The sequence below is a fragment of the Bacillus sp. FSL L8-0099 genome, assembly GCF_038006385.1.
GTDB classification, from domain to species: Bacteria; Bacillota; Bacilli; order Bacillales; family Bacillaceae_G; genus Bacillus_A; species Bacillus_A toyonensis.
Window position 1 is genome coordinate 115,344 of sequence record NZ_JBBOVC010000002.1, and the last position, 57,671, is coordinate 173,014.

The window sequence follows — 57,671 nt, forward strand, 5'->3', positions numbered from 1 at the left end:
AAAACTGCATATACGGTTCCTACAGGGATTTTTCGTCCGGCCATTATCATTAAATAGAAGCTAATGATAATAGCAATAACAGTTCCAGTCCATGCCCAAAAGTTATCTGCGTATTTTAAACCAATAACCCAAAATATTTCAAAAAAAGCTGCAATGAATACTTGCATCCAGTTTTTATTCATTTCATTAACACCTCCAATATTATTCTTACCAAAAAATAATAAAAGCCTAAGAGAATAACTGTAATAATCAGTTTCTCCTAGGCTTTTATCCTTCCGTGACACAACATAACTGTGATTTTCTTCTAGGACCAGACCAACACGCAAGTTGCGGAACCCTAGAAAACATTTCAATTATATAATTAACTTACTTTATACAAACATTTGAAGATTGTTCAATATTAATAGATACGAACCAACTGCTGTTTAATTGATACAATTTGGGTTTATCTTGATGGGAATGTATGGTTCCCCTATAAGAAATAACTTATTCTTATGTTTAATTCAAATCTTTTATATACCACGCATTTATATCAGAATGATTAGAACCTCCTATAATAACGAAAGTAAACTTTTGAATAGAAGTTTACTTTCAGTTTCATCAATAAGAAAAACTATGTTGTAAATGCTCATGGCTTCATATGTTGGATTTCAATTATAAGTTCCAATGCAAACTTTTTATTATTAGTTTCCATTCAGTTCCTTTTAAATATTTACTTCTTCCCGAAATCCTTGATATCCTCAAAATCAACAAAAAAATTATACATTCAAAACACTATAAATAAAGAGGTCAAAAATCCATGAACAAAAAATTACATTGGAATCAACAAAGAAGAAAAAGATAACGCTCTAGATATATTTTGTATTTAATTATGGACAAATGTATTCTGTCCAGCAGCGACCTGCCACGTTCCGAGTTCTTTGACCATCACATAAATAGCAAGACTGCCTTGCCCGTTTTCTATTATTGTCCCTTCAGAGGTTGTCGGGTATTGCCTAATATGTGTAATTGCTACATCCGAACGCACAAAGTTAATGCTTTCAACTGTATAGGAAGCATATGAGTTGCGAAGTGGTCCTGCCAAGATAATCTTGTGCACTTCATTGATTTGCTTCCAACCTGATAGCCGTTCACCAAGTACATTTACCCATGTAGCGTCTGAAGTGAAGTGACGATCTAATTCATCCGCATCATGTTGATTAAATGCAACCTCAATCTCAGTGATCGTTTGTTGAATGGCGTCAATTTCTTCCTGCTGATTCTCTTTTAAACCGTGAACTTTAGACTTGTTAGACATATTCTTTTCTCCTCCTATGTTAGTTTGATATCTATAGTTTATTCAAGTAAAGTCATCATAACATCCAACAATAGTAGTATCTTTCTAAAAAGAAATTCATACCACGGTAGGATGGTAAGACATATTTTGTATACCCTTACTTATATTTATCTGCAAATTCCCCTTGTATATTATATACATGTCATGTTTACATAACTTCACTTATCAGTAGTCAATCTAGCTAGAAATCTATAAAAGTCCCTTCAGAATACCCTTAGATATTTTACAGTTCCAAAAGGTATAAATTTTAGAACATGTTTAATGTTCATATAGTGAAAATGGATTTTACAAAAGTATGAAAATAGCAAATTGATACGAATCAGCTGTATTATTTCCATAAAAATCATATCTTTCGTAAAATTACTCTTAAAAAATAAGGAGAGAATTCTTATAATACGCAACGTAGGCTTCTATTGAGCTATGCAGTTATATATTTAACTATGAGAAAAACAAAGGGAAGAAAGAAAAAATTAATGGAGTATTGTCATTTTACATGAGGTCAAGAAACATTAGAAAAAGCAGAACAATAATATTAAATTTGATGCCATTCTCCACACGAATTTAACGTATTCTCCGAAAGAATTCTCCTTCCTCAAGCGTGTGAAGGGCGTAGCCCAACGATAGGTGGGAGATGAATTTCGGTTTGGCATAGCCAAAAGGCTTTGCTTTTTATTTTGCCTCTGATAAAATCAGTTTTATAAAGAATAAAAGTTGGTATACGAATGAAATTAGATAGCAATAATCATTCAGTGTTCTTGTTGTATTATCATCTTGTGTTGGTCGTAAAATACAGAAGAAATGTGTTCGATGGTGAGATATCAGACTATGCAAAAGACATGTTTGTCAGGTTATCCGAGAATTACAACATAACACTAATAGAATGGAATCATGATGTAGACCATGTTCATATTTTGTTCAAGGCACACCCTAATACAGAAATGACAAAATTCATCAATGCTTATAAAAGTGCAAGTTCTCGACTTATTAAAAGAGACTTTCCACAAGTGAAAAAGAAACTTTGGAAAGAGATGTTTTGGTCAAGAAGTTTTTGCTTGCTAACTACTGGTGGTTCGCCAATAGACGTAGTAAAGAAATATATTGAAAATCAAGGTGAAAAGTGAGGTGAAATGATATGACAAAGCAGAATAAAGCATATAAATTCCGTTTGTATCCAACAGAGGAACAAGCATATCTTATGCGTAAAACCTTCGGTTGTGTACGTTTCGTGTATAATAAAATGTTAGCTGAACGAAAAGAAGCATACGAAAAACACAAAGATGATAAGGAACAACTAAAGAAACAAAAGCCCCCAACTCCCGCGAAATATAAAGCAGAATTTGAGTGGTTAAAAGAAGTTGATTCATTAGCTTTGGCAAATGCTCAACTAAACTTGCAAACTGCCTATAAGAATTTCTTTAGTGGTCAAAACGACTTCCCAACATTCAAAAGTAAAAAAGACAGAAAGTCTTATACAACGAATGTAGTAAACGGAAATATCATGTTGCTTAATGGTCATATCAAATTGCCAAAACTGAAAATGGTACGTATCAAACAACATAGAGAAATACCACAAGATTATATAATCAAGTCATGTACGATTTCTATGACACCTACTGGTAAATATTATGTGTCCATCTTGACTGAATACGAAAAAGAGATTGTACAAAAAGAAGTAAAAACAGTTGTTGGGTTAGACTTTGCGATGGGTGGATTATACGTTAGTTCTGAAGATGAGAAAGCCAATTATCCTAAGTTCTATCGTGAAATGTTAGACCGATTAGCAAAGGCACAACGAGTATTATCAAGACGCAATAAAGATTCTGATCGTTGGAATAAACAACGTATTCGTGTAGCTAAGTTACATGAGAAAGTAGCTAACCAACGTAAGAATTTCCTTCATCATGAGTCTAAAAAGTTAGCTGCTAATTTTGATGTTGTAGCTATTGAAGACCTAAACATGAAAGGAATGTCGCAAGCACTTCATTTTGGAAAAAGTGTCGCTGATAATGGTTGGGGTATGTTCACTTCATTCTTAGCTTATAAACTAAATGAACAAGGAAAACAACTTGTGAAAATAGACAAATGGTTTCCTTCCACAAAAACATGTAGCAGTTGTGGAAATGTAAAAAATATGACATTGTCTGAACGAGTCTATTCTTGTATATGCGGTATAAATTTCGATAGAGATTATAACGCAGCTATCAATATCAAAAATGAAGCAATACGCCTATTAGCGTTAGCATAAATAGTAATCAACCTTTGGAACAAGGGAGTTAGCTCGACTGTCTTAGGACGAATTCGTTAGCTATCAAAAGTAACGACTAACCGAGAAGCCCCCACTTCAAACAGTCCGTTAGGACGTTAAGTGGCGGGTAGTTCACGCTTGGCTCTTATGAATATTTGGTTGAGCGATCGATATGTTGTGCTGAAATGTCAATATACCTTAAAAAGGAGCTCTCTTTATCAAGAGAGCTCCTTTTCTTATTTCTTCTTCTTTTCTGTCGGTTGGCTTTGTTTAGCAAAATTTGATGAATCATCGAAATTCGGTTGCTTTTTACCAGCATTATTACTTCTACCTTTTCCCATATGTAATGCACCTCCCCTCACCCTTACTATTCCCAATAAAAAAATCCTCTTGCATCCAAGAGAATTTTTTTTATTGGGCTCTTATTAATAATGCCCAACTGTGCTCATAGCACTTCCAACACTGTCATACCATATTGGATGCTGTTGACCATGAATTAGTCATGTATAATATGTATCATCCCTTATTTTTTATGGCGTTTTACGATTTAGGTCTTGATAACGAATGGCCAGTATGCCGGAACAATACGAAAGCATTAGAGAAATGCTGAATTTTTTGAATAAATCACCAAAACCAATTGTAACTGAAGATATGTAAGAACAACTGCAAATAGGGCTTGTGCAATTACTACAAAACAAAGAGAAAATATTGATTTCATACTATCGTGACGGGATGGTCCACGACATGTACATAAATATATTACATATCGAGCCGATGACAAGAACTATATATTGTACGGATGCGTTTAGTTTGAATCCCGTGTTTAAGTTTTATGTTAAGATAAATTTATTCAGAGAATGGGAGGGTGCATATATGTATGAACCGAAGATGAAAGAAACTGAAAATAGTGTAATTGAATTTATTGAAAGTGTGGAAAATGAGACGAAGAAGGCAGATGCCTATCAGTTATTAGAAATTTTTGAAGAAGTAACTGGTTACGACGCAAAAATGTGGGGTCCTAGTATTATAGGCTTTGGTAGCTATCACTATAAGTATGCATCAGGACGTGAAGGGGATGCACCTTTAGTGGGGTTTTCACCAAGAAAGGCGAAAATTAGTCTTTATTTGACCTATGATAGTGAAGAAAGAGAAAAATTATTAGTGAAATTTGGTAAGCACACGAAGAGTAAGGCTTGTATTTATGTTAATAAATTAGCTGATATCGATATCGATGTTTTAAAAGATTTAATTAAACAGACAGTAGAAACATATCAGAATCTTTATCCGAACAAATAAAGTTATTGCGTGATTTTAAGGAACCGTGAACAGTTGGGCTAATTCCATTTGATTCCAAAATACTTTAAGGTTCTGACTTTATCGATTTCCCTCTATTTGATTGTGGGATATAGATTAAGTTCAAACGAAAAGCTATAAGTTCCCTTCTGAATAAAACTCAATATTCCGTTCATACTATAACTACATCTAGAGTTACATTCCTGTTGGAGGCAGTTAGCTTTTGCTAGCTGCTTTTTTGTATTAAAATAATAAAAAATTTTGTTCTTTTTTCTTTTTCACATCATATATTTCTAGCCTAGATGTTCCGCTCAGAGAGTTACCTCCTATCTTAAAGAGCACTGATGCATGGTGCTCATTTAATTAAATAAAGATTTTGTCAAAGAATTTTCTTCACCTTTTAACTGGACAAGCATATGTTATTGTATGAAGGTTCCCCTTTCATAGAAAACTACCTTTCTTGTCAAAGAACATGCTTATATACATGCTCTTTTTCACTTGTTATGAAATAAGGATTTTGTTAACATTATATAAATGATATTAAGTATGATTTTATGAACATTTCGTATTAATGTGTTCTAATTAATTATGCCTATTATCGAAGATGGCATATCAGCAATAATTTATGTCTAGTTCTTTAATTCATATTCCCCGACAAACACATTATATTCTGCTACTAGCTCTTTCAATTTCTTTTCTCTGTAGCAAAAACTAAAAATTTATGTATACTAAGAAATGAAACATACCTTCAATTTTTAGATATATCCTCATAATTGAAGGTACATTTTGCCTTTCAGAATAAAAACTAAAAATTACTTACTTCTCTTTATCCTTTTTTTCCCTTTGTTCTTCAGAAGGTTCTTCTGTTGGATCAGGTTCTTGCTCATCCTTTTGATTTATTTCATTATTGTTTTTCTCATCAGCAGGACCTTGATTATCATTTTTGTTTTCTTTTCTTTGCTCAGAAGGTTCCTCTGTTGGGTCTGGCTCCTGTTCATCCTTTTGGTTCGCATTACACCCCAATAACAAACCTACTGTAAGAATACTTGTCATAAATATTGAAAGCTTTTTTTTGTAATTCAATTTAACAACCTCCTAAAAATTAATAACCAATTGTAGTGTTTCCTGTTTAAACTTAAAATTATTCCACCAAGATTTTCTTTTTAATTCTTTATAAACTACATCTAACATTGGCATATATTAAATTACCTCAGCAATTCTTTATCTTATAAGCAAATAGGGATTTAAGATCACCCTAAACTCATAAAGTTAATTTCTTATATACCTTTAAAAGTCTAATTAAGAAAAAATTAAAGAACTTTATAATATTTTCAACGGTTATACTAGTTAATACACACCCCATTTCAGTTAAAATCGTTTAAATGTTAATTAGGTTTTGAAATGATATATCTATAAGCTTTTTAACAAATGAAATTTAATATTAGACATATATAACCAACTTAGGGCTATTGTTAGATTTCTAAATGTTTACTGTATTAAACGTTCATTAACACTATATAAGCAGTATTAACTATCTTAATTAAATATTAGTAATAGTAAGTATAAATACTATTAATTCACTATATAACACATGAGGAAGAGTTTAAATAAAATACTGTGCCTCATTTTTATTAGGTCAAATTATCATTATGGGGGTAAATAAGAATCCTAACTTGATGGGTATGGATAGTACCCATCAAGTTAAGAGTGTAAACAAATTAAAATTTCGTTCAACCGGGTTAAAACATTTTAAGATAGAATATAAAAAATAAAGCTAAACAAGGGTATTTATACTGTTCAGCTTTATTCAATAAAATCTATAAAAACATTTTAAAATTTGGAGCTTACTACTTCTTATTACATTATTGTAACTGCTGATTAATAGGCTGATAAATGCTTGCTATAGCTTTTATTTCAGAATCTGGTGCTGGTGATAACGGATAGTAACCTTTCTTCACCATGTATTGCCAAATATCATACGCATGTCTACCACTATTTAAAAAGGCTTTTTCTAAAAAAGACCTCAAATTTGGATTTGCACACTCCAATAAAGCCCCAGCATAATTTAATGCAGCTGATTTTTGATTTAAAAGATAGCCCGTAGCAATTGCCCGATCATTCGGAGGTGCTCCATTTATACTAGGTGCAACAGATGGATATTCTTCAATCGGTGCTTTTAAATAAGAAATCAATACTGGATTTAACTTAGAGGGCTGAAAACGCTCAATATTAGGCATACTCTGACTTTGGACAAATTCTACTTTTAAATTATAGTCTTCCACATGGAGCGGAAAATGTTGCTGTAATAACTGTTTTAATTCTAAATCTTGTGCTTGCTGAATGTATGTACTCATTGTATTAATTGTATTGTAACAACCAGCAATTAATTCACTTAAATCACGTAACTCATGTGTAGCTAATTGCATTTTGGAATCCTCCTTTTCAATTTTTTAGTCTCTCCCAAAATATAAAAAATATAAGAAATGCATATGAATTTTCTTATTACTCATACTAAAACTATTCATTTTCTTTTTATGAAAGGAGAAGTTTCAAATGCACACGGTATGGAAAGGCTCTCTTTCACTTGGATTATTAAACATCGGCATTAGACTATATAGTGCTGTAGAAGAGAAAGATATTAAATTTTTAAGTCTTCACAAGGAATGTCTTACTCCTATTAAATATAAAAAGATTGCTCCCAATTGTACGGATACTGAAGTAAGCGATGAAGAAATTGTGAAAGCTTATGAATATGCGCCGCATAAATATATAATTGTTGAAGATAAAGAATTATAAGCACTACAAAAAAACATGAGCCACGCATCATTCACATTTCATCCTTTATCCAAAATGATGAAATTGATTCCATTTCTTTCGATTGTTCCTATTTTATTGGTCCTATCCATGGGAATGAAAAGTCCTATTTGTTATTAAAAGAAGCTTTAGAAAGAACAAATAAACTTGGTCTTATTTATATTACTCTCCGTAAGCAACCAAATCTAGCTATTATTCGTAGCTTTGAAGAAGGCCTTATTCTACAGACCATCCATTATCCTGATGAGATTCGGAATATAAAAAACATGCCCGGTCTTCCAAATAATGAAGATTATCCTATTCACAAACAAGAATTGACTACAGCAATAAATCTAATTCATCATCTAACCACTCCGTTTGGACCAGAAGAATATGTAGATGAATATAAAGAAGCACTTACTGATTTTATAGAAGAAAAAATTGAACAACAAGAACAGAATGAAACTATATATTCTAATCCAAATATTATAAATATTACGGAGACATTAAATGCTAGTATTGAACAAGTAAAACAACAAAAAGGCAAGAAAAAAGAAGAAATAAACGAAAAAAAGCCACATAATTGTGGCTTTTTTTCTACTGTTACAGAGGATTACACTTTGGCATCTCTAAACCAGATGATTGTGCCAATTTTAATAAATAATAGCATTCCTCTCTTGCCATGTGGTCTGCCATACTCGCAGATAATGAGCTTAATATTTGCTCAGATAATTCTAACTCTTCTATTTCATGAAGAAAATGCGAAAATAAGTTCAGTTCTAATGAAACATCTTTCGTAAATTTCTTTAAAGCTGGAAAATACTTAAGCTCTGTACGTAGATACCCCGTCATTTCAACAGCTTTTAAATAAAACTGCTCAAAATGTTTGGCGTACATCTCACTCTTTTCTTTCAATCGTTTTTCTACAAGGTCTAACTCACCTGAAATAGATCCAGCATGACCAGCCGCATCTGTTAACCACACAAGGTGATAATGTAGTTCATGAAAATAGGTGGTACTTCCCCTTTTATTAAATATTTTAATACTGTTATATACTCTTCTACTTCATTTACCATATGACTAATGAAAGTTGGAGTAAAATGGATTACAATTTTCCCTTCCAATTGTTTTTATATAATACTTAACTTATATATTCTAATTTCTTCTCCTTACCAACGTGTCTTTCATACTGATTAATACTAATAAAATATATAAAATATGAGTTTTAGCTATTTTAAATTATATTTTTAAAAAAGTAATAACACTGAATTTCGCTCAAAATAATTATAGAGATATATAAATAAAATCTAGAATACCTCAATTAATACCAGGAATAAATTACCTATATTGGGGTAACATAATCACTGTTATCTATTATAAAAATGAGGTGTATACTTTGTTTTATTATAAAGAGGAATTAATTAATATTATTAAGCCAGACAAACCAGATCCAGCTGCTGCAAAAGTTCTACAAGAAATATTAGGTGGGCATTATGGTGAAATGCGTACAATGATGCAATACTTCTTCCAAAGCTCAAATTTCAGAGGTAAAGACAAGCAATATCGTGATTTACTTCGGGGTGTTTTTTTAGAAGAAATAAGCCATGTAGAGCTCGTGCAGAATACAATTAATCAACTATTAAATGGAGCTGGTGAACCTACACCAGGGAATGCTGGTATTGACAAAGCACCTCTTGATGAGGCAGTTAAGCATGCAAACCCACATCACTTTATTGTAGGTGCTCAAAGTTCATTGCCAGTGGATGCGGCTGGAAACCCATGGAATGGATCTTGGGTATACAGTCATGGAAATTTAATTAGTGATTTACTAGATAATGTAGTACTTGAATCAACAGGTGTACTTCAAAAGACTAGAATTTATGAAATGAGTTCAAATCAAACTTTTAGAGAGACACTTGCCTTTTTAATTGTACGTGATAATGCACATCAAAACGCCTTTGCAAAAGCATTAGAGACATTGGGTGTTGAGTGGGGGAAACTTTTCCCTGTGCCGAACTATGATATTAATAAGTACCCAGAGTGCAGAAAGTATGTAGATATGGGATTTCATAATGCACAATTTAATTTTAGATTAGATCCAACAAGAATGGGAGAAATTTTCCAAGGTGAATCACCAAGTAGAAACAAAGGAACATTAACAGTAACTGACCCACCAAAAGGTTTTCCTGTACCAGAACTTCCTGAAATGCCAAATGAGCATAGTCCCGGATTAAAAGATATGGATCTTTAAGATAATTATGACCAATTATTTATCAATGGTTGGTCATAACCCTTTACATAGCTTCAAGTAAACTTGTTTTAAAAAGGAGGATATTCATTTGAGTACAATAAATGAAAAACTATCTATTTTTGCTTTAGGTGGTGTTAATGAAATTGGTAAGAATATGTATGTCATACAATATTCAAATGACATTGTAATCATTGATTGTGGTTCTAAATTTCCTGATGAGAGTTTATTAGGAATAGATTTAATAATTCCTGACATTACATATTTGCAAGAAAATAAAGATAAAATTCGAGGCTTAATTGTTACACATGGACACGAAGATCACATTGGAGGTATTCCGTATCTTTTAAAGCAATTGAATGTGCCAATTTACGCAACAAAATTAACCTTAGGCTTAATCAGCATTAAATTAAAGGAACATAAACTTCAAGATTCGACACAATTAATTATTATTGACTCTGAGTCGTTAATTGAGTTTGGACAAATAAATTTATCCTTTTTCAAAACAAATCATAGTATTCCGGATTGCCTTGGAATTGCTTTTCATACACCAGAGGGTACAGTAGTCCATACAGGTGATTTTAAATTTGATTTAACTCCTGTAAACAATCAATATCCAGACATCCACAAAATGGCTAATATCGGAGGTAACGGTGTTTTAGCTCTCCTCTCAGAAAGTACGAATGCCGAACGTTCTGGATTTACTCCATCAGAGCGGTTAGTAGGTGAAAAGATTGAAGAAGCATTTATCAAAGCTCAAAGAAAAGTTATTATATCTACTTTTGCTTCTAATGTAAATCGTGTACAACAAATAGTAGATGCCGCCTTGAAAACAAATAGAAAGCTTGCCCTCCTTGGAAGAAGTATGGTAAATGTCGTTTCTGTTGCCTTAGAACAAGGCTATTTGAATATACCTGAAGGAATGTTAATCGAAGCAAATGAAATTAACCAGCTAGAGCCCGAAAAAGTCGCTATACTTTGCACTGGTAGTCAAGGTGAACCTATGGCCGCTCTGGCCCGGTTAGCTAGTGGAAATTATCGACAAGTTGATATTTTACCGGGTGACACAGTCATTTTGTCTGCGTCTCCTATACCAGGAAATGAACGTAATGTTTCACGTATTATAGATAACCTATTCCTATTAGGAGCAAATGTTATTTATGGATCTGGAAGTTCAACAGGAATGCATGTTTCTGGACATGCATATCAAGAGGAATTAAAATTGATGCTTACTTTAATGAAACCTAAATATTTCATTCCAATACACGGTGAATTTAGAATGCTACATCATCACCGTCAATTGGCCGAATCCGTTGGTGTCAAGAAAGATAATATTTATGTTATCGGCAATGGAGATGCTGTTGATATTAAAAATCAAACTGCCATGCAAACTAGGCGTATACCTGCCGGTAATATATATGTAGATGGATTAGGTATTGGAGATGTTGGGAACGCCTTATTGCGCGATCGTAAACAACTTTCTGAAGATGGCATGCTTGTAATAGTTATCACCCTGAGTAAAACAGAAGAAAAAATAATTTCTGGCCCTGACACAATTTCTCGTGGGTTTGTTTATGTTCGCGACTCAGAAGATTTCTTAAAGAAAATTAATCAATTAGCTGTAGAAACTATCAACAAATTACAAAAAGCACATATTTACCAATGGAATGTTCTAAAAAGAGAAATAAGAGAAACACTTGGCCACTTTATATACTCACATACAAAGAGAAAGCCAATGATCCTGCCTATTATAATTGAAGTTTAAATTGCTTATTCTCTTTAGTTATTAAGTATTGCCTTGATCATGTCTAATATTATTTAAAACGGGTTTTTCTAAATGAATATGTTAACTATTTAACAGCTGTCATTCATAATCTCTGAAAATTCAGTAACTTAATCGGTGAAAATAAAATAAAAAAGTAGCACTTACCATAGGTTAGATGCTACTTTGCTTCTTCATATTCTTTAATTATTTTATAAAACGTGTTTTTCCTTAAGTCTAACATTTCTATAAACATAACAGCTGTTATTTCTCCACTCTTCTCTTAAGAATAATTTTCTTATATTTTATTTTTTTAGGTGCTAAGAAACGATATACAAAATTGATTTTTTTGATCTGTTAGCTTATTTGTTGAGTTTAAACTAAAAAAAATTCAAATGAATTTTGACCATTACGGGAAAACATTCAGTAAAAGATCCGTAAAATCAATAACCGATTCCTTATGTTTAGTAACAAAAAATGTATAGTTTACACTAAGTTTATCAAAAAATGCGTGTCATTTTATTCAACAATTGAGCCATTTTGTTCAATAAAAATAAAAAAATCAAGAAGATAATTCGCTTAATAAAAACAGATTGTCTTCCTAATAGATTAATTCGAAAAATTATTTCTGAAACGAGTTTTAGACCAATTGCGGCACTTAAAACTATACCTATAAAAACAAGTCTTCTCCAATCTTTTGATTCGTCATATAAAACCATACCTATAATTGCACCACCAAACGCACCAATTCCAGTCCAAATTGCATAAGCTGTTCCCATAGGTAGTATTTCCATTGCATAAGCAAGGAATATAAAACTTAATCCAAATTCGAGAATTAACAAAACTAATGATTGCCAATTACGGTCTTTATGCAATTTATTTATCATGGCAACACCAAACATTTCAAACAAACCTGCTAAGATTAAAGAAATCCATGCCATTAGGATTCGTCACCTTTCCAATGCACCTCCATATGTTGTATAGAGATATCTCCTTTTAAATTGTCATTGGTGCCTCTTTCAAGTCCTAATGCACATCTTAAAAAGAGCACTTTACAAAAGTGCTCTTTTTACTCTGCTAGCCACTGACCCTATAATGAAGTAAGATTTTAACTTATGAATAATTTATGGAATCCTTTCCGATAATACGAATAGATTGGTAACAGCCAATCTGTATCCATAATAAATCTCTGATTTTCTTGAATTTTCCCTGAGGCAAGGTAGCTATTTTTAGCTACCTTCTTGTATGAACTGCAAACATATGCACATACTATTAACGGAATGCTTGAATCATTGTCATTGAAAATGTTCAGCACTTCCGCTCCTTAAGAGAACAGTCCACGCAACTGTTCTCTTTTTGATTTTCTTTTTCTATAAATATTAAATGAAAAAGCATAATTAACTCCTCAACGATCAATAGCATTGCAACATTCTCAATGTTTCCTCAACAAGTTTTCAATATTTTTCATGGACAATAGCACACTTTCTCAACAGTTTTAATATCTTAATATTAAATACTGCAAGGAGGTGTTGAAAAATGACATGGTTTATTATCTTAGGATTTATACTTATTTTAAGTATAAGCGGTTTTCATACACGTAGTATTCATATCATTTTCAAAATAGGTTCAGATACAAAAGCTGTGCCAAGTTGGACTTTCGTTAATAGGATAAATTTCCAAACATTTAAAGAATTAATACAAAGACCGAATAAGGATAAACTCAAAAACCTTACACTAGGAGAACTTGTTATTCCTTTAAGTTTCTTTAACAGATTATTTGGCAAAACATTAATTTTTCTATTCCTATTCTTTTACTCCCAATACTTAAACTAAACGCAATATGAAATGAGTTAAAAACTAACAATCGCTAAGCGTAACACACAACCGACCACCTATTATGAACTGGTCCCAAAATTTAGACAAAAAATTAAGCAGCTATTTGAATGTGAGTCCGGTATTGTACTGGACTCATTTCTTTTAACTTCGCTTTAATTCTTTTGTGATTATAAAAACCTATATAGTCATCTGATTCCATCTTATAATGTTCCATACTTCAAATTCTTTAAGATAAATTACTTTCGCTTAGACTTGTTCTGTAATTTCTTCTCTTTTTGAACTATAGTCTTTAACTTTTTTAAATAATTAATTTCCATACGTAAACGTTCATTTTCTTCTTGTAATGCCTCTACTTCAATAGCTACATTATTTAACTTTGATTTTGTATTTCCCATAGCTGGATCCCCTTTCTTCTTTTATATAGGAAATCCATTTCTTTTAAATCATATATTTCCCTTCATCTACGAACTATTACAATGAATTCCTTAATAAAAACTATTAATTTATTTCCTTTTTTTTAATCCATTTCTAAACATTTCAGATATCCCCTTTGAAAAATCCCCCTAAGTTCATTCCATATTTCTCTCCTAAATGAATCGTAGTACATATTATCCCCCAACACATTTATGGGTTTTAATAGTATTTTTAACAAAATCTTCTTACATTTAAATAGACCTGCCACTTTAATCTGTCAACTCCATTTATATTGATAAATATGAAACAACTAATATGCTTGACATTTCAATGACTTATAACAGGAAAATATATACATCCAATGAAACCTGATGTATCTTTGCTTTGTAAGTCATAGTTAGTTGGCCAACTTTCAATGCAATTTAACAATAAAAAGTAAGGGGGACCTAAAATGAATCAAGTATTAAAAAAAAGTAAGAAAAAAATGATGTATCTAGTTGGTTCACTTCTAATTTCTCTATCAATGTTTTCAACTACAAGCTTTGCAGCTACAGAAGGTGCTGTAAAAAGTGTTACAAATAGTAACTATACCGGGATTGCAGCCGATATAAATCTACCAAAGTCAGTTGTTGTTAAGGATGGATATGTAAATTGGTATTTAGGTATTGGAGCGTCTAAAGTTGAAGGTGGTATTTCAAAAACACCAAGTGGATATAAAGTATTTCTTAATTCAGGATATAATGAATCCGGTCAAAACAGTAAGTATTGGAATACACAGTATGATACATCAATTAAAGATGGTGATCGAGTAAATCTTAAATTAGTTAATAACGGAAATGGTACGGTTACTATGTATGTAAATGGAAGCCCTAGATACGCAAATCAGCCTGTATATGGTACATTTTCTCAATATGAACCAGTAAAAATGGTTCAGGGTGTTGAAGATACTGGACGTAATTCTTTTAGCCAAGCTAGCTTTTCAAACGTCCTTCTAAGAGCAGATACATCTGGATCTACCTATAAAAATTGGAACAGTTCAATTTCTTCTTCATTTTCCAGACACGGTACTTATGGTAACAATTTCACAGTTTATTCACAAGTACCATTAAGCGCAAGTTTACGTTAAGGATGCTATTTGCATAAAAATGTTTTTGAGAAAAAGTAGCTGTAGTTTTGTGCAGCTACTTTTTCTATCCAATAAATCAGTAATAGATATTCGAGCTGCCATAAATACCCCTTTTATACTTTGGCTTCCTCGAATTTAATAGCACTTTATCGTATGTCCTATCATTAGACTTAGCGCATCGAGATTAACCTTCTATTTACTTCAATATGTTTTACCATTATTGGACTATACCTTCTAACGATTAAGATAACCACAATATGTACAAGCATTAGGAAATAAGAAGCATAATATAGAGCATTGCCACCTAATTGTATGTTGTATCAAAGAATACAGTCCTTTCAAACATGACTATCTTATTAAAAAGCATAGGATCTAAAATTTTTTTAATACGGTATGTAATCAACTTTATAGATTCCATGAAAAAACACATAATTTTTGATAAAGGAAGTGAAGTACATGTTACCTTGCCAAGGTACGTGCAATCAATATGTAGATTTTGAGGTTTTAATTACAGCTCCTGAAGGATATATAATTAATGATACGAATTACACCGGTGCCGTTACATGGAATACAGATCGATTAAAATGTGCATTTGAACCATGTACACTGCAAACACCAAACCCTTGCCTATTACAAACCGATTTACCAAATGCTTCCTATCCAGTACACAGTGTTCGTATATATGGCGTACTTTCAATGCTTGTTAGTATTTCTCCTGTTCAAAATCAATATGGACAAGGAGCCGCAGCTTTTTCTAAATGGCACAAATTCTCCATTAATCAGATTGTTTATTACACAACTGATTCTAATTGCTGCTTTGATTTTAGTGGATTTAAACTTAAGAGTTTAACAGTCACGCCACAAGATGATAATACATTTATCTTAAATGGCACCCTTTCTCTTTTACCAGTGCCACCAAACCCTCCTATTTATGCTTTTACAGCAAATAAAGATGATAATACTCTCTCAGTAATTAACACCGCAACAAAGACTGTTGAGCATGTCATTAACCTTCCCTATCAGCCAATTAAGGTTGCTGTTAACCCAAACAAAGCATACTCTTTAGTTTTACATTCCAATGATAATAGTGTATCTATGATTAAAAACAAAACTCTTACTATTACCTCTACTTTCTCAATAAACAAACCAATCGATATTGGATTTTCTCCTGATAGTCAGTATGCGTATATACTAAATATTTCAACTGATTCAATGGAAATTACTACACTGAATCTTCTAACTCAAACCATTTCCAATACTACTTCACTTGGGGGATTTGGCTTTTCAAGTATAGCCATTGATTTAAATGGACAATACGCTTATATCGTAAATGCTATAGCTTGGAGTATTATACAATTGGATCTAAATACAGGAAATATCGTAGCAGAACATCCTACTTCAAGCGATTATCCAAATATCATAGAAATCAGTTTGCTTGACGGATTCGCTTATGTTACAGGAGAATTTCCAGGGTCTGGGACAGCTCTTATAGTTATAGACTTGTCCACTTTCCATGAGGTTGAGACTATTCTTACTGGAGCTTATTACAACTCGTTCCTTTCTCTTTCACCTAATCAACCCTTAGCATTGCTAGGAGACAAAACAACCAATGAAATCAATATTATTGATACAGCACAACAACTATCCACAGGAACGATTTCAATCAATTGTCCAGCAGACGCTGCATTTACACCTGATGGGCAATTCATCTATATTGCTCAGCCGGAACAAAATACAGTTACAATTCTTAACTCCGTTGATTATACCGTAAATACAGTAGTAACAGTTGGAGCATCACCTATAAGCATTGCAATATAAAAACCCCACCAAATCATTAAAGGAATCTCCTTTCCCCTATCGAATTATTAGAGAGGAAAGGAGATGTATGCATGGAAATCCTAGGACTAGATACCCGCACATTAGCGACGTTAGGTGCACTTGAATACACAAATCGTCGCAATAAATTAATAGACGACTCAGAGAATAGCATATACGAATGTAAAGAAATGAAAGAAATACTTCAATCACTTCCTAAAGAGAAGCGGATTGAGGTTCTTGAGAATCAAGCATACTTTGAAGCAGTGGCAAAGATGATTGAACAAAACAATTTAATTCTTTTAGAACAGATGAAAGCCTTACAACTAATTCAGAAATAACAAACTTATGATTGATTAATCTTACATACACTTCCATAAATTCTCTATCTTTATCTAGCATATTAGCCTCTGTTTTTACAGAGGCTTTTGATAAGTTCTATTGAAAATAAATAAGTAGACCTTATTTCATTACACTCCTTTGAAATGTACAGAAATTATATGAGCAATATTTTCTTATCTACACAGTAATTCTTACAAAATGAAATTATTATATATAAATAAAAAAAGTTCCTTACTTTATAAAAGGAACTTTTTTTGCATATTATTAACCTACAAACCTAAAATTTCTACAATCTGACTAGCTTTAGCATTTCCAATATAATAATATACTTCTAATCCTCTTCTTTCTGTATGGAGTACAGTTCTTCTCAATTTTGATAAATGCTGTGAAACTGTGGATTGAGGGAGCCTTAATATTTCCGTTAACTGTGTAACATTGTATTTTTTATGATGCATTAATTCATTTACAATTTGTAATCTTACTGGATGAGCCATAACCTTTAACAAATCTACATTCTCTTCCGAAATTTCTTTTATATCCCACTCGTTTTCTAATGTTATCATTTCACATTCCCCTTTATTATTTATTTCTATTTTCCTATTATCCTCATACATAGTACTTATGGATGAATACCTTTTATCCTGTTGAGAAAATATTTCTTATCTGCTTTGTAGCTTGAATAAGAGATTATTTTTACAAAAATAACAATAATAAATACTATTTATGTCAAAATTAATCCAAATATAATTAATAGAATATTTCGTCTTATATTGAAAAATGCTGTTTAATAGATTTTAATAGAGGAAAACTCTGCTATGATACTAATTGCTGTATAGTATCTATAGAGAGAGGATGAGACTGAACAATGAATGTTCAATTAAAGGGGCACGAACAAATAAATCATTTATTAAATGAATGGTATCAGGAAATTAGAGCTAGGCATGTAGATGCCGCTCAATTACTGAAACAAGAAATTGAAAATAAAATCCAAGATATAGAAGAAAATCAAACCATACTATTACACTACTCACTTCTTTATTTTAGACACCAATATCTAGTTGATAGTTTAAGTATTTCTAAAGATAGTTTTAAACAATGTGATGCTTACGGGATTCCTACAGATGACTTCCTTTCATACTATTATCACTTCTTTAAAGCAATACATTCGAATGTTACGGGTAATCATAATCTTGCAAGAATACATTTTGATAAAGCTGAAAGTTTATTATCAACAATACCTGACGAAATTGAATACGCTGAATTTCATTATGAATTGGCTGTTTTCTACTGTCATACACATAAATCGATCTTATGTATTAATCATGCTATGAAAGCTAAAGATATCTTTTCAAAACACATGGGATATGAATTAAAAGTTGCCTTTTGCAATAACTTATACGGGCTGGCATGTACTCATTTAAGAGAGTGGGAATTAGCCGAAGAACATTATATTTCAGCGATGGATGCATTCCAAAAAGAAAATTTAGAATACAATATTTTAATTGTCCGTCACAATCTAGGATTTATGTATGCTACACAAAACCTTTCTGAGTTAGCATTACGATATTTATCTGAAGTTAATCAAAAACTACCAAGTGATTATAAAGCTTTATTTATTGAGGCAAGAGAACATTATAAATTAGGAGAAAACCAAGTAGCTCAAGAGCTAATTGAAAAGGGAATACAACTTTCCACTCAGTTATGTATTGAAGGTTATATACATCACTTTAATATTTTAGAAAAAATGAACCTTAATAGTTGTGCAAGTGATGTAGAAAAAGCCATTTTAGAAGGAATTTCTTATTTTGAACGCGAAGAACTATATGAGTATATAAATGAATATACTGAAAAGTTAGCAACCCAATTTTATAAAGAAAATAATCATGTAAAAGCAAGCTATTACTATTATGAAGCTAGCAAAGCCAGTGAAAAAAAGTTTAAAAAAGGAGCATTAAAATGAGAAAATTAGCGGTTAGCTTACTTGGTATCTTAATTGTTGTCACAGTAACTTTTGGATCGAGTTCTTCAACAGGAACTCAAAGTACGGTAAATATTATCAAATATTCACATGGACATACTGGATAAGAAAAGGAAGGATTACACCTTCCTTTTCCTTGTATATTCCCCTTAAAAACCCATTAAAAACTACTCATCTTTTAATGCCTTAGGTTGGAGAAACTGGTTAGGTTCTGTAGTTGGTGCAGCCATTATATCAGCTGAATTGTTTACTTTAAAGAAATTTAAAGTAAGATACTTCACTAGTAAGGGATAATATAGTTCATAAGAAAAAGGCACCTAAAAGGCGCCTTCTTCTTATGAGATAAAATTTATTTAGCTAGTTATGAAGTAACTATTCTCTCAAATAGACTATATTTATATCAGACGATATCATCAACTTATTGAAATTGGTTTCCATAAGGATAACGAGAATATCCAATTCGAATCTCCGTTTCCTTGATAACTTTGAACAGCTTCATAGATTTTCCCTTGATACTCTACTCTATCCCCTTTTGTATATGCTTTCCTCGGATCCCATTTTTCATAAGAGGTATTTTGCTCTTTTGTTTTTACACTAAGAACACTGCTTTGAATAGACTCATTTCCAGCTGTATCTATAGCCTTCACAGTATATTTGTATTCTATGTTAGCAGTCAGTTTACTATCAGTAAATGTAGTTCCCTGTACCGTTTGAATGAATTTTCCGTCACGTAATACTTGATATTCTTTCACACCTACGTTATCTGTTGATGAATTCCATTTTAACTCTACGCTATTTGCAGTAATGCTGGTTGCTTGTAATCCTTCAGGCCGTGTAGGAGCTTCCGTATCTGGGTTAAGATTAATAATTTGATCAACTTTCTTAAGACCATTAACTGTAACTTGATACACTATCTTCTTACCAAAACTCTCCTGTATATTTTTATCCACATTTATAAGAGTCGCCCGGTTTCCACCCTCTAAATGTGTAAACTCAATATAGTCTCCGACTTTCACCGGAATTTTTTGTGTTTCAGCATTTTGTTGCCTGTTTCCATAAATATCTTTACTATATACCACTTTTCCAGATGAATTTTGGACTTTCACACTCGCATATGTACTATCAAAGTAATGATGTGGTACACCCGCTTTTAATTGAATTTGCATTTCTTCTTTTGTCTTATTAAAATCTAATTTTGCAAATTCAAAATCTCCTATTCCTTTCATTGACCATACAAATTGGTTTCCCTCTAAAACATTATTTGATATATCTGGGCTATATCCCAAATTTGACAAGATTGACTTTAAATCTGGCAAAACACCAATTTTATCTGTTAACGGATTTTGAGATTTGGTACCTGTATTTGGATTACTTAGTATATTTCTTAATTCAGCTGGTTTATATGGACGACCTAAATGTTCTTTAGCCACACCTTGTATTGAAGTCGCTGCTCCAGCAATAATTGGAGAAGCACTAGATGTACCACTAAAGCCAGTCGTATAGAGATTTTTAGTAATCCTATTAGGTTCAGCACGAGTTGTATCTACGTTTTCCCCCCAACCATAAACATCAATTCTACTACCATAATTTGAAAACCATAAACGTTTATGAGGAACAGTTGACGATGCGGCTCCAATCATTATAGCTCCTGAATCTTTAAAGTCCGGACTATTGCGATTTAATACCTGTTTTCCATTCCTATCTCTAAATTGATCAAGGTCATTAGAACCATTTGCTCCGGCTTCTATCACAATAATTCCTTTATCTGTTCCAGCTCGTATTGCATCAAAGATATCTGGCTGTACTTCAACAGGTAAATATTTATCTCCATATCCATCATAAGAAGCTTGTGCCTCTAATAATAAAATATCCCCAGCTTGTAAATTATGTACAGCATCTATTATCGCATCAGCCGTATTATACGACCCATCACCTCTTATTTGGGATACTACTTTTACCTTAGCCTTTGGTGCAATTCCTATATTACCAACCTTATTATCTTCAGCAGAAACAATCCCAAGAACAGAAGTTCCATGGCCAACGTGTTGATCTATATTTCTACCAGATATAAGCTCAACTTTTTGATTTACTAAATCTTCATGGTCTAATAACCACCCATACTCCATATCTACAAAAGTAGTTCCTTTTCCATCTCCACCTTTAATGCTCCATGCATAAGATGCATTAATCCCATATGGTGCTTCCTTAAGATATCCCTGGTTTAAAAATCTTGGATCGTCGTAAGGGTTAAGCGATACAGTAGGTAATTGTACTTCTGGTAAAAGGGTTGGTTTTTCTTGCATATATACTTCTTCAACAAGATGAGATTTCTTAAACTTGTCCATCAATGTTTCAGCTGTTACTTTATTAGGCACTTCTACAATATAATAATCTAGTAAATTAGAAGATGAATTATTTTCAGTTTCCCTTGTATGTTTATCGATGTTTTCAATCTCTCTCGGATTTACAGATGTAAATAAACGCTTTAATGTTAGTTGCGGAAATTCAGAGAAGATTTTTACTAATTCCAAATCGCTATCTTCATCTTTTATTTGATTTTCGAGTCCATCCTTATACGGGAAATTCACTTCACTTTTAAACTTTAAAATAATTTTATCTCCTTCTTTAATATCTCCCTGGAATTGACTTATATTTTGTGAAGAATCTTTCGAATCTGCATACACTACATTGGGATCTTCATTAATTTTAATTAACTCTAATCCTGTAAAAGATGTAAGTGCAATCGTAGAAACGAATATTCCTTTTATTAATTTCATAATGAATACCTCTATTATTATTTTTGTATATAATATTTTATAGATTTTTATGGTTATACTTTGAATAAATAACTCAACAACACTTGTGTGTATACATGAAATACTTTAAAAGATCATTTATTATACACTCAACTGTTTATCTTTTATATACAAATGAACTGTTAACACCCATGCACTTCTCTTCAAACAACACAATAAATGTCCTCTTTATATAAAAATAAATGAAAATCATTTAAAAAACGTCAAAAATATTGAAAATCAACTTATAAACAACCGAATAATTTTATTACTATATTACTTTTTTTATAAATAATTCTTCATATTTCTTATATTTTCATAGTAGATAGCGGCACATTTTTTGACCCTATTAATCTTATTGGACAAAAAGTGATGAATGTGATGTTAAAACTTAGGCAAGTTACCAATAATGGTATTTGTGCAGTCTGTAAGATAGAAAAATGTAATTTGTATGCTGCAATTTGACATAATTTTAATAGTATGGGATGTATATTTCTCCATAAAAGTAACTCATTTTTATCTCTTTTAAACAATTTATTATATTATTTTCATCTAATTAGGCACAGAAACGATTTGCAAAATCTTACTACTTTTTAGGAAAAACGTTTTTAGGGTACATTTTAAAATAGCTCTTTTTCTTTGAAATGTTTCTGTGCTTAATATTTAAAATATCTTATGTAAAAATTTCCCGCAACAAATATGTTAAATGATTTATAATTATATATAATATGGAATATTATAGTTAAATATTCCATATTATACTCTATTAAATATAGCGTATTTAATTTATTATTAATTAATTTGTTAGTCTAAGTATGAATTATAAAGTATGTTCGTTTAAAATTGTCACAATATAATTTTATATTAGACGTTTTTAATTACTCGTGAAACATTTGCAAATGTTTTAACCGTTATTTATAAGATAAATACCCCCTCTAAATATAAGATTTACTTAATTTAGATTCTTTCTCTCATAGTAGAAATGTCGAAAAAAGTCGAATTTTTATATTTTTTCTTTATTTTCTAGTTGTAAACGTTCTATTTTCATGTTACCATCTTAATCAAACATTAGATGGTAATAAAACTTAAAGTATTTCTTTCCCTTAGAGACATATAAACGTTCGGTAATACCATGAAAATAAGGCCAAAGAAATATGAGTTTACCTGATAAAAGATTTAATAGGATTTTTACCGCCTTAATTTTCTGTTAATTCAGAATGTATAACTTTAACATTTTGTCCCTAAACAAAATTTAAATTTAAGTGTGGTAAATTCAAAAAGCTAAATCACCCACCCAAATTAATAAATGATATATCCTATTATATCTAGCGATCAGTCATGAGAAATAGATTTCTTCCTAAGAAAACTTAGCCCATTACTATAAAGTGTCTGAATTTTTATCTTTATTACCATCTATTGTTGATAACATATTTACCAACTATAAAAAGAACCTATTGAAGGTTTTTTTTACAGTTTGCTAATATCTCTTACTACTAGTTTCTCTAACAATTTTAGTGCGCTTACCTTTTTACTTTGTACCCTTTATACCTGTAATTCCCATTGCTATTAGTACATTCTGAAGAACATTTTTCAGATGAATAGATTACACGATTGGAAAAACAAGAATAACCATTTTTATATGTATCCAACCTACAAACTTAGCTATGAGCTTTAACTTTACCAGATTTAGATAATCCAAAAATAGTTTGAACTAGAATTGAATTCATGTGTATAGAATTAAAAAAAGTTAAATCAATTTACCGGATTAGTTTGTTCAAAATCAGACTATTATTGATCCGTTAATTTCACCATTTGTTATCTCTTTTGGCAATTTTAATTGATTACGTGCAAAATTTTTAATTTTCTCTCCATCAAATAGCTGTACACCTATCATTTGGACGTTTAACTATCCCTTCTTTTTCAAGAGATTCTAGAACTGTTTTAGCTTTATTAATTGGAATTGCAAATCCGATTCTTTCAACTTCTTTTTGTGCAATTTTACTTGAATTTATTCCAATGACCTTTCCCTGCTCATTAAACGAGAAACAAACTTAACACAAAAGATACGTCTTCTGCGCTACAAATAGTATTGGACCAAATCGCCAAACCTTTACAACAAGGAGAAAAAATACAGCTGCTTGGTTTCTAAGGACATCCGAAGTCCAGGAACTTGCAGAGCGTAACGGTCGTAATCCAAAAACAGGAGAAGCGATGAAGATTCTCCCTTCAAAATTACCAGGTTTTAAAATCAGCTAAGAACTTAAATATATGGTAAAGTAAAAAAGTATTTCCCTACATATTAGGAGAATACTTTTTTTAAAGGAACCTCAAAACTCACACATACCCTATACAGTAAAGGAAGTTTGGTACATGCAATTTTCTATAGACGCGATTCGCAATTTCCTCATACATGATATGGAATCCTATCGTGAAATGCTCCTACAAGAAAATGATTATGACAATATGAAATGGAGTTACACTACATTCATTGATATGAATAATTATCTAAAGAAAACAAATATGGATCAAGAGGAAATTCAAGAGTTATTATCGGTGAGCCGTGAAGGGATCTCTTTTGGTTCGGTAACAAAACGTGATATGCTCTTTATACATTCTCTTACTAGTCCAAATCGATGTTTGGAACTAGTGGAAACCTATAAATTGATGGAACGAACAAACGAATACGTTCCCAATATGAAAAAAGAATTGCAATGGCTCAAAGATCGATGGGAAAAAGGGTTTTATATTTTTGTTAATCAATAAATATGTTGTATTTATTAAAGCGCTTACCATAGCAAATGTAGAAGAGTCAAAGAATATGAATATAGCTTAGAAAAAATCAAATCTTCTTAAAAGGGAAGCTTGCTTTTTTCTTATTTTCCCTTTTCGAGGGGATGAGCAAAAACCACCCTTAGTGAACTTTATAAATTATGTTTGGTACTTGTTAACAGCAAGAGGAGCAAAATAGGTGTTAAAGAATAGTTATTTTATTGGAATTTTCAACTCGTGTTGTTTTAGTATGTTTATCCGTGAGGAATGAAGACTGGTTTTTATTAAATATTTTTCGAAAATAAAAAAGAGACCTACTAACTAGGTCCCTTTTTATTCTACATTTAAGTTTCATTTCTTTTTGTTTTTGAAATTGTAAGGTATAAAATTGTATATGATGGTGTTTTCTTAACCTTACTATCAATAGCTAATTCGTGGATCTCAAAATTGCTTACTTGCTTAGCTCTACTATTCTGTTCCTTCCCCTAAAATTCCAATATCCCCATAACTTCTTTCGTAAATAGTTTAAAATCAGTTAAATGTTTTTCAATAATTTGACGAACAATATCTAAATTTACACTTTGATAATCATGAACCGCAATATTACGAAATCCCACCATCGCCTTTAACTTATTTGCTAGCTCTGCGTTAAGTAACCCCGCTGTAACCAATAAATCAAAAGCCTCTCGACTAGATTGGGGTAGTCCTAATTTTTTCCCAGCAACAATATGCATTGCTAAATCAATACTCGCTTCACAAGCTCTTTGTATATTCAATATTATTGAATCTTGCTTTGTGTAATCCTCCAAATTTTCAGGGTCATTTCCATATACATCTTGGATTCTTTTTATACAGCGCTCTATTGTGGAAATTTTATTTAAAATAACCTCATTCTTCATATATAGACCCTCTTTTCTTTATATCATCGAATACTATCTTGCGTTCCTCATTCAATTTTGAATACATTTTTAAAGTTTTCATTTCAAAAATAATTTTCCGTTCTTCATCAGAACAAAATATTGTCTTTCCTGTATGTATAATCTGAGCTTGAAAAACTGTAGAAGCTTCGGATAAATCAACTAAATCAACATCTCTATGAACAATGTTAGCTAACTCCTGTGCTAATAAAAAACGTTCATAGTTCCCTAAAGTTGTGTCACTTAAATAAGCTATATCAATATCGCTATCTTCCCGTTCTCTGTTCTCAGCCGTTGATCCAAACACAATTATCCAATAGGGATTCACCGTCTCTTGTAATTTTTCTATAATAGCTGTTATCATGCTTTGAAAAATCATTTAATTAATCCCCCTTATTATACTTGAATTTTATTATATCATAACCATTATGAAATCCATTAAGCCACAACAAATACATAAACAAAATTAAACCTTCTTAGTACTTAAAGCACCTCAAAATTATGTGCTTATCCCTGTAAAAGCAAAAGACTGACAATAACTGTCAGTCTTTTGCTTTTGAAACTCTAAACAAATAGGGCCTATATTTCTCTAACAATGGCGGCTTTTATATGTTAATTCACCTTTAATTTTTCTTTTACTTTTGTAGGGAGTTCGTCTATCTTAACCTCTTCCCAAGATTTCACACCTTTTTCCTCAGAGTAGTATATAAGTAAAAATGCTTCTTTACGAAGATTTTTTAATGCTGTAAACTCCATTTCTTTCTCTTTACCATCCTTATCAAATCCAGATAATTTATATTGGTAAGTTGTATCCCCATTTACATTTTTCTCTTTTAATTGTTCACCATCCTTGGTAATTTGCACATAATATGTTTCTGTACCGAGACGGTTTAAGTTACAACCTGTTAATAATACTGTAAAGAAAACAACAACACTACACATGAGCATAATTCGTTTCATATTATTCACCTCACATCTCTTTTCACAAAAATTATATCCTAATCTTCTTAATAGCAAAATTCCTTTAGGTGACACTAACATTACGCTTTTGTAAGATAATAAATATCATTTACTTAAGCACTGATACGTTTTTTAACAACTTACAGATATACGCTAAAAAGAGAGCTAACGATTATGTGAACTCTTATAAAAATAAATAGTACCATTTAAAAAAGATTAATTACATCATTTTTCTCTTTTAGTTAAAAGTACAACAGATAGGCTCTTATGCTATTACACATAAGAGCCTATCTGACTAGTATTATAAACAACTATTTATATAAAAGTCTTTCATACTAAATAAAAGATTTCTCTACAATTATTCTGGGAAAATGAAGCTAGAGTTCCCTTCACTATTAGCTGAATCCTCTTTTGGGAATGTAATAGTAGATCCTTCATTTCCCTTATTTCCATTATTCATTTCTTGTTCCTCAGGAAATACAATGGAAGAATCATTACTTAAGTTTGGTGAAAAACCAAGTTTAGATAAAATCGCTTTTAAGTCAGGTAAAACACCAATTTTATCAGAAGTTGGATCATTAGATTTCGTTCCGGTGCTAGAATCACTTAAAATATCCCTAAGCTGGCTTGGTGTATATACTTTTCCCTGATTATTTTTCGCAATTCCTTGAATTGATGCAGCAGCACCAGCAATAATAGGTGATGCACTAGACGTTCCGCTAAAGCTAGATGTATATAGATTTGTCATAAATTCACTTGGTTTTGCATTTGTTGTGTCTACTGCATTTCCCCACCCATAAACATCCACTCTACTACCGTAATTAGAGAAATATGAACGTTTATGAGGGACCCTTGCAGAAGCTGCCCCAACCATAATTGCCCCTGAATCTTTAAAATCAGGACTATTACGATTTAAAACTTGTTTACCATTACGGTCTCTAAATTGATCCAAATCATTTCCGCCGTTTGCACCTGCTTCAATAATAATAATTCCCTTATTTGCTCCTATACGTATTGCATCAAATATATCTGGTTTTACTTCTACAGGAAGATAGTTCTTATCTCCATATCCATCGTATGTTGCTTGGGCTTCTAATAAAAGGATATCTCCAGCTTGCATATTGTTAACTGCACTTAATATAGCATCTGCTGTATTATATCTACCGTTATCTCTAATCTGGGATACAACTTTTACCTTAGCTTTTGGTGCAATCCCAATTCCGCCTATGTTATTATCTTCTGCCGAAACAATCCCTAAGACTGAAGTACCGTGATCATGGTGTTCACTCTTATTCTGTCCTGATATCAATTCGATTTTCTGATTCACTAAATCTTCATGAGTAAATAACCAGCCATACTCCATATCTACAAAAGTTGTTCCTTTTCCATCTCCACCTTTTATACTCCAGGCATAAGGTGCATTGATTCCTAATGGTGCTGGTTCAAGGTAACCTTGCCTTGTAAGTCTAGGCTCATCATATGGATTAACAGATAAATTCGGTAAACGCTCTTCTGGTGGTGCTTCTTCTTCCTGTAGATATGCCGTTTCAACAAGAGATGATTTTTCAAATTTTACAAGTAACGCTTGTACATCAACATCACCTTGGGTTTCTACAATATAATAGTTTAGCAAATTAGAAGAAATATGATCAGAGTCTTTTATTTCTTCACCTAAATTTTTAATTTCTGTAGGGTTTAAAGAACTAAAAAGTCGATTTATAGTTATATTTGGGTATTCGGCTAAAATTTTAATTAATTCAGGGTCTTGTTTTTCTTCTTTAATAAATTTTTCTACCCCATCCTGATATGGTAAATTTGCTTCATTTTTAAATTTCAAAATTAATTGTTTAGTAACTTGCTTATGTACAGTAGAATTCAATTGCTTATTTGAATAATTGTAAGTAGCTGCGTAGGCAACTTCTGATTTTTCACTCGAAAGTATACCACCTACCCCATTAAATGCTGTTAACGCAATTGAAGAAACTAGAATTCCCTTAAAAATTTTCAAAACGTGCACCTCTTTTAATTTATATATAATTATAAAAAAATGTATATTACCTAACTTCTTTTCTTATACAAACTTCTTATATGTAGGCTTATATTTTCAACTCCATTCATTTTTAATAATTGCTTATACATCACTAATACAACTAATTCATGTCATCAAATCTATTAATTCAGTTGTTTAGCTGTAACTATTATAGTTACAGCTATGGTAAATAGTCAACCTTATTCTTTATGCAATTTCGCATTTTTTAAAATACATACTTCTATTAATTTACTCCTAATTATCTAAAGAGAAGTTGAGCTTCTATCATATTAAGTACTTGCATATATATAATAAAAAGCATATAAGGGGGATGGAAAAGTGGTAATTTCAAGACAAGATTCCTGGACTAACGATAACGATTTACTCCTTGCAACAATCGTGCTTCAAAATATTCGTAACGGCGGAACACAGTTAGCTGCATTTAAAGAAGCGGCTAAACCATTAGCCAGAACTCCTGCTGCTTGCGGATTTCGTTGGAACTCTTACTTGCGAAAACGATATGAAGAAGAAATACAACAGGCTAAACAAAATCGAAAAGTGGAAAATAACATTTCTCCCTCCCAACAAAAAAAAGAAACAAACTCTTTATCTATTACATTAGATGACATTATTTCATTTCTACAAAATTATAAAGAAATGGATGAATTGACAACTTTACAAAATCAAATTGAATATTTAGAAGCAGAGAATCACTCTCTTTCGCAACGTTTAGCTATGTATGAAGAAGAGTATAGTATGTTACTTAATCATATCGATAAGACAAGAAATTTAATTGTAGCCAATTAAATTTAGAAATAAATTAATTTTTATGATTTCTAAACCGTAGTATTAGTTAAGAATAAAATTTGATTTATAGGCAAGTCTAAAGAGCATTTTTTGAAAATAAGATCGATAAAAACCCCTATTAACATAAAAATTAATAGGGGTTTTTATTAAGTATTTCTATTAATCATCAGACTTTGTTATAAATTATCACAAAGTATTTTAAAACAATAATTACTTTACCTTGTGATAATCTTCCACTCTTATTAAGAGTTAGTAAATCCAATAAATTTCCCGCTTTAAATTCATTTAATCCATATAATAGGTATATACATTATTTTATTTCTGTTTTTTCATCTCTTCCATTTCTTGTTGCCATGTAGCACCAAAACCACCTGATGGCGTATTCCAACGGTCTTCTTGTCGTTTAATGCGTTATGAGACACTACTCTTCTTTTAAAATAGCGTAATAATATTCATCCCACCATTCATTCCCATGTGGTATACACTTTCTAAAATAGCCTTCTCTTCTCATTCCAATCTTCTCCATCACTCGATATGATGGGATATTTTGTGGCTGACATGTAGCTATAATCCTATGTAATTTCATTTCCTTAAAGCCATATTTTAATGTAGCTTGTGCTGCTTCAGAAGCATATCCTTTATTGAAGTATTTTGGATTGAACACCCAGCCAATCTCATAAGTATGCTCACCAAAATATTTATGAAAAACAATATGGCCAATCAGGATATCTTCATCTATTAATATCACAGGAAAGTTCTTAGCGTTATTACCAATGTTTTCATTCACAAAGTTTCTTGTATCTTCTTCAGTAAAAACCCCTTCAGGTATGTATTTCATAACATTGATATCTGATGTATACTCATGGACAGCTTGCCAATCTTTGAACTCAAATTTCCGTATTAATAATCTTTCTGCTTTTACAAACATGTACTTTTCCCCCTCAAAAAATTGTAATTATATTTTAAATCCATATATAACCCTTAAAACAAAAAGAACCTGTAGGAATCTCTACAAGTTCTTTTTAGTTTCAGATGAATATACGGGGCAAACAAACTATCTTACAAATTCATCATAGAAACTACAGGGGTAATGCTTTGACAAATACATTATATAACAAATATTAACATCCATAGATTTTAATTTTGAAAATTATGTGAATTAAGAACGATAGTTACTTTTTTCTTAACTATTATTAATTTCATTTACTACTAACTTCTTTTTACTTAAATAAACTGCTCGATCTGATATTTTTGCAACTTCTTGTGAATGCGTAACAACAATTACACATTTATTCTCTTGATGGGCGAGCTCCTGAAACAGCTCAATAATCTCTTTCGCTGTTTCTCCATCAAGGTTTCCTGTTGGTTCATCAGCGATTAGTAAATCGACATTACAAGATAGCGCTCGAGCAATTGCTACACGTTGTTGTTGCCCGCCACTTAATTGCAAGACATTTCGTTTCGCTTCTACTTCTGTGAGCCCTACCTTCTCTAATAATTCTAATGCTCTTGCTTTTTTATTTTGTACCTTCACACCTGTAATTTCCATTGCCGTTAATACATTCTGAAGAGCAGTCATATAGGTAATCAAATTATAAGATTGGAAAATTACAGATACATGTTGATTACGGTATCGATCCAAGCCAATTTTTCTAATATCCTTGCCGTTATACAGTACATAACCATTTTTAGGTATATCCAGCCCACAACCTAAGCTAAGAGTTGTAGTTTTACCAGATCCAGATGGCCCTAAAATCGTGTAGAAATGCCCTTTTTGAAAAGAAAAATTCACATTATCTAGTATCGTTACTTTTTTTCCGTTACTTTCATAATAATAATCTAAGTTTTTAAATTGTAAAATTGTCTCCATATCGAGCCTCCTTATTCATCTTTTAAAAGAATTTGTTTTGGATTTAAGCGTAGGATAGATAATGCCGGAAGAAGCGTTGCTAATATAGCAATAGTCAGTCCAATTCCCCCCATTTTCCCTAAATCCTCTCCTGTTACACTTACATCAATTTTATCAATTGGATCTTCATTTTGGTTTTGTGGAGTACCACCAGCCCCAACCATCATTACACTACCATTTTGTGAATTGTCTTTTTCTTCGCTTGCTGTAGCAATTTCACTCGAAAGTAAGTTATCCCCTACGAATTGAGAAACTTTAGCTCCTGTTGTTAGGGATAATCCAAATGCTAAAATAGCAATACATGCTACTTCTACTACGAACTGCGCCATCAGTTTCCATTTTTTCTCTCCAATAGATAATAAAATCCCCATTTCCTTACGACGTGCTTTAATCGATAACATAATGATTAATCCTAAAATAATCGCACCTGCAATAGATACCATATAGATAATCATTTGAGACGTAGAAGCGATATTTTCGATAGGACCAATCATTTGCTTGTACAATGAATCATGTGCATCTAACTTAAAATAATTAAAATCAATATCAGATTTTTTTGCTTCTTTTTTAAATGCATCAATATACTGTGGATCGTTCAATAAGTACACGACCTGAATGCTACTCATACCTTCATCTGTTTCTAATTTCTTTAAAGTAGAGTGAGGCATATATAGTTTATTAGCTGGATTCATCATAGGAGGGGGGTTTTGACCCATTGGTTGCTCATTCGTTTCATAAATACCAATAATTTCAACTTCAAGAGTTTCCTTCTTATCCCCTGATTGAATTTTAACCTTATCTCCCACTTTCAAATTATTTTGTTCCGCTAATCGTTTTTCCATTAAAGTTACATTCTGATCTTGCATCTTTTCTGTAATTGGTTTCCCATCAATGATTTTACTTTTTCCATTTTTAAAACTTTCTTGTAATAAAGTCTTGCGAACTCCTTCTATCATAAGAGAAGAATTCATATCTATTTCTGAACCTGAACCTGATCCTCCAACCATTGCAACGCTACCTTTTCCTTTTCCTTCATCTTCTCCTTCTGAAGCTCCTACTAATTTAAATCCATCTGCAATTCCGAAATTATGGGTTATATAATTATAGTCTTTAACATATTTGGACTTCGCTAATTGATCTGTTTCTTTTGTATTGAGCTGCGGCGGATTAGGCGCTTCTCCAGTTTCCCTTGCTTGTTTTCCTAATTTATCAAAATCAAGACTTAAAGTAACATCAGCACCCAGTTTTTTTCTTGCTGAATCAGCAGCTTTTTTTGATGCATTCTGGATTGCAAATCCTGCCAGCACTAAGTTTGTAACAATCAGAAAGACCGCCATCAAAATTAATGATGTTCCTATTCTTTTTTTCATACTGAGAATTGCGCGTTTTATAAAATTCATTTTTCCTAACCTCCTTGATAGTTGTTATTCTAAATACACTATCTGGAGTTTATATGAAGATATTCAGTAGATTATCTAAAGATATTAGGGCTTATCTGGAGTGCATATGTAGTGATTCGTTAATATAGTCAAGAAAAACTGGAACACAAATTAAAATACGTAATCGATTTTGAAAATTGGTAGAGAGCCAGTTCATTAATGTGGAGTGAGGACGAATGGAATGATCGTACATATGAAACTAGTAAAATAGAAAAAGCCACCAAAAGGTGGCTGTTAAGTGGTACGTGTTTGTTCCATTAATTTCACGGTTTTTGTTAGTTTTTCACCATTTCGATAAACTGTTACTTTAATTGTATCCCCCAATTTTTTCTTTTCATATAAATATTTACGGAATTGAACGACATTTTCTATTTTTTGTCCATCTAATGCAATCACAACATCATATTGTTGCAATCCACCTTTTTCTGCTGGTGATTGGTTTGAGATATTCCTTAATACTGCACCATTTGATATCTCTTTTGGTAATTTTAATTGATGGCGTGCAGAATCTGTCATTTTCTCCACATCTAATAACTGTACACCCATCATCGGACGCTTAACTGTTCCATCTTTCTCAAGAGACTCCAGGATCGTTTTGGCTATATGAATCGGAATTGCAAATCCAATTCCTTCAACAGCTTGTTGTGCAATTTTACTCGAATTAATTCCAATGACTTCACCCCGTTCATTAAACAAAGCTCCTCCACTATTCCCAGGATTAATAGCTGCATCTGTTTGAATTACCTGTGCTTGCCAATCCACTTGTTGATTTCCGAGGGTACTAACAGGTATTTCTCGTTCCTTGCTACTAATAATCCCCTTTGTTACACTACCTTCTAGCCCCAATGGATTCCCAATGGCTATTACCGTTTCCCCTGTACGAATTTTTTCTGAGTCTCCAAGTGTTGCGACTCTTTTTACATCTGCCCCGTCAATTTCTAATACCGCTAAATCTAATAATGGATCTGTCCCTACTACTTTAGCGGGAACCTTTTTACCATTATTCAATTTCACTTCTACTTTATTCGCACCGTCTATCACATGATTATTTGTAACAATGAAAGCCTTATTGCCGTTTTTTTTATATATGACCCCTGATCCCGAACCAGCTTCTTCTGATTGATCTTGCGTATTAAATGAATCTGCATTTTGTTTATAGTTAATGACACCTACGACAACTTCTTTTGCAGATTCAATCATATTTTGAGGATTGCTCACATCTTCTGGTTTGTAAGAGATCGGCGTAGCCTGATTTACTTCGTTATGCTTAGGAGATTGACCTGCACTTCCTTTGATTTCATTTATATAAGGGGTGGTCAATCCAATGGTAATTGCACCAATCACTGCACTAATTATTCCTGTGAAAAAATACCCTGTTTTTTTATAGGCTTTATTCCTATTGCTTTCTGTTTGATTTGTATCATAGTGTCCCATTGTGAACATCCCTTTCTCCTTTAATTTACAATTGAATATTTTTATCTTGATATTTGAAATACGATGTATGAATGTAATATTTAAGAATCACCATTCCAAAAAAAGAAAATTTTACCTTTGGTCATGGTTTAAACATAAATCAACTGTTTTTTCGTAGGGGTAACATTATATTTGAAATTTCCTATGAATATATGTATGACGATATTCAAACCCACTTCGAGCTTGTCTCTAAAAAAAGAGCCTATTCGGCTCTCAACAAATAGGGTATTCAATGTACACAGTAGCATGCGTGTTTATACAGGTGTTTTGCAAAAAGTGGAAACAAGGGACAATAAACAACCATTAGCCTATTTATTCTTTTGTTATAAACTTAGATCCTAGTATTCTCGTGAGAATGGATGGTAATAGGTTTGTGTGTAAATAAGAAGGAAGGGATAAAATTTGATAGATTGTGTAAATCGTCAACATTATGTATCATTCCTTTCTATTTGGTACATGTATCATACAAACTTAATCTGTATTCTATATGGAGTTAATCTAGAGTTATAGTAAAGATTTTCAGTACCTAATTATTGAATACAAAAATAGAGAGAATCAATTTGATTCTCCCTATTTTTGTTCACTAGACTTATATAGCTTTCTTTTATTTACACTTGTGTATTTGATTAAGCACGGTGCTGGTTTCAATTTTTGTTTTTTCTCTTTTATGCGTCTATTATTCGAATGAGGGACCATCCACAGTTGTACATCTAATAAAGAAAGAATGATGTTTGCTTCCAGTGACATCTTAATTACCTCCCTCTGTCTTGTTATGTATATAACCTATCTCATGCATCTGGAGCTAATTTGAAATACATGTAGTTTTCTTGTGAAGTTTTTAAAGTGTTTCTAATACGTCTCCATATCAACTCCAGATTGGAAGGCTATAATGACTACAAGAGGTGATATTATGAAGAACTATCACATTCTGGTGGTAGAAGATGATCAAGAAATACAAGAATTAATCAAACAATTTTTAATGACACAACAGTATAAAGTTATAGTTGCATCAGATGGATTAGAGGGCATGAAACAATTTAATAAGCAGTCCTTTGATTTAATTCTTCTAGATGTGATGATGCCAAACCTAAATGGATTTGAAGTTGCCAAAATGATTCGAAGTCAGTCAAATATACCAATTATTATGCTAACTGCGCTAGAAGAAGAACAAGATCAAATGAAAGGATTTGATCTTGGAATCGATGATTATATTACGAAACCTTTTTCTTTTCATGTTTTAATGAGACGAGTCGAAGCAGTACTGAGAAGAAGTAATAATCAAAGTACGGATAATCATTTTGTATTTAGAGAACTACATGTCGATGGCGATGCATATAAAGTATATGTAAATAGGGTTGACGTTCCCTTAACGACAAAGGAATTTGAAATTTTGCAACTACTACTTCAAAATGAAAAAAAGGTACTCACAAGAGAAAATATCGTAGAAAAAATTTGGGGATATGAGTATGCCGGAGACACACGAATGATTGATACGCATATGAAAAACATACGAAAAAAATTAGATATACCCTATATTAAAACAGTAAAGGGCATTGGTTATAAAATCGATGAATAAGATTGTAAAAATCATAAAGATGAAGAGAATTACCTATAAACTCTTTATGACTACATCCCTCATTTTGTTAGCCTTTGCAACCTTAATTTATGTAACTTTATACTTCTTTCTCCCTAAATTTTATGAGAAATACAAAACAGATCAGCTTCAAACGGGAATCGAAGAAATAATTGATAAATCTAAGAATCTTACGCTTCAAAATGCAACACCACTTGTTGATGAATACGCACAAAAAAATAATGCAATGATATATCTTCAAGATAATGAGGGAAGGCTTATTTATTATCCTTTTCTTCGAAGTACTATTCAAGGGAGTACTATTCAAGAGGGTACTGTTCGGGAGAGGACTGTTCAAGGGGGTACTCCAGCAAAAGGTTTTGTTACAACAGTACCAATAAAGGGTTTGGCTCAATCTCGTAATTCATATGAGGCTACCAAGCCAATACAATTCCAAGATGTTAACTTAACGCTTGTGGTGTTCGCAACATTTCAACCAATCGATGAAGCTTCACAGGTCTTGGTACGTTTTCTACCCTATATTAGTATCATTGTACTGGTTATTGGTTTAGGAAGTGCTTATCTCTATTCAAGGTTTATTACTAAACCACTTATTTATATTAATAAAGGTGCACAAAAGATGGCAAACTTGGATTTCTCTGAAAAAATTGAGGTTCGTTCTATGGATGAATTAGGGGAATTGTCCAATAGCTTGAATGATATGTCCATCAATTTACAACAGGCAATTTTTGATTTACAAAAAGCGAATCAGCAATTAAAAAGTGATATTGAAAAAGAAAGAGAAATAGAAACAAAGCGAAGGGAATTCTTTGCTATTGTAGCACATGAATTAAAAACCCCTCTTACTGTTATGAAAGGATACTTAGAAGGGATGATATATAATATCGGCCCTTATCAAAATCGTGACCAATATTTAAAGAAAAATTTCCAAATAATCGAAAGTCTAGAACAACTGGTTCGCGAAATTTTAAGCATGTCAAGATTAGAACAACATACCTTTAAACTTCAAGTGGAAGAAGTAAATCTTTCGAAATCAATAGATACAATCACAAAAAAACTCGAATTTTTTGCTTCTCAAAAAGGCATTCAAATAATAAAAGAAGTCGATTCTGACATTTTTGTTTATACGGATTATGTTCTTTTAGAAAAAGCTTGTAAAAACATCATTCATAATGCGATTATGTATTCACCGTATAACGAAAAAGTCTATATAAAGTTAACAAAGGATTCTAAACAAAACAACATCCAAATACGAGTTATCAATACAGGTGTCAAAATAAAAGAAGAAGAAATACAACATATTTTCAAACCATTTTATCGAATCGAAAAGTCTAGAAATCGAAATACGGGAGGGAGTGGCTTAGGGTTATATATTGTAAAACAAATTTTAGAATCCCTTTTTATCACGTATTCTATGAGTAATACAAAACAAGGCGTACAATTTTTGATTACCATTCCATTATCCATAAAGTAAATAACAAAAGAGTCTCAATCTTATTTCACCTTATTGAAATAAGATTGAAATTTTTTATATAGGATACCGTCACATCGATAAAAAGACGTTATTTTTTCCAATGATTTCTCAGAAAGAATAACGTCTTTTTTTATTTTAGGGGATATTTTTTATTGTTAGCCTGATAGCTATATTGCGTGACCCCTATTATAAGAATCCTGCATCAGAGCATAACAAAAATATAAACAAAAAAGAATTATTTAAAATATAAGTTACATTCTAATATTTTATTGTTGATGACTGATAGTATCATTTTACAGCTTATTTAGAAGGGACATGTACATTTTGAAGAAGTTTTTCAATAAGTATTGTTTTTTCATTCACCTTTGTAGCATATGTGAAATCGCCATAACAATATGGATACCTAAAATTATTTTTATTTCCACCACAAGTGTACAACGCTGGATTTTGATCAACTTTCATCTTAGAAAACTTTTTAGCCAAATCTTCCGAGTGTTGTTTAACTTCTTGACTGGCAATAAAATCAATATACCCTGGTCCCATATTATAGCTTTGAATAATTGTCTCCATGCTAACATCTTTTTCCGTTCCATATTTGTACATTTTTGCAAAGTGTTTTACCCCTTGTTTAATGCTCAAGCTTGTCTCTTGAATTTCATTTGGCTTTAATCCCAGTGATTCAGAAGACTGCATAGGGTCGTTTCCCTCACCTCTACTCTCTTGGTACATAATTCCTAATAAAACTGCTGTTTTCTCTCCTAAATTATATTTTTCTAATTCTTTTTTCAAGGTGTGCTCATATTGCAAAACACGTTTTTCGGTTGCGAGCGCTTTATTTTGTTGAATATTGGTTTTATGATTAAGATATAGTATTCCAAGCATTGTTCCTAAACCCAAAATACTAATAAACAATAATATAATAATTCGTATTTTACTCGTATTCTTCATATATTCCTCCTCGTATAAGAAATTCTATTTTTCAAAGGTAATTAGTTATTTATAAAATATGTAATAAACATCTATCTCCCGCTCCTTTTCAGACTTAAACATCAATACTTTAAGATTTATAGTTTAATATAAAAATTTAAAGATAAGGTAAAGATAAGATAAAGATAAGATAAAGGGCATTTTTTATGCGTACATTAGTAAAGTATTGGTACAAACGGATATGTGGGAGAACTTGTTGATATGAATGGGTTTAGTGATAATTGAGAGATTATCGTACAAGTTATTAATTTTGGAGATATCATTTTAGAAGAAGATTTACCTTATCTTTTTAATATACTTTATAGAGAAAACTAAGAGATAAAATATAATAAAAACGGCTAACCCTCCACGTAAGAGACTCGGCCGTCACAAATTACTAATTATTTCATACTTGAGATATTATCACCCTTAGCGCTATACAATGAGATATTGGCTTAACCGTTGAAAATTATTTAAAGGTTTACTTTTTTCATTTTTTTACTATTTCATAACTTGCTTCAAATTTAATCTTCCGCATTTATTGCCGTCTAACAATCATCATCACACATGACTTAATACATTATTGAAAAGAAACAGTTCTACACTATGCAGGCTTTCTTTATGATTTTACCGTTAAATTATTCATAAAACTCTCTATAGAATTCGCCTGGAATACACGAAAATAAGAAGATTGAACGTCATAATGTTTGTCAGTAATGATAAGGATTGAAGGAAAGAATTTAGAAGTTTTCGGTTGCCAAGATTCATTATGCCACTCTTGGCTATGGAAGTATAACTCATATCTATTTATCTTATCTTGCATTATCTTTTTACTGTACACTGACTTTTGAACTTCAATAAAGAATGGCGATCTACGCCATATTGTAAAAGCATCCGGTTCCATATATTCTTTCCCATACTTTGGTTCAACTTCGAAGAGTTTAGGATTTTCATAATGAACGAGTTGTTTGTATATGTCCACAATACCAAGGAAATGAGGAATTTTTTGACTCGTTTTTTTGATAGAGCTGGGTTGTGGAAAATAAATGTATGGGTGCTGCAATACGTTAGCATCAACATACCCATCTCTTCTTAATCGTTTCATAACTGTATTACAACAAGTTATTGCATTCTTTAATCCTTGAAAATGTAAATAAATAATATCGTCACGAGACATACACCTAAATTGTTTCAGGTCATTCAAAATCCCTATATCTCTACTCTTCATCATCTAACACCCCAAATAAAGGAATTTCTTTTTGCAGAGTTTTTTTAGACATTATCTCCTCTTTAGCTATACGATATGGCTCAACAATTTGTTTGGCTTTACTTAGTGACAAGTAAGGTGCTTGCACTTTCTTTAATCCATTTCGTTTGAAAATCATTTGGCCGGATTGCTCTAAATACTCTGAACCAGGGGTACCCATGATATTACTATTAATCACATTATCACATTTAAAGCCCATTCTTACAGTCATATTAAGTTTTAACTTGCCATCTAACACCTTGGCATCTGGCCTCTGCATACTAAGCAAAAGAAAAACTCCAAGTGATCGCCCGACTGCTGAAATCTTTTCAATCGTAGCCATGCACTCTTTTTCATCTTTAAGCATAGCCACTTCATCAATAGCAAGTAGAATATATGGTTTTTGATAATTAGGATTTATTTTGTTGTACGCATCAATATGATCAACTTCATATTCTTCCATAAGTTTTCTTCGTTCTCTGATTTCCTTCCATAACTTTTGAAGCATTATTTTCATTTCAATTTCTTCCATACAAACTTCTTTTACATGCTTCACTCTACGCAAAAAATGAAATTCAGAGTTTTTTAAGTCACCAAGGTACAAATGCAACTTTTCAGGAGACATATATTGAATAAGTGTGGATAATACAACACGTACCATACTACTTTTCCCGCTTCCCGTTTCCCCTGCAATTAATAAGTGCGGTGAATTGGAGTCAATCATATCGTACGCAATCATCTTTCCGAATTGGTCCCTACCGACAACAACAGGTAAACGGTAATCTTTTAATAGTGGTTTCCATTCTTTATAACAATAATTGTACGATTTTAGCCCAGCGCTCGAACGGAATACATGTAGGACAAATTTTTTCACATCACCTTCAATCGTAATATTTCGTCCTAATATTTGCTGGAAACAAAACCACTTCTTTTCAATCTTTTTTGGATCCAATCCGTTTGGTATGGTAAACACATATCTCACACTTTCTGCTGAAGAAGAAACAGTATGTACCTTTGGATAAATAGGTACTTTCCCCCCGCGTGTTTGATGTTCCGTATATAGACCTGCTTTTCCAAATACCTCTATAAGTTGATTCCTTAACCTTTGTGTGAGAAGCCACTTCTTAATCAGTTTCATATACTCCCCCCTAAAACATGATTACGATGCGAATAAATACATATCCAATCAAACAAATTCCACCAATTCGCATGCCGTGATAAATTCCTTCACTTACAAATTTAGCTGCGGATATATAGTCATGTCGTACCAAATATTTTTCTAACATGACCGCCCCGATTAAAACCGTTCCCATTACTCCTAATGCAATGTAAGTATTGAGTACCTGATCCGACATATGAAGGAATGCGAAAGGATTTAATGAATTGCATTTACGTATTTTCTTTTCTTTCTCTTCATATGACCGATCCATAAACTCATGTAAAGAAATTGTTTCCTTCCTACCACGCATTTAAATGCCCCCTTTATAAACAGAATGAACAAACTAGATAAAATATAGATTTTATACACTTATTACCTTGATAGCATTATCTTGACTGTTAACATGGTAGATACTTTGCTAGTTCAAAGGCTAGTTGATTTGGTATCTACTTTGGTAATAAGTTTGCTAGATACCATGGTTGCTATCTTGATACATCATATTGCGTGGGGCTTGTACATTATTAACACTTTTGTTTAAAAAAATCATGCTTTGGAAAAGATGTGATTAATAGAGGATTAAAGAATAGGAGTGTTCACAATGTTTGGCTTGGGGAAACCATTATCAAAGTTTGGTAAATTTTTAAGGAAAAATAATATTACTCAAACCGAATTAAAGGAATGGAGTGGAGTTAATCAAAATACAATTAGTCGTATTTCTCGTTCAAACACATACAAGCCTTCATTAGGGAATGGCCAAAAACTAATTAGGTCCTTAAAAAGAAAAGGTTACAGCGTAGACTTTGAGGATTTCTGGATGTAATAATCAGCTCGTTAAACCGAGCTGATTATTTTTTGAGGATTTCATCATTATTTTTGATTTTTCCCATAAAACATTTTTAAAATTCCGTATCATTGGAAATACCTATATAAAAAAATAATTAATTATTAGGAGTGCCATAAATGCCTGATGTGATTCGTCTCCTTATTGGTATAGTCATTGCCTTATTTTTATTTTCCTCCATAGTAATGGAGTTTAAAAAACCTCAAAAAGATATGTTTTGGTTTTCGATTGAAGTCTTATCTCTCCTCGGAGTTTTACTGCTAATAAAAGAGTTTTTAATTAATCATATAACATAACCTCTTGAATGAAATTCAATATTCCGTCAATACTGTATATAGGCTGTATGCCACATCTCATTTGAAGTAGTTTTCTCTGTATTTCCTTATAAGGAGCAGTTAGCTTTTGCTAGCTGCTTTTTGTTTGTAAAAAGCACTCAATTAACTGGGCACACATATAATATTCTGTGTTCCTCTCTTTATAAATTGAAATAGTCTTTACAAATGAATTATCTTATCATGAGAGCACTTTATTAAGTGCTCTTTTCGTGTTTTAAATTAATACAAAATGAAATTTTTATTATATTTATTAATTGGGATATCCCCCTAATCAATGTATGAAGAATATCACTTCTTTTTTAAGCATCTTTATGAACAAAATTTATAACTTTTACTCCACTTGGATCTATATTAAAAGTAACGGTTTCTATGCCATTCGGAGGATTATGAGCGCCTGTATAAGTTTTATATTGAACTGTAACGATAAAACTAAAATTTTCTTTTGGAAACCGTTCAACTTTTAAAATTTTTGCGTCCGTTAAACTATACTGATGATTTGGCCCAAGCTTATTTCTGATAGCTTTGCTTGCATACGGTGCTAATAAAGTATTGTAAGAATCATAAAAATCTTGATTAACAATATTAACTGCTTTGGTATCTAGCGGCTTTAAAAATAAAACTGCTATTATAATTCCCAAAAGTAAAATAACCACTTTACTTTTCAACATATAATCACCCTTAATAAATTTGGATATCCGTTAACCTCCCCAGCATAAGAGATGACTATTCTCCCCCGTATTGAACTTCTTTTTATTCAAAAAGCACTTTTGTTTAAATCCACTTTTTTTAACTGTGGCCTTACTAATGCTTATGTGCTAAAATCCACTAGGATATTTATTTTAAAATTATTTTTGGAGGCTTTATGAATAATCAAAACAACAATGAGACAAACAACAGCGATAGACTATTGGCAATTTTTTTAATAGTATCACCAATATTAATACCTATCGCGCTCCCTACAGCAATAATTGTAGGAATGAAACAATGGATGCCTGATGACGTTGAATACCCTAGTATAATTTCACTATTAACCCTATGTATTGGATTTTTCATAGTTGGGATTATCTTCTCTTTCATATTACACGTATTTAAATTATCTGAAGAAAAGTTAAAAGAATTAAGTTTTTTAGGATTTACAATTTCAATTGTTAGTACATTCCTGACAATGTATGTCGGATATTTTTGGCTAGCAAACCTTAATTTCACAGCAGTACAATTATCACCACATGCTGTATTAATCTTTGCGATTTTATCTACAATTCTTTTAGAAGCAATCTTTAAGTTAATTGATAAATTTGATACCCCTAATACAAAAGAAACAATTTAATAGATTTTAAAATGATTATTTTAGAGCACATATCAACCTGTGCTCTTTTTTCTTTTAATCAAATAACGATTTTGTTCACTTTTTTGATACATTTATGTGTTATCTTCAGTAAGTTCTTTTCTTTTTATAATATCTTGTGAGATATACCAACACAGGAAGCCCTAGATCCCCTAACCCTAGGAATTCTTTATTCAAATAAGGATTTTGTTATACGCTTGTTTCTTGTAAGAATGATAATATTAATTGCTGAGATTTTAATTTAAATCTTAATCTCACGTTGAATAAAACTCAATATTCCGTCAATACTGTAGACAACATTATATTTTCTCCATTCCCCCTTGGAGATGAGCAGTTAGCTTTTGCTGGCTGCTCTTTTATTTTCTGCAATTGGTTACATTTCCCTGATGTTTTTAACGTAATATTAAGTTACGATATAAAAGAATAAAATATATTTGGCTGTTATACCATTACCCTAGGAAACTAGGGTTTTTATTCTACAAAATGACATTTTTATTAAATTGCTTATACTTTATTTCTCAACCACAACGGATGGAATTATAATGAAATGAATGGTAATATATAGACATCTCAATTACGTTAGAGCTTGTTTCCTTGCAAGCTCTTTTTTTATTAAAATAGCGTTTTTGTTCACTTTTATAGCCTACTATTCCTCATAGTTGTGTTTTTCTTCTAGGACTTTTATAAAGTTAAAGTGTCCATCGAGATAACAATTATTGATATAACCCCCAAAATATAATTCATTAACTTCGCTTAAAGTAAAATTTTCATTTTTTCATTCAACCAAGTTCATAACATATTCTTTTCCTCTAGTAAAATAATGATTAGGTGCCCCATGCGCATTTTATCCACTGGAAATAACACCTTTTACGTACTTAACTATCAGAAACTTCATTTCTGCTACTTCTGCAATAGTAATTTTGTTCACTTTTTCGATACATTTATGAAACATTCATATGTTATCTTCAGTACGTTCTATACTTTTTATAAAACCGTGTGAGATATACCAAAACAAGAAGCCCTAGAGCCCTAACTCTAGGGCTTCTTCATTTAAACACGGAATTTATACACTTTTATTATTTTCACAAACTTTATATTTATTATACTTAATATATATTTTTTATGATGTCTTTATGAAACATCAAATGTTTCAAATACAACATTTTTTGATGGCCTCTTATCTTTCTGTAAGGGGTCTTTTTTTATAACTATTTTGTTTGATTTCCTTACGTAACATCCTTAAATCACTTGAAGCAAGGAGTAAGACTGCAAAGTTAACAGATGAAGAGAAGAAGAAAGCACGTAATATTTTAAAGAAATTATCGGATGATCCTGATAAAACAGAGTAATAAACTTAGTCGTATCATTACAGATATAGTAATTTTAAAAAAAAGGGGGCTACGGCAATCCTTTTTTATTTCCGTTCGACAATATATGACAATATAAAGATGAATAATTTGTTATTATATTTACGGATTTATTTACATTAGGAGGAATGAACAACTATGTTTAAAAGATTAGCAGTATTACTTATTGGAGCTCTATTATTATTTGGTTTATCCGCTTGTGACAGCGTTAAATCAATGACAAGTAATGTCACGGTTGGTAAGGTAATTGAAGAATTTAAAGCTGCAGGATTAGAAGCTGACAATCCTAGTGACCTACCAGAAAAAGAATTTGGAAATACTAGAAAAGAAGCAAAACGCATTCTTGTTCCAGCATTAGGTGAAGATAGTGGTGGTAGAATATTTGAGTTTAAAAACAAAGAAGATCTTGAGAAAGCTAAGAAATACTATGACGATTTAGGTAATGGTAATCAGATGCTATTCTCTCATACTTACGCAAAAGGTAACTTCCTTATACAAATGAATGGTGATATGGAAGATGCCCAATTTAACAAATATAAAGAAGTTATGGACAAAGTAATTAAGTAAGTTAAAGAATCCGCTTTCATTTATATGAAAACATGTTAGAATTATCTTTGGATGGGAGTCCAATACATATTATTAAAATTAAAGTGGTTCGAGTCGGAGGAAGGCACCTTAGGGTGTCTTTTCTTTATTTTCAAACGGACCTGCTCAATTAATCCTTAAAAACATAAGGTAAAGTGAATCCATTAAAATACATGAGTGACCTTAATTTTCCCCTCCTACTCAAAGGAGAGATTAAAATGGGCTTTGGTGGTAGTTGCGGTAGTTGTGGCGGAGGATTTGCCTTATTAGTTGTTTTATTTATTTTATTAATCATTGTTGGAGCTTCTTGCTTCTGCTAAAAAACTATCGGAAAAGGCACTCTTATATGGGTGTCTTTTCTTTTGGTTATTGTTTTATTTATAAAGTGCTTGAATTCAAAAAAGACATAGAATAGAACCTAATATGATAATCCTAATAAATCAATAATACCAATGATCTTCTTATCTTCTACTCTACAATAAAGCTTTGTACCCCTGCGCTCGATAATTACCATATTACCTTTAGTTAGTTTGCGTAAATGTTGTAAAATCATAGGTTCCGAAATATGCGTCGCAGCGTTCAACTGGGAAACTGTCAAAGTCCCACTTACAGTCAATTCACGTACAATTAATAAACGACTTAAACTGCCTAATAATTCTAAGATTTCCGCACCACTTTCATAATTACTGGAATTCATATTGAAATCGCCCAACATACTATTCATCCCCCTAATATTAATACAAATACTAGCTCAAATAGTTTAACATAAAAACAGGAAGTATTCTCCTAATAATTTCTATAAAAATGTAAAAATTTCAGGTTTTTGATGGTTCAAGTCGGGGAAGGCACCTTAGGGTGTCTTTTCTTTATGAATATGAGATACGGGGAAAAATAGGCCATAGGACAGAAATATAAAGTGATAATAAAGTTATTTAATTTAGATATAAAAAATACAAGAGCTTTGCTACATTGTATTGTATTAAAGCTCTTTAAGGTTGTTTAATTTCTATCCATTTAAAGGTGTGTGCACTCAAAAATCAATAATAAAGTTGTTTAAATCTTGTTCAACTAAAGCACCCATTAGTTCAATAAGAAAAAATTATCTATGATTATTAAAGTGGCCCACCTTCAAAACCAATAGGCCATCCATCCTCTTTAAATTTTACTTTATACTGAAACTCAAAGTGACCATCAAAAATAAATGCTAAACTAAACCCTGAAAATATATAATCGTCAAAATTAACCATCTTTCCAAAACATATTGTGGATAGATAGTAGTTCTTCATTTCTTGATTAGGGAAGAATTCCTGTAAATATTTTAATGCACGGCTTATATGTAGATGGAGTTCATCGAATATTTTTTCTGCCATTTCGATAATCTCCACATCGGGATTTTCATTATTCCCTTGAATAAAAATCTCCACATCTTCCCATTCTCCGATATTAATACTATAAAACCACCGTTCTTGAATGAGATATTTCTCATTTTCGTATACAGGGGGATTAACTAGGCTTAATTTTTTCACCTCATCTTTAGTTAACGGTTTTTCAAGTATAAGCTTTTTATGCAAAATGTTTTTGATATTAGAGACAATATATTTAGATTTGTTTAATTCTAAAGAGTCCATTTTCCACCTCATAAATTATAAAATAAAGTACATTCCCCTTTAATTATATCAACATCCCTATTCCAATATCCTGCACCGTTAGTTCAATAAGAATTAAATTTTGGTTTGGAATAAAGTTTAATCAGAAACATTACGCAAACACATATTATATGGTAAATAAGAAGCATCCATTTTGAAATAAGTTTGTTCAAAATGGATGCTTTCCTTGTGAATTAGTATACAATTTTTATAAAAAAGTTTGATCATTTTGTTCTCTATAAATTTAAGTACCTTTCTTCCCATTATATTTAATAGTGCTAAACATAATAACTGTTAATCATTATATAAATATTTATGATAATATATAAACTAAGATTATCAACGTAATGGAGGTTTACAATATGAAAAATATACAGGAATCCTTAAAAAAACCATTTATTAAATATCCATTAGCCATAATTTCAGCTATAGCTATAATAAAAACAGGCTATGATTTAGGCTCTTTTATAATAAAGTTAAAATACATTTAAATCATAAAAAAAGAAATTAATCTTTTGTTTAAAATGTTGCTTTAAAATAAAATTTGATTAAAAACATCTTATAAACACGTATTTTATATCAAAAGAAAAGGATTCATTTTGAATAAAGTTTAATCAAAATGAATCCTTTTCTTTTTAAGATTTCTGTTTAAAAACTAAGAGGTTTATTTACTTTTCAACCACTTAGTTCTAACCAATTCTCTATCGTTTAATATATTGTTCTTAGCTAGTTCATAACACACTAACCAAAAATCTTTTTGCCACTTTGTACAATCTTCCTCGTAATCCATAAGCATTTGAAGCGTACAATACGAGTCAGAAGGCTCAATTTGAATCATATCATTTTTAAAAAATAAAGCTATAAAACCATATTCAATAGATAGCAAGCAACCTTCATCATGAAATGAAATTGCAAAGTAAGCATAGTTGTCCTTCGTATAGTTAGATAAAATCTCAAATGTAGGGGTTCCTAAATAAGGATGGATTTCTTCCATACTATTAAAAGTAATAGGACTAAAGGAATCGTCATTTTTATTATATATCTCGTAACTCATTAAACCTTTCAATTGCAATTCAAATAGACCCTTTAGTATATTTTCATAAACTATATCAAAGTGTTCCTTTAAATAACATAGCGTATTATAAGCTTCTTTTGTTAAGGATTGATTACTTTCTAAATACCCCCCTACCTCAATTTTTTTTCTTCCAAAAAACGAAACAGAACAATTTACGTTTATAGATCCCTCCCAACAGTCATATTTTTCAGAGAACTGGAAATCATCAACTTTATCTACCAACATTCACACCTACCTAAATTTTGATATTCATAATTAACGCGCTCTTATTAGAGAAGTTTAACGTCATAATAAAAACACAGTTGGGAACGTGTTGCCCGACTGTATTTATTATGCCACAACCGAAGCACAGCGGAGGGCGTAGTATAATTGTAATTAATCTACAAAATAGAAAGCAATTTTTATTCTTAAAAAATAGCTGTAATCCTTATAAAACCCATCAAAAATAAATCCCCCCCCTTTTTAAAGGCTAAATCCAAAGGGTAAAACGGTGCAACTTTTTTATAAACAGTACATCTTTATTTCAAATCCATATTAAACAACTTTATTATTTTTCAAAGGACTTTATTGTAAATTAAACAACTTTATTATCTCTTAACAAGAAATGCAGTCTGAAACCTCTAAACTATCTTTTTATTCCCTTTCGACATAATAAACAATATAAAGATATTCACTATATTATTATTACGTTGCAATCTTAAATTTTACATAGTTGGGGGAACAAACGTGGGAAGAATCATAAAAAAACATTGAATTACTGAAGTATTCTGTCCTCAACATTACATCAGATTTGCATCAGATTTATTAATCGTGAATACATTTCACGTTCTTCTTTCAACTTTTCTATATAATTGTGAGCAGCATGAAAAACATCAAAAAATTGATTAAGAAAAAGTACTGCCAAAATCTTCAGCAATGCTTTTCTATTAAACATATCATGATAATGAAAATCTATTTTCTTTTATTTATAAGTACTGTCGGTTCATATATATTTACTTTAATTTCAAGATACGTTCTATTTCTTCCACACTCAACTTACTTGCTTTTGCAATAGTTTCAAGCGGTACACCAATTTCATCCATCCCTCGAATCATCTGCATCTTACCTTGCTCAATGCCTTTTTCCATACCCTCTTGTTCTGCATGGGCTAACTTAGCTTGTTCATCTAGGAGTAATTTCTCTCGAGCTTCATATGCTGTTCGGAAAGAAGAATCATGGCTCATATTTTCACATTTATTTATTGCCTTTTGTAAAATTGGATCTTGATTCATCGCAATCTCCTCCAATGTTTGAGTTAAATGTTCATCTTCATGTGCTGGTAATAATAACATCCAACGAACAAATGTATTTTCCCACGGGTTTACTTTTTCTTCACGGCATTGTTTTACCAATTTTGGTATCTCTACAAAATGGATTTCAATGTCGTCACTTAATAGTTGCTGCATTTTTGTATTCCATAATTGTCCGATGGTATGAAATGCATCATCCTGAGAAAATAAAGGATTTGCGTTTAAACCCCATACAATAGATTATTTAACTTTTATTTTAAAATATAAGAGCCTTGTTACAAATCATATTGTAGTAAGGCTCTTTAAAGTTGTTTAATTTTTAATCTTTTAAATGTGTTTATAGACAAAAATCAGTATTGAACTACCCCCACTTTCACTTCGTTTAGAAGTGGGGGATTCCTAAGTAAAGAGTTCTATCGAACTCTAATTTATTAGGCTAACCCCGCAGTCCTTGCGGTTAGAAGCCTTATCGCTTCATTCTTTAGATTGATACTTGCGTTAATATCCCTATCATGGTGTGTATGGCAAGAAGGGCAATCCCATTTACGTAGGTTCAGATTTTTAACGTCTTTGTTTTGATATCCACAACAAGAACATAATTGGCTTGAAGCAAATGTTTTCGATACGACAATGACTTGTTTACCGTACCATTTTACCTTATATTCCAACATAGTTCGAAACTGTGACCATGATACCTCACTAATCGCTTTTGCTAACTTATGATTCTTTAACATATTAGATACTTGCAAATCTTCTATACCGATAACATCGTGGTTTTTGATGATTTCAGTTGAGATTTTGTCCAAGTAATCTTTTCTAGCATTTGCCATGTATTCATGAATTCTAGCTACCTTTACTCGTTGTTTATTCCAGCGAGAAGATCCTTTTATTCTTCTAGAAAGAACACGCTGTGCTTTTACTAACTTCTCTTCTAACAATCGAAAAAACTTCGGATTTTTATAGGTTGTTCCATCTTACAAAATGGCGAAATCTTTTAGTCCTACATCTATTCCAATGTAAGAATTTGTTTTCGGAAGTTCTTGCACTTCTGTTTCAACTAACAATGAAACAAAGTATCTACCAGAAGGGTTCCATCTAACCGTAGCATTTAAAATACGTCCTTTTACTTCACGACTTTTGGTAAATCGAACAAGACCTAGTTTTGGCAACTTTATTTTGTTCCCTACAATGGCAATGTTTTTATTTGTTTGTTTTGTGGTGTAAGATTGTACGTTGTTCTTCTTAGATTTGAAACGCGGGGCATTGTTTTGTTTTTGGAAAAAACGTGTATACGCATCCGCAAGGTTGCGAACAGAAGACTGAATCGCAATACTATCCACTTCTTTTAGCCAAACAAACTCTTTCTTCATGGCAGGAAGTTTGGCAGAGCATGTCCCATATGTCAAACCTTTTCCTGTTTCTTTGTATGCATTATTCCATAGAGAAAGGAAATGATTGAATACAAAACGAGAACAGCCAATCGTTTTATTGATTAGAGTCGCTTGTGCTTTATTTGGATAGATACGAAATTTATATGCTTTATTGATCATCATTCATTTCACCTCCATTTCGATATGTATCTATTATATAACAAACATACATTCGATAGGTAGTGAAGTAACAATTTATGTATGTCGAACAATTAAGATGGCTCCCTGCCATCCCTTGTCCGAAGCCAATTCATCTCCCACCTACTCACTTAGCGTTCCTTGAGGAAGGAGTCTTCTTGGCTAAAATGATAAAGTTATTTAAATCTAGTTCAACTAAAGAACCTGTTAGTTTAAGTGTACTTCTTCACAAATTATTGAGATTATTCTTCCTCGCCTAGGAAATTAAAATTCCCATCAATAAGATTATGTAAATACTCATCAAAGCTGTTTGCAATCACTTCATATTCATCAGGGTCGTGTAAAAAACGAATTATTTGACCACATACACCTTCAGCAGAAGGGTTAAAATCAATATACAGCTTTGATGTTCCACCATTGTTCATACAATCTGAAAAGTGAATATACGTACCAGGGAGAAGTCCTTCTGGATTTATCTTAGAGTCAACAGCTTCCTCGTCATCTTGGTATTCTAAAAGATAGGAGACGTCTTCTCCTTCTTTTGAACTTTCGATCATCTCCTGTGTAGAAAGCAAATAATATGGATACTCTTCAACATCTGAACCTAAAATACATACCGTGACTTCGTTTTCTCCATATTTCCGCCAATATGTACCATCGATATTTTCAAGTAAAGAGATTAATGATTCTGGACAATTTGGATATTTCGTCCTTAATATATCAATATCCCCTTTTGTAGCACCGTATGCTTTATTTAGTGCTTCGAGATCAGCTGTTGATAATGCTGCTTTCAAACCGTTTAAAAATTTGTTTACCAAATCCATTATTTTGTCCTCCCAATAATCCAATATGCATTTTTTTAGTCTATATACCTAACATAAATAAGATTTGACCTTTAACTGTTTTCACATCTAATTTAATTAGTACCATTACGCTCTAGCTCTTCTCGATTAAAGTATTGTTCTAGTAACTCTTTACCTGTTTTGATTGTAGTATAATACTCTCCACCATACAGTTTCCCTTCTGATGGATTGTGAAAATCTTCGTATTTCTTGAAGTCTTCATTTTCTTCAAATGATTTCTTTGCAAGGTCCATGTCTTCTGCTTTTATTTTAGCAAACAATCTACCTATATCGAATACACCGTCTTCATCAATACTCTCTTCTACTAAATAGTGCGCTTCTTCCTCTATAGGAGTTAGCTTCTTCTTTGTAACAGAATATAAATGTTTCGTTTCCACTTCCTCTACCATAATAAAGAACCAACCAACTCTTACTACTGTACATGGTGCTAATCCTAGTAATGTATAGGCAACTACCTTTTGGTCTTTCACATATTTCCCCATCTTACCTACCCCTTAATTTGTTTATTTTATTCTGTTTAAAGGTCAAAATATTTTTAATGTGTTGATATATATCTATAACCATATAAAACAGTAATTCCCTTTACTACAATTGTATTTTTTCAATACTTTTCACTATCGCTTTTCCTGTTAAACGATTCATATATTGAATATAAATTGCAAATTCTATAGGTCCCTTTTTTTGTTTTTCTTCTTCAAAATAATGTAATTCTTCTTTATTGGCACTTAACTCTAACCCCCAGTTTTCAAAGTTTGTTTTATGTATGGATAGTTCATGTGATTCCGGCGATCCTATTTCACATTTTAAATCTTTAACAAAAACACGGTCTACGCAATGCCTTACCATATGCAACCTCCATCTGAGTATGTCTTCATTCCAAGCCTACTATTTCTCATTTTATTCTCCAATACTGTTAAAATAAATTCTTTCATTATATTAAACACCGTAGAAATAATTTTATCTTCTCTCCACAGGATTACATATTATTCAATAAATCAGTTTATATTGATATTTTATTTAAATATAATTTTCAAACCATCTTCATAAAGGCTCTCGTCATCAATATAAACTTATCTTAATAGAATCAAAATGTGACAATCACTATTATAAATTTAACTTTGTAAATATCTACATATAAGCCAATCTTTTTATACATATATTGGATAAATTATGGTAAGATATCATTGAATATTATAAAAATATTAATTTTTCCAATAACGGAGGGCTTATTAAAATGGGGAAGGCAACAGTAAAATCAAAGAAACTAGTAGGAATTGTGGCAACAGCAACATTAGCTACATCAATGATAGCAGGAACAAGTAACGCAAGTGCACAAACGACAGATTCATTAAAAGTTAGTGAACCAGTACAAGAAAGAGCAGAAGATAAGAAACTTACACTGTTTGTTCCTCCTCAAAATGTTGTTTTTGTAGGTGATACATTTGATCCTATGAAAGATGTATGGGCTAAAGATAAAAACGGTAAGGATATTACTTCAAGAGTAACTTATACAGGTGATGATAAAGTAGACTTAACTAAAATGGGAGAGTATGAATTAACTTTTACTGTTTCAGATGATGAGGGTAATACTGTTGTTCAAAAACAACGTGTAGTAGTTAGATATAAGCACGTTACTAATACTGCTCCCACAATATTAATACTGCGAGATAAAATTACACTTAATATAGGTGATACATTTGATCCAATGGAAGGTGTGACTGGATCAGATTCTGAAGAAGGAATTCTGACTCATAAAATTACTTATGATAATGGGCTAGATACAAGTAAGCCTGGTACTTACTATATAACGTATTACCTAATGGATTCTCAAGGAAAAATGGATCTAAAAACTAGAACTATAACAGTAATAGACCAGTCCCCAGTAATTACAACTCCAGATGAATTTGTAATTACTGAAGGTGAACAGTTTGATCCAATGGCTGGTGTTAAGGCTACTGACCCTGAGGATGGTGATATTACTTCTAAAGTAGAATATGAGTATTACACTGGCTCTGTAAATAAACCTGGTACTTATAAAGTGTATTATAAAGTGAAAGACTCTTTCGGAAACACAGCAAATACAGTTGCTACCTTAATTGTAAGAGAGAAAATTACACCGGTAGATGAAGCACCAGAACTCAAAGTACCTACTGCAACCACAATTACTGAAGGAGATAAATTTAACCCTATGTCGGGAGTATCTGCTACTGATAAAGAAGACGGTGATATTACTTCTAAAGTAACAGTTGATGGCAGCGTTGATGCTTCTAAACCGGGTACGTACGAATTAACTTATACTGTTTCAGATTCCAAAGGACATACTGTTACCGCTAAACAAACTGTAACTGTGAAACAGAAAGTAGAAATAAAAAATGAAGCACCTGAATTAACTGTGCCATTTACTAGTACACTTCGTGTTGGTGAAAAATTCGATCCAATGGCTGGTGTATCTGCAACTGATAAGGAAGATGGCAATTTAACTAATAAAGTTAAATATAAAGGTAATGTAGATACATCTAAACCAGGTAAATATATTGTAGAATATTGGGTTGTTGATTCTAAGGGAGTTAATGCAACAGCTACACAATCCGTAATCGTGAAAGAAAATGAAGAAACTCCAGATATGGAACCGAAATTAACTGTACCTACTGGAGCAACGATTAATGTAGGAGATAAATTTGATCCAATGGCAGGAGTATCTTCTACTGATAAAGAAGATGGCGATATTACTTCTAAAGTAACAGTTAATGGTAGCGTAGATGCCTCTAAACCAGGTACTTACGAGTTAACTTATACGGTTTCAGACTCTAAAGGGCATACTGTTACTGCTAAACAAACTGTAACTGTAAAACAGAAAGTAGAGCCTAAAGATGAAGTCACAGTTTTAACGGCACCTGCTGAAGCTACTATTAATGTAGGGGATAAATTCAATCCACTTGCTGGTGTTAAAGCTATCGATAACGAAGATGGCGACATAACCGATAAAGTAACAGTTGATGGCAACGTAGATACTTCTAAACCTGGTACTTACGTGTTAACGTATACTGTTACAGACTCTAAAGGACATACTGTTACTGCTAAACAAACTGTAACTGTGAAACAGAAAGTAGAACCTAAAGATGAAGATCCGATTTTAACAGTACCTGCTGAAGTAATTATCAATGTGGATGATAAATACAACCCACTTGCTGGCGTTAAAGCTATCGATAATGAAGATGGCGATATTACTTCTAAAGTAATTCATATGGGCGAAGTTGATACATCTAAAGCGGGCAATTTCGAAGTAAAGTTCCTAGTTCGTGATGCAAGTGGAAATGAAGTAACGGCAACACAAAAAGTAATTGTGAAAGATAAAGACACTGAAAACGGTTCTGATAATAACAATAACAATTCTGGAAACAGTTCTGATAATAGTAATAACAACACTAATTCTGGAAACATCTCTGACAATAACAATACTAGTAGCAATAACAACACTACTAGTACTTTGGATAACAAAAAAGATACCATTAAAGAGCTTCCAAAAACAGGTGCAAGTTCAAATAATGGTACAGCAGCAGGCATATTAGCAATCCTTGCTGGTATGTTAATTACTTTTGGTCGTAAATTTAAAAAAACTACAAAATAACCCTTTCTTGTTGCTTTGGAATAAAGTTTGATAAAAATGAAATCACAAACCTTTATTTAACAGCAACAACAAAAACTCCATTTTGAAAATAAGATTGATCAAAATGGAGTTACTCTTTTTAACTAAGTATGAGATTTTTATAAAAAAGTTTAATCAAAACTCACTTAGAATCTTTTACTTGTAGGTATAAAGCATCGCATCTTTTTTTGAACATCGTTAAATTAGAATGAATTTGGATAATATATGCAATTATTTGTAAAACGTTATACATAGAAAGGTATTTTAGAATAAATATAAGAGTGGTATATTCTTTAGTTTTAAAGGGGCTAAAGTGCATCTATTTTATGTTTTGAGAGGGAGAATTGAAAAATCATATGAAGAATTTCAAAAAGAGTACAGGTAAAATTTTACTAGCATCCGGATTAGTAGTTTCTATGTCAGCTTGTAGTGTAACTAGTTTATTTGGAGACAAAGAAAAAACAAATGCTGAATCTGGTAAACAAGAAAGTAAGGAAACTAAGACAGAAGGAACAAGTTCAACTAAGTCAGAAAGTAAATCATCTGAAACAAAAGAAAAATCAACCAACTCGAAAGAAGAAAGTAAAGATGTTAAGATGATTATGGTTTTACCTGAGGATTACCCACAACTTATGGTAGACATTGAAGAAGACTTATTAAGACGTCTAGATTACTATGATGCTTCTGTAAGGGATAATAAAAAGGGAAGTAAATCAAATGAAGAGGTACGAGATAGTATTAAAGACTTAGATAAAGTATTTGATAAACTAGAGCGTATAGATGCACCAAGAAAATACAAGGAAGATCATAAGGAAATTGTAAAAGCGGTTCAAAAGTTAAGGGAGTCTTTCAAAGAAGTAGAGAAGTTATTTGATCACTCTAAAACACTTAAAGATACGGATGATGCAATCATAGATAAAGCAAACAATAAATTAGATGAAGCAAAACGCATTTGGAAACCTGTATTTGATAAGTTAAAATCGGAAACTAAAAGCGGTTCAACAACTACTTCTACAACAAGTGGCGCTAGTTCTTCTAACTCATCGAGTTTATCTAGTGGTAATACAGTTAAAACATACAGTACACAAGATAAAACTGGTATATTCAAAGGAAAAATTGATACACCAGACGAGGATTCCGCTAAGTTTAAAAATGTACAGAACAACTATAAAGACGGTACAGAACTTGTAGGTAATTGGGGTATTGATTACGGAGACGGAGTGAAAACTACGTTAGTCCTAAAAGCAGACAAGACATTTGAAACATATGCAAATGGTTCCTACCCAAATAAAGATAATTACTTAACAGGAACATACCAAGCAGACGTTTCTTCCCATCAGTTAACGTTAATGGTAGAAAAAGGAACTAAAAATGGTCAAGAAGTGAAATTGGAAAGACCTATTTATTCATCATATGAGGTTAAAAACTTAGATGGTAAAGCATTACAGATTTTCCACATAGACGAACAAGTAACAATTTGTTATGTAAAACAATAAACAACTAACGATTAGACTTTTTATAAATTATCATTTCGTCAAATAAAAAAGCGGAATGAAATAGCATATCACTCCGTCTTTTTAAATAGAGAGATTCATTTCTAAACCCTAAAAGCCATCATCACTATTAGTGATAATGGCTTTTTTTATTAATCAAAACTAATTTCTTGATTATTTTTTCTGAATCCCCACCAACTAAAACTAGTTGTAGTTGTTCATATATTTCCTGTGTATCAGGTGTACCTTCTGCTTGTTTACGTTCACGTTTAACTGTAGTATCATTTTCCACTAGTATTTCTCCTTTAGTTTCTCCGACCATTTCTATGTGCTCCAGTACCGCTACACGCTCTAAGCCTTCCATTTCATCTAAATCTTCTACATCATCTGCATCGTCAATTATTTCTGGCTCTTCTGTTTTTATAATTTCCTTCTGTTCTTTTTTCAATTCAATTACTGGTTGCTCTTGTACTATGTTCTCTTTTTCAATATTAACTTCAGCAGCTTCAATTACCTCTAAAGGCTTGTTTTTAGCATTTGCTATTTTATTTGCTTTTGCTATAGCAATTTTCACTTTCATCGCTCTTAATGAAGAGCATATCTGATTTTGCATTCTTCCTAATCCATAGAAACGAATTGCCTCAACTATGACACCCATTACAATTCCAAAAATCCATGAATTCGAAAAATATCCAACTAAACCAAATGTTATAGCTCCTGGTAAATATAAGCTAGCATAAGCTATTAAATTAGGTATAGCTTTTTCTACTGTTAATTTGAAGCTATATTTAATTATTAAATATATAGCACTTAACCCCACTATTAAACCAGCCAGATTTAATAATAAATTTTTAAAAGTTTCACCTATCATTATAATTTCCTCCCTTTATGAA

49 protein-coding genes, 12 pseudogenes and 1 riboswitch (1 of these 62 only partly in view) are annotated in these 57,671 nt (G+C 31.7%); of the genes and pseudogenes, 26 read left to right on the forward strand and 35 right to left on the reverse strand.

The window, feature by feature from the left end:
* Together MHH42_RS28265 and MHH42_RS28270 are read right to left on the reverse strand one after the other, a co-directional pair.
* A protein-coding gene (locus tag MHH42_RS28265; protein ID WP_070174388.1) for a DMT family transporter crosses the window boundary here: on the reverse strand, positions 1–182 show its 5' portion. The gene continues 160 nt to the left of window position 1, outside the view; 182 of the gene's 342 nt are visible here — the first part of the coding sequence; the start codon lies at positions 180–182; the stop codon falls past the left edge of the window.
* Between the two features lie 72 nt (positions 183–254).
* Positions 255–352, reverse strand: a riboswitch (guanidine-I (ykkC/yxkD leader).
* Positions 353–865: 513 nt separating this feature from the next.
* On the reverse strand, positions 866–1,297 hold the full coding sequence (locus tag MHH42_RS28270; protein ID WP_002204171.1) for an SgcJ/EcaC family oxidoreductase: 432 nt from the start codon (positions 1,295–1,297) through the stop codon (positions 866–868).
* Between the two features lie 761 nt (positions 1,298–2,058).
* Between MHH42_RS28270 and tnpA the strand changes: the two genes are divergently transcribed.
* The 4 genes and pseudogenes from tnpA to MHH42_RS28290 all read left to right on the forward strand — a co-directional run bounded on the left by tnpA (position 2,059) and on the right by MHH42_RS28290 (position 4,877).
* Positions 2,059–2,457 (forward strand): IS200/IS605 family transposase, encoded by a 399-nt coding sequence (gene tnpA / locus MHH42_RS28275; protein WP_098180455.1) that lies wholly within the window; start codon positions 2,059–2,061, stop codon positions 2,455–2,457.
* Positions 2,458–2,468: 11 nt separating this feature from the next.
* Positions 2,469–3,581: an RNA-guided endonuclease TnpB family protein gene (locus MHH42_RS28280; RefSeq protein ID WP_340894949.1), complete on the forward strand. Its 1,113-nt coding sequence runs from the start codon at positions 2,469–2,471 to the stop codon at positions 3,579–3,581.
* Positions 3,582–4,145: 564 nt separating this feature from the next.
* A pseudogene (locus MHH42_RS28285) lies at positions 4,146–4,430 on the forward strand (YolD-like family protein); the annotation flags it as partial.
* Between the two features lie 24 nt (positions 4,431–4,454).
* Positions 4,455–4,877, forward strand: a complete 423-nt coding sequence (locus MHH42_RS28290) for a DUF1801 domain-containing protein (protein WP_097927161.1) — start codon at positions 4,455–4,457, stop codon at positions 4,875–4,877.
* 813 nt (positions 4,878–5,690) lie between these two features.
* Here the strand turns inward: MHH42_RS28290 and MHH42_RS28295 are convergent.
* Positions 5,691–5,957: a hypothetical protein gene (locus tag MHH42_RS28295; protein ID WP_097927157.1), complete on the reverse strand. Its 267-nt coding sequence runs from the start codon at positions 5,955–5,957 to the stop codon at positions 5,691–5,693.
* 779 nt (positions 5,958–6,736) lie between these two features.
* Complete coding sequence (locus MHH42_RS28300; protein ID WP_097927158.1) at positions 6,737–7,300, reverse strand: spore coat protein; 564 nt, start codon at positions 7,298–7,300, stop codon at positions 6,737–6,739.
* A gap of 127 nt (positions 7,301–7,427) precedes the next feature.
* Between MHH42_RS28300 and ku the strand changes: the two are divergent.
* Positions 7,428–8,227, forward strand: a pseudogene (gene ku / locus MHH42_RS28305) (non-homologous end joining protein Ku); the annotation flags it as partial.
* 43 nt (positions 8,228–8,270) lie between these two features.
* Here ku and MHH42_RS28310 read toward each other — a convergent pair.
* Positions 8,271–8,833, reverse strand: a pseudogene (locus MHH42_RS28310) (DUF2935 domain-containing protein); the annotation flags it as partial.
* A gap of 230 nt (positions 8,834–9,063) precedes the next feature.
* On the opposite strand from MHH42_RS28310, the gene MHH42_RS28315 reads away from it, so the two are divergent.
* Together MHH42_RS28315 and MHH42_RS28320 are read left to right on the forward strand one after the other, a co-directional pair.
* Positions 9,064–9,918: a manganese catalase family protein gene (locus MHH42_RS28315; protein ID WP_340894954.1), complete on the forward strand. Its 855-nt coding sequence runs from the start codon at positions 9,064–9,066 to the stop codon at positions 9,916–9,918.
* Between the two features lie 88 nt (positions 9,919–10,006).
* Positions 10,007–11,680 (forward strand): ribonuclease J, encoded by a 1,674-nt coding sequence (locus MHH42_RS28320; protein WP_340894955.1) that lies wholly within the window; start codon positions 10,007–10,009, stop codon positions 11,678–11,680.
* 178 nt (positions 11,681–11,858) lie between these two features.
* Here MHH42_RS28320 and MHH42_RS28325 read toward each other — a convergent pair.
* Positions 11,859–11,957: pseudogene (locus MHH42_RS28325) on the reverse strand (recombinase family protein); the annotation flags it as partial.
* Positions 11,958–12,306: 349 nt separating this feature from the next.
* A pseudogene (locus tag MHH42_RS28330) lies at positions 12,307–12,618 on the reverse strand (DMT family transporter); the annotation flags it as partial.
* Positions 12,619–13,213: 595 nt separating this feature from the next.
* Between MHH42_RS28330 and MHH42_RS28335 the strand changes: the two are divergent.
* Positions 13,214–13,510: a hypothetical protein gene (locus MHH42_RS28335; protein WP_000219726.1), complete on the forward strand. Its 297-nt coding sequence runs from the start codon at positions 13,214–13,216 to the stop codon at positions 13,508–13,510.
* A 94-nt stretch (positions 13,511–13,604) separates the two neighbouring features.
* Here the strand turns inward: MHH42_RS28335 and MHH42_RS28340 are convergent.
* Together MHH42_RS28340 and MHH42_RS28345 are read right to left on the reverse strand one after the other, a co-directional pair.
* Positions 13,605–13,759: pseudogene (locus MHH42_RS28340) on the reverse strand (IS3 family transposase); the annotation flags it as partial.
* Positions 13,750–13,908, reverse strand: a complete 159-nt coding sequence (locus MHH42_RS28345) for a hypothetical protein (protein WP_000528553.1) — start codon at positions 13,906–13,908, stop codon at positions 13,750–13,752. The pseudogene MHH42_RS28340 and the gene MHH42_RS28345, both read right to left, overlap by 10 nt.
* A gap of 470 nt (positions 13,909–14,378) precedes the next feature.
* On the opposite strand from MHH42_RS28345, the gene MHH42_RS28350 reads away from it, so the two are divergent.
* The 3 genes from MHH42_RS28350 (at position 14,379) to MHH42_RS28360 (ending at position 17,209) form a co-directional block, all read left to right on the forward strand.
* A complete protein-coding gene (locus MHH42_RS28350) occupies positions 14,379–15,053 on the forward strand; it encodes a hypothetical protein (RefSeq protein WP_061531663.1) in 675 nt (224 codons plus the stop codon).
* Positions 15,054–15,509: 456 nt separating this feature from the next.
* Positions 15,510–16,871: a YncE family protein gene (locus MHH42_RS28355; protein WP_097927185.1), complete on the forward strand. Its 1,362-nt coding sequence runs from the start codon at positions 15,510–15,512 to the stop codon at positions 16,869–16,871.
* A gap of 71 nt (positions 16,872–16,942) precedes the next feature.
* A complete protein-coding gene (locus MHH42_RS28360; RefSeq protein WP_000404249.1) occupies positions 16,943–17,209 on the forward strand; it encodes a hypothetical protein in 267 nt (88 codons plus the stop codon).
* 270 nt (positions 17,210–17,479) lie between these two features.
* Here the strand turns inward: MHH42_RS28360 and MHH42_RS28365 are convergent, their stop codons facing one another.
* Positions 17,480–17,773, reverse strand: coding sequence for an ArsR/SmtB family transcription factor (locus MHH42_RS28365; RefSeq protein WP_000631147.1), 294 nt, complete (start codon positions 17,771–17,773; stop codon positions 17,480–17,482).
* Positions 17,774–18,075: 302 nt separating this feature from the next.
* On the opposite strand from MHH42_RS28365, the gene MHH42_RS28370 reads away from it, so the two are divergent.
* Complete coding sequence (locus tag MHH42_RS28370; protein WP_001102661.1) at positions 18,076–19,170, forward strand: Rap family tetratricopeptide repeat protein; 1,095 nt, start codon at positions 18,076–18,078, stop codon at positions 19,168–19,170.
* A gap of 431 nt (positions 19,171–19,601) precedes the next feature.
* Here MHH42_RS28370 and MHH42_RS28375 read toward each other — a convergent pair whose 3' ends face one another.
* Positions 19,602–21,965: a putative mucin/carbohydrate-binding domain-containing protein gene (locus MHH42_RS28375; protein WP_097926931.1), complete on the reverse strand. Its 2,364-nt coding sequence runs from the start codon at positions 21,963–21,965 to the stop codon at positions 19,602–19,604.
* Between the two features lie 1,807 nt (positions 21,966–23,772).
* Positions 23,773–24,022, reverse strand: a pseudogene (locus MHH42_RS28380) (serine protease); the annotation flags it as partial.
* A gap of 49 nt (positions 24,023–24,071) precedes the next feature.
* Here MHH42_RS28380 and MHH42_RS28385 point away from each other — a divergent pair.
* Positions 24,072–24,239: an HU family DNA-binding protein gene (locus MHH42_RS28385; RefSeq protein ID WP_371399151.1), complete on the forward strand. Its 168-nt coding sequence runs from the start codon at positions 24,072–24,074 to the stop codon at positions 24,237–24,239.
* Positions 24,240–24,353: 114 nt separating this feature from the next.
* Positions 24,354–24,746, forward strand: a complete 393-nt coding sequence (locus MHH42_RS28390; RefSeq protein ID WP_001160627.1) for a hypothetical protein — start codon at positions 24,354–24,356, stop codon at positions 24,744–24,746.
* 491 nt (positions 24,747–25,237) lie between these two features.
* Here the strand turns inward: MHH42_RS28390 and hepT are convergent, their stop codons facing one another.
* From hepT to MHH42_RS28410, 4 genes are all read right to left on the reverse strand, one after another.
* A complete protein-coding gene (gene hepT / locus MHH42_RS28395; RefSeq protein ID WP_000787543.1) occupies positions 25,238–25,651 on the reverse strand; it encodes a type VII toxin-antitoxin system HepT family RNase toxin in 414 nt (137 codons plus the stop codon).
* A complete protein-coding gene (gene mntA, locus MHH42_RS28400) occupies positions 25,641–26,048 on the reverse strand; it encodes a type VII toxin-antitoxin system MntA family adenylyltransferase antitoxin (RefSeq protein WP_000577221.1) in 408 nt (135 codons plus the stop codon). The genes hepT and mntA overlap by 11 nt, the downstream gene beginning before the upstream one ends.
* A 233-nt stretch (positions 26,049–26,281) precedes the next feature.
* Positions 26,282–26,629: a YxeA family protein gene (locus MHH42_RS28405; protein ID WP_000822237.1), complete on the reverse strand. Its 348-nt coding sequence runs from the start codon at positions 26,627–26,629 to the stop codon at positions 26,282–26,284.
* Positions 26,630–26,987: 358 nt separating this feature from the next.
* Positions 26,988–28,637, reverse strand: a complete 1,650-nt coding sequence (locus MHH42_RS28410) for a S8 family peptidase (RefSeq protein ID WP_097926930.1) — start codon at positions 28,635–28,637, stop codon at positions 26,988–26,990.
* Between the two features lie 360 nt (positions 28,638–28,997).
* Here MHH42_RS28410 and MHH42_RS28415 point away from each other — a divergent pair, with 360 nt between their 5' ends.
* Entirely contained in the window at positions 28,998–29,465 is a 468-nt protein-coding gene (locus MHH42_RS28415) for an RsfA family transcriptional regulator (protein ID WP_070173254.1), read from the forward strand.
* 421 nt (positions 29,466–29,886) lie between these two features.
* On the opposite strand, the gene MHH42_RS28420 is transcribed toward MHH42_RS28415, so the two are convergent.
* The 5 genes from MHH42_RS28420 to MHH42_RS28440 form a co-directional block, all read right to left on the reverse strand.
* Complete coding sequence (locus MHH42_RS28420) at positions 29,887–30,393, reverse strand: GNAT family N-acetyltransferase (RefSeq protein WP_000497664.1); 507 nt, start codon at positions 30,391–30,393, stop codon at positions 29,887–29,889.
* Positions 30,394–30,648: 255 nt separating this feature from the next.
* The gene (locus tag MHH42_RS28425) at positions 30,649–31,335 is read right to left on the reverse strand and encodes an ABC transporter ATP-binding protein (RefSeq protein ID WP_000447838.1); all 687 of its coding nucleotides are present in this window, start codon (positions 31,333–31,335) and stop codon (positions 30,649–30,651) included.
* Between the two features lie 11 nt (positions 31,336–31,346).
* Entirely contained in the window at positions 31,347–32,774 is a 1,428-nt protein-coding gene (locus MHH42_RS28430; protein WP_001009333.1) for an ABC transporter permease, read from the reverse strand.
* A 273-nt stretch (positions 32,775–33,047) separates the two neighbouring features.
* Positions 33,048–34,256 carry a S1C family serine protease gene (locus MHH42_RS28435; RefSeq protein WP_000494786.1) on the reverse strand — a complete coding sequence of 403 codons (1,209 nt, stop codon included), beginning with the start codon at positions 34,254–34,256 and terminating at the stop codon, positions 33,048–33,050.
* 600 nt (positions 34,257–34,856) lie between these two features.
* Positions 34,857–35,033 carry a hypothetical protein gene (locus MHH42_RS28440; protein ID WP_016514154.1) on the reverse strand — a complete coding sequence of 59 codons (177 nt, stop codon included), beginning with the start codon at positions 35,031–35,033 and terminating at the stop codon, positions 34,857–34,859.
* A 163-nt stretch (positions 35,034–35,196) separates the two neighbouring features.
* Between MHH42_RS28440 and MHH42_RS28445 the strand changes: the two genes are divergently transcribed.
* Together MHH42_RS28445 and MHH42_RS28450 are read left to right on the forward strand one after the other, a co-directional pair.
* The gene (locus tag MHH42_RS28445) at positions 35,197–35,862 is read left to right on the forward strand and encodes a response regulator transcription factor (protein ID WP_000800737.1); all 666 of its coding nucleotides are present in this window, start codon (positions 35,197–35,199) and stop codon (positions 35,860–35,862) included.
* Between the two features lie 13 nt (positions 35,863–35,875).
* Complete coding sequence (locus MHH42_RS28450) at positions 35,876–37,354, forward strand: sensor histidine kinase (protein WP_033660313.1); 1,479 nt, start codon at positions 35,876–35,878, stop codon at positions 37,352–37,354.
* A gap of 300 nt (positions 37,355–37,654) precedes the next feature.
* Here the strand turns inward: MHH42_RS28450 and MHH42_RS28455 are convergent, their stop codons facing one another.
* A complete protein-coding gene (locus MHH42_RS28455) occupies positions 37,655–38,302 on the reverse strand; it encodes a lysozyme family protein (protein ID WP_262714848.1) in 648 nt (215 codons plus the stop codon).
* Positions 38,303–38,518: 216 nt separating this feature from the next.
* On the opposite strand from MHH42_RS28455, the pseudogene MHH42_RS28460 reads away from it, so the two are divergent.
* Positions 38,519–38,644: pseudogene (locus MHH42_RS28460) on the forward strand (vancomycin resistance histidine kinase VanS); the annotation flags it as partial.
* Between the two features lie 295 nt (positions 38,645–38,939).
* Here MHH42_RS28460 and MHH42_RS28465 read toward each other — a convergent pair.
* From MHH42_RS28465 to MHH42_RS28475, 3 genes are read right to left on the reverse strand one after another with little or no spacing between them, the layout of a single operon-like run.
* The gene (locus tag MHH42_RS28465) at positions 38,940–39,497 is read right to left on the reverse strand and encodes a replication-relaxation family protein (RefSeq protein ID WP_033660312.1); all 558 of its coding nucleotides are present in this window, start codon (positions 39,495–39,497) and stop codon (positions 38,940–38,942) included.
* A 40-nt stretch (positions 39,498–39,537) separates the two neighbouring features.
* A complete protein-coding gene (locus MHH42_RS28470) occupies positions 39,538–40,704 on the reverse strand; it encodes an FtsK/SpoIIIE domain-containing protein (protein ID WP_098129378.1) in 1,167 nt (388 codons plus the stop codon).
* Positions 40,705–40,714: 10 nt separating this feature from the next.
* On the reverse strand, positions 40,715–41,035 hold the full coding sequence (locus tag MHH42_RS28475; RefSeq protein WP_097979412.1) for a hypothetical protein: 321 nt from the start codon (positions 41,033–41,035) through the stop codon (positions 40,715–40,717).
* A gap of 288 nt (positions 41,036–41,323) precedes the next feature.
* Here MHH42_RS28475 and MHH42_RS28480 point away from each other — a divergent pair, with 288 nt between their 5' ends.
* Positions 41,324–41,545 (forward strand): helix-turn-helix domain-containing protein, encoded by a 222-nt coding sequence (locus MHH42_RS28480; RefSeq protein WP_000467340.1) that lies wholly within the window; start codon positions 41,324–41,326, stop codon positions 41,543–41,545.
* Between the two features lie 140 nt (positions 41,546–41,685).
* Positions 41,686–41,862 carry a hypothetical protein gene (locus MHH42_RS28485; RefSeq protein ID WP_001113525.1) on the forward strand — a complete coding sequence of 59 codons (177 nt, stop codon included), beginning with the start codon at positions 41,686–41,688 and terminating at the stop codon, positions 41,860–41,862.
* A 338-nt stretch (positions 41,863–42,200) separates the two neighbouring features.
* Here MHH42_RS28485 and MHH42_RS28490 read toward each other — a convergent pair whose 3' ends face one another.
* Positions 42,201–42,569, reverse strand: coding sequence for a DUF3888 domain-containing protein (locus MHH42_RS28490; RefSeq protein ID WP_000920259.1), 369 nt, complete (start codon positions 42,567–42,569; stop codon positions 42,201–42,203).
* Between the two features lie 194 nt (positions 42,570–42,763).
* Here MHH42_RS28490 and MHH42_RS28495 point away from each other — a divergent pair, with 194 nt between their 5' ends.
* From MHH42_RS28495 to MHH42_RS28505, 3 genes are all read left to right on the forward strand, one after another.
* Positions 42,764–43,228 carry a hypothetical protein gene (locus MHH42_RS28495; RefSeq protein WP_001064730.1) on the forward strand — a complete coding sequence of 155 codons (465 nt, stop codon included), beginning with the start codon at positions 42,764–42,766 and terminating at the stop codon, positions 43,226–43,228.
* A 1,523-nt stretch (positions 43,229–44,751) separates the two neighbouring features.
* Positions 44,752–45,180 carry a hypothetical protein gene (locus tag MHH42_RS28500; protein ID WP_000476458.1) on the forward strand — a complete coding sequence of 143 codons (429 nt, stop codon included), beginning with the start codon at positions 44,752–44,754 and terminating at the stop codon, positions 45,178–45,180.
* A 236-nt stretch (positions 45,181–45,416) separates the two neighbouring features.
* Positions 45,417–45,518: a YjcZ family sporulation protein gene (locus MHH42_RS28505; protein ID WP_079995239.1), complete on the forward strand. Its 102-nt coding sequence runs from the start codon at positions 45,417–45,419 to the stop codon at positions 45,516–45,518.
* A gap of 98 nt (positions 45,519–45,616) precedes the next feature.
* Here the strand turns inward: MHH42_RS28505 and MHH42_RS28510 are convergent, their stop codons facing one another.
* Both MHH42_RS28510 and MHH42_RS28515 read right to left on the reverse strand, forming a co-directional pair.
* Positions 45,617–45,913, reverse strand: coding sequence for an ArsR/SmtB family transcription factor (locus tag MHH42_RS28510; protein ID WP_000900157.1), 297 nt, complete (start codon positions 45,911–45,913; stop codon positions 45,617–45,619).
* 397 nt (positions 45,914–46,310) lie between these two features.
* On the reverse strand, positions 46,311–46,826 hold the full coding sequence (locus tag MHH42_RS28515) for a hypothetical protein (protein WP_000377639.1): 516 nt from the start codon (positions 46,824–46,826) through the stop codon (positions 46,311–46,313).
* 380 nt (positions 46,827–47,206) lie between these two features.
* On the opposite strand from MHH42_RS28515, the gene MHH42_RS28520 reads away from it, so the two are divergent.
* Positions 47,207–47,335, forward strand: a complete 129-nt coding sequence (locus tag MHH42_RS28520; RefSeq protein ID WP_000790095.1) for a hypothetical protein — start codon at positions 47,207–47,209, stop codon at positions 47,333–47,335.
* A 173-nt stretch (positions 47,336–47,508) separates the two neighbouring features.
* Here MHH42_RS28520 and MHH42_RS28525 read toward each other — a convergent pair whose 3' ends face one another.
* The 6 genes and pseudogenes from MHH42_RS28525 to MHH42_RS28550 form a co-directional block, all read right to left on the reverse strand.
* Positions 47,509–48,144: a hypothetical protein gene (locus MHH42_RS28525; protein WP_000959508.1), complete on the reverse strand. Its 636-nt coding sequence runs from the start codon at positions 48,142–48,144 to the stop codon at positions 47,509–47,511.
* Between the two features lie 767 nt (positions 48,145–48,911).
* Positions 48,912–49,418, reverse strand: a pseudogene (locus MHH42_RS28530) (Rpn family recombination-promoting nuclease/putative transposase); the annotation flags it as partial.
* A gap of 221 nt (positions 49,419–49,639) precedes the next feature.
* Positions 49,640–50,761 (reverse strand): annotated as a pseudogene (gene tnpB / locus MHH42_RS28535) (IS200/IS605 family element RNA-guided endonuclease TnpB).
* Positions 50,762–51,018: 257 nt separating this feature from the next.
* Positions 51,019–51,600, reverse strand: coding sequence for an SMI1/KNR4 family protein (locus MHH42_RS28540; RefSeq protein ID WP_000366653.1), 582 nt, complete (start codon positions 51,598–51,600; stop codon positions 51,019–51,021).
* A 92-nt stretch (positions 51,601–51,692) separates the two neighbouring features.
* On the reverse strand, positions 51,693–52,121 hold the full coding sequence (locus tag MHH42_RS28545; RefSeq protein ID WP_098015921.1) for a hypothetical protein: 429 nt from the start codon (positions 52,119–52,121) through the stop codon (positions 51,693–51,695).
* A gap of 53 nt (positions 52,122–52,174) precedes the next feature.
* Positions 52,175–52,485, reverse strand: a pseudogene (locus tag MHH42_RS28550) (transposase).
* A gap of 388 nt (positions 52,486–52,873) precedes the next feature.
* On the opposite strand from MHH42_RS28550, the gene MHH42_RS28555 reads away from it, so the two are divergent.
* Together MHH42_RS28555 and MHH42_RS28560 are read left to right on the forward strand one after the other, a co-directional pair.
* The gene (locus MHH42_RS28555) at positions 52,874–55,267 is read left to right on the forward strand and encodes an immunoglobulin-like domain-containing protein (RefSeq protein ID WP_340894980.1); all 2,394 of its coding nucleotides are present in this window, start codon (positions 52,874–52,876) and stop codon (positions 55,265–55,267) included.
* A 362-nt stretch (positions 55,268–55,629) separates the two neighbouring features.
* Positions 55,630–56,781 (forward strand): DUF3994 domain-containing protein, encoded by a 1,152-nt coding sequence (locus MHH42_RS28560; RefSeq protein ID WP_412033947.1) that lies wholly within the window; start codon positions 55,630–55,632, stop codon positions 56,779–56,781.
* 149 nt (positions 56,782–56,930) lie between these two features.
* Here the strand turns inward: MHH42_RS28560 and MHH42_RS28565 are convergent.
* A pseudogene (locus tag MHH42_RS28565) lies at positions 56,931–57,649 on the reverse strand (hypothetical protein).
* Between the last annotated feature and the right edge of the window lie 22 nt (positions 57,650–57,671).

Coding starts and splice junctions, on each gene's coding strand:
- MHH42_RS28270 (WP_002204171.1), bottom strand. CDS start 1,297: ATGTCTAACAAGTCTAAAGTTCACGGTTTAAAAGAGAATCAGCAGGAA.
- tnpA (WP_098180455.1), top strand. CDS start 2,059: ATGAAATTAGATAGCAATAATCATTCAGTGTTCTTGTTGTATTATCAT.
- MHH42_RS28280 (WP_340894949.1), top strand. CDS start 2,469: ATGACAAAGCAGAATAAAGCATATAAATTCCGTTTGTATCCAACAGAG.
- MHH42_RS28290 (WP_097927161.1), top strand. CDS start 4,455: ATGTATGAACCGAAGATGAAAGAAACTGAAAATAGTGTAATTGAATTT.
- MHH42_RS28300 (WP_097927158.1), bottom strand. CDS start 7,300: ATGCAATTAGCTACACATGAGTTACGTGATTTAAGTGAATTAATTGCT.
- MHH42_RS28335 (WP_000219726.1), top strand. CDS start 13,214: ATGACATGGTTTATTATCTTAGGATTTATACTTATTTTAAGTATAAGC.
- MHH42_RS28345 (WP_000528553.1), bottom strand. CDS start 13,908: ATGGGAAATACAAAATCAAAGTTAAATAATGTAGCTATTGAAGTAGAG.
- MHH42_RS28350 (WP_061531663.1), top strand. CDS start 14,379: ATGAATCAAGTATTAAAAAAAAGTAAGAAAAAAATGATGTATCTAGTT.
- MHH42_RS28355 (WP_097927185.1), top strand. CDS start 15,510: ATGTTACCTTGCCAAGGTACGTGCAATCAATATGTAGATTTTGAGGTT.
- MHH42_RS28360 (WP_000404249.1), top strand. CDS start 16,943: ATGGAAATCCTAGGACTAGATACCCGCACATTAGCGACGTTAGGTGCA.
- MHH42_RS28365 (WP_000631147.1), bottom strand. CDS start 17,773: ATGATAACATTAGAAAACGAGTGGGATATAAAAGAAATTTCGGAAGAG.
- MHH42_RS28370 (WP_001102661.1), top strand. CDS start 18,076: ATGAATGTTCAATTAAAGGGGCACGAACAAATAAATCATTTATTAAAT.
- MHH42_RS28375 (WP_097926931.1), bottom strand. CDS start 21,965: ATGAAATTAATAAAAGGAATATTCGTTTCTACGATTGCACTTACATCT.
- MHH42_RS28390 (WP_001160627.1), top strand. CDS start 24,354: ATGCAATTTTCTATAGACGCGATTCGCAATTTCCTCATACATGATATG.
- hepT (WP_000787543.1), bottom strand. CDS start 25,651: ATGAAGAATGAGGTTATTTTAAATAAAATTTCCACAATAGAGCGCTGT.
- mntA (WP_000577221.1), bottom strand. CDS start 26,048: ATGATTTTTCAAAGCATGATAACAGCTATTATAGAAAAATTACAAGAG.
- MHH42_RS28405 (WP_000822237.1), bottom strand. CDS start 26,629: ATGAAACGAATTATGCTCATGTGTAGTGTTGTTGTTTTCTTTACAGTA.
- MHH42_RS28420 (WP_000497664.1), bottom strand. CDS start 30,393: ATGTTTGTAAAAGCAGAAAGATTATTAATACGGAAATTTGAGTTCAAA.
- MHH42_RS28425 (WP_000447838.1), bottom strand. CDS start 31,335: ATGGAGACAATTTTACAATTTAAAAACTTAGATTATTATTATGAAAGT.
- MHH42_RS28430 (WP_001009333.1), bottom strand. CDS start 32,774: ATGAATTTTATAAAACGCGCAATTCTCAGTATGAAAAAAAGAATAGGA.
- MHH42_RS28435 (WP_000494786.1), bottom strand. CDS start 34,256: ATGTTCACAATGGGACACTATGATACAAATCAAACAGAAAGCAATAGG.
- MHH42_RS28440 (WP_016514154.1), bottom strand. CDS start 35,033: ATGTCACTGGAAGCAAACATCATTCTTTCTTTATTAGATGTACAACTG.
- MHH42_RS28445 (WP_000800737.1), top strand. CDS start 35,197: ATGAAGAACTATCACATTCTGGTGGTAGAAGATGATCAAGAAATACAA.
- MHH42_RS28455 (WP_262714848.1), bottom strand. CDS start 38,302: ATGAAGAATACGAGTAAAATACGAATTATTATATTATTGTTTATTAGT.
- MHH42_RS28465 (WP_033660312.1), bottom strand. CDS start 39,497: ATGTCTCGTGACGATATTATTTATTTACATTTTCAAGGATTAAAGAAT.
- MHH42_RS28470 (WP_098129378.1), bottom strand. CDS start 40,704: ATGAAACTGATTAAGAAGTGGCTTCTCACACAAAGGTTAAGGAATCAA.
- MHH42_RS28475 (WP_097979412.1), bottom strand. CDS start 41,035: ATGCGTGGTAGGAAGGAAACAATTTCTTTACATGAGTTTATGGATCGG.
- MHH42_RS28480 (WP_000467340.1), top strand. CDS start 41,324: ATGTTTGGCTTGGGGAAACCATTATCAAAGTTTGGTAAATTTTTAAGG.
- MHH42_RS28485 (WP_001113525.1), top strand. CDS start 41,686: ATGCCTGATGTGATTCGTCTCCTTATTGGTATAGTCATTGCCTTATTT.
- MHH42_RS28490 (WP_000920259.1), bottom strand. CDS start 42,569: ATGTTGAAAAGTAAAGTGGTTATTTTACTTTTGGGAATTATAATAGCA.
- MHH42_RS28495 (WP_001064730.1), top strand. CDS start 42,764: ATGAATAATCAAAACAACAATGAGACAAACAACAGCGATAGACTATTG.
- MHH42_RS28500 (WP_000476458.1), top strand. CDS start 44,752: ATGTTTAAAAGATTAGCAGTATTACTTATTGGAGCTCTATTATTATTT.
- MHH42_RS28505 (WP_079995239.1), top strand. CDS start 45,417: ATGGGCTTTGGTGGTAGTTGCGGTAGTTGTGGCGGAGGATTTGCCTTA.
- MHH42_RS28510 (WP_000900157.1), bottom strand. CDS start 45,913: ATGTTGGGCGATTTCAATATGAATTCCAGTAATTATGAAAGTGGTGCG.
- MHH42_RS28515 (WP_000377639.1), bottom strand. CDS start 46,826: ATGGACTCTTTAGAATTAAACAAATCTAAATATATTGTCTCTAATATC.
- MHH42_RS28520 (WP_000790095.1), top strand. CDS start 47,207: ATGAAAAATATACAGGAATCCTTAAAAAAACCATTTATTAAATATCCA.
- MHH42_RS28525 (WP_000959508.1), bottom strand. CDS start 48,144: ATGTTGGTAGATAAAGTTGATGATTTCCAGTTCTCTGAAAAATATGAC.
- MHH42_RS28540 (WP_000366653.1), bottom strand. CDS start 51,600: ATGGATTTGGTAAACAAATTTTTAAACGGTTTGAAAGCAGCATTATCA.
- MHH42_RS28545 (WP_098015921.1), bottom strand. CDS start 52,121: ATGGGGAAATATGTGAAAGACCAAAAGGTAGTTGCCTATACATTACTA.
- MHH42_RS28555 (WP_340894980.1), top strand. CDS start 52,874: ATGGGGAAGGCAACAGTAAAATCAAAGAAACTAGTAGGAATTGTGGCA.